We start from the raw sequence: 55,951 nt of genomic DNA on the forward strand, positions 1-55,951 counted from the left end.
TCCGCAAGCCGCGCGAACTGAACTGGGTCCTCGGATTCCTGCTGTTGGTGCTCGGAATGTTCGCGGGACTGACAGGCTACGACCTGCCCGACGACCTGCTCTCCGGTACGGGCCTCGCCGTCGTGAACGGCACGATCCTCTCCATCCCGATCGTCGGAACGTATCTCTCGATGTTCCTCTTCGGAGGCGAGTTCCCCGGACACGATCTGGTGGCCCGCTTCAACACGATCCACGTGCTGATCATCCCCGCGCTGATGGTGGGGGTGCTGGTCGCCCATGTCTTCCTGGCCTTCCGCCACCGGCACACGCAGTACCCGGGCCGGGGACGGACGGAGAAGAACGTCGTGGGACTGCCGTTCAGGGTCCGGGCCGTCAAGTCCGCAGGGGTCTTCTTCCTGGTCGCCGGCGTCATCTTCGTCATGGCCGCGATCGCGCAGATCAACCCCGTCTGGCAGTACGGCCCCTACCGCGCCGACCAGGTCTCGGCCGGGTCCCAGCCCGACTGGTACATGGGTGTCGCGGACGGCCTGCTGCGGGTCATGCCCGGCTGGGAGGTCGTCCTGTGGGGCCACACACTGGCGCTCGACAATCTCATCCCCCTGCTCGCGGGTGTCGGGGTCTTCGTCGCCATGGGCGTCTACCCGTTCATCGAGTCCTGGGTGACCGGCGACGACCGCGACCACCATCTGCTCGACCGGCCGCGCAACCGACCGGCACGAACGGCCCTCGGCGTCTCGTGGATCAGCTTCTATCTGGTCGCCCTGCTCGGCGCCGCGAACGACATCATCGCCACACGCTTCCACGTCTCCGTCGAGTCCGTGACCTGGGCCGTCCGCATCGGTCTCGTCGTCGTACCGCCCCTTGCCTACGTCCTCACCAAGCGATGGGCGCTCGGCCTGCAGCGCAAGGACCGCGACGAGCTGCTGCACGGCCGCGAGACCGGCATCATCAAACGCATGCCGAACGGCGAATACGTCGAGATCCACGCCCCGCTCAGCCAGGAACGGCTCAGCCTGCTCACCGGACACGAGCAGTACGAGGCAATCGGTACCGACGAGCAGTCGCACTGACCTCCGCCCCGGAAAGCAGACCCAAAAAATGGCCCCCGCCGACCGGCGGGGGCCATCACGTGGGGCTTACTTCTGCTGCGCCAGCCAGTCGGCGAACCTGGTCTCGGCGAGGTGTGCGTCAGGGCCCGGCAGCAGGGTGTTCTCCTCGAGCTCCGCACCCCAGTACCGCGCCTCGGGGTCCGTGACGACCTTGCGCGGGTCATCGATGGCGTCGAGTCCCATGCGGATGAACTCCTCCAGCTCGAACGCCTCCGGACCCCCGACCTCCACCACACCGCCCACCGGGGCGGCCACGGCGGCCCGGCCGACGGCCGCCGCCACGTCGTCGGAGACCATGGGCTGGATCTTGGCGGCGGGCAGGCGCACGGTGTCGCCCTCGGTGACCCCGTCGGCCAGCCCCTTCGCGAACTCGAAGAACTGGGTGGCGTGGACGATGGTGTACGGCACCCCGGACGCCTTGATCAGGTCTTCCTGGACCTGCTTGGCGCGGAAGTAGCCGCTGCCCTGGAGGCGGTCGGTGCCGACCACGGACAGCGCCACATGGTGCTGCACGCCCGCCTCGGTCTCCGCCTTGAGGACGTTGGCCGTGGAGGTGCGGAAGAACTCCATGACCGCGTCGTCCGCGAACGAGGGGGAGTTGGAGACGTCCACCACGACCGAGGCACCCTCGAGCGCCTCGGCCAGCCCCTCGCCCGTCAGGGTGTCGACGCCGGTGCTGGGCGCGGCCGGAACCGCCTCGTGCCCGTGCTCCGTCAGCTTGCCGACCAGCTTGGAGCCGATGAGCCCCGTACCACCGATCACTACGATCTTCATGACCATTCCTTTCGCGGAAATGCCTGCATCAGGAAGGACCGGACAGCTTCTTCGGCTGTGACAGGGCTATTCGGCGAGTTTTCCCTCGGTCGAGATCTCCTGCATCAGCGCGGCGATCTCCTCCGGAACGTCCGGAATGCTCTCGCGGGTGACACCGCCGGACGGCGACCACACGAGATTCACCCGCAGCGCCGGATCCTGTGCGGGGAAGTCGCTGCGGTTGTGGCAGCCGCGCGTCTCACGGCGCTCCAGGGCCGATTCGAGGGTGGCCCGGGCGGCCAGGGCAGCGGACTTGAGGTCGAAGGCGTGCGCGAGGTCCTGGTAGCCGGCGATGTCCGGGTGCACGCCGACGTCCTCCATCCGCTTCTCGATCGCGGCGAGTTCCGCCAGCCCGGCGCGCAGGCCCTCCTCGTCGCGTACGACGCCCGCGTGCTCGGTCATGGTGTTGCGGATCGCGCGCTGCAGGGCCCGGACGTTCTCCCGCCCGTCGGCGGCGAGCAGGTCGTCGACCTCCGCCCGGGCCTCGGCGATCGCCGACGCCGAACGCGGCTGCGCGGTCAGGGACTCGGAGTAGGCGGCGGCCGCCCGGCCGGTGAGCCGCCCGAACACCAGCAGCTCGATGAGGCTGTTCCCGCCGAGGCGGTTGGCCCCGTGCAGACCGCTGGACGCCTCGCCGATGGCGTACAGACCGCGTACGTCGGTGCCGTGGTCCTCGGGCCGTACCCACACCCCGCCCATCGAGTAGTGCGCGGTGGGGGCGATCTCGATCGGTTCGCGGGTGATGTCGAGCATCTGCAGGTCCAGCAGCGTCTGATAGACGCGGGGCAGCCGCGTCATGATCGTCTGCCGGGGCAGGTGCGAGACGTCCAGCCACACACCGCCGTTGGGGGTGCCGCGGCCTTCCTTGATCTCCGTGTAGGACGCCAGGGCCACGCGGTCACGGGTGGACAGCTCCATGCGCTCGGGGTCGTAGCGCGACATGAACCGTTCCCCGAGCGCGTTGCGCAGGATGCCGCCCTCGCCGCGGGCGGCCTCGCTGACCAGGGTGCCGGCCGCGTTCTCCGGCTCGATGATCCCGGACGGGTGGAACTGCACCAGCTCGGCGTCGCGCAGCCGGGCCCCCGCCTCGACCGCGAGCCGGAAGGAGTCGCCCGTGTTCTCGTCGCGCCGCGAGGAGGTGCGCCGCCAGATGCGCGTGTGGCCGCCCGCCGCGAGGATGACGGCGTCCGCGTGGATCAGATACCGCCTGCCGCTCGTGAGGTCGAAGCCGTAGGCGCCGAAGACCGCGCCGTCGTGCACCAGCAGCCGGGTGATGTAGACGCCGTCCAGCACCGGGATGTCGAGCTGCTGCGCCCGCCGGACGAGGGTGCGCTGGATCTCCAGACCGGTGTAGTCACCGGCGAAGGCGGTCCGCCGGAACTTGTGCGCGCCGAAGAAGCGCTGCGAGATCCGGCCGTCCTCCTCCCTGGCGAAGGCCATGCCGTACCGCTCCAGATCGTCGATGCCACGGGCGGCGCCCTGGGTGACGATCTCGACGGTCCGGGGATCGGCCAGCAGATAGCTCTCCTTGAGCGTGTCCGCGGCGTGCTGCTGCCAGCTGTCCTCGGGGTCCATGGTGGCCAGAGCGGCGTTGATGCCCCCGGCGGCGAGCGCCGTGTGGGCGTCGTCCTTGGGGCGCTTGCCGACCGCGAGGACGTCGACGCCGGCCTCGGCCAGCTCGATCGCCGCGCGCAGCCCGGCTCCTCCGGTGCCGATCACCAGCACCATGGTGGAAAGACGTTGTTCGGTGACAGCCACGGTGTTCTCCGAGTTCTCCGCTGACCGGTGTGGACACTCAGTACGACCGGGCAGGGGAGGTATCTGTGACACCGCCTCGATGGGGCGGAGGCCGTGGGTGGGAGGGGCCCGGCCGTGAACGGCGGCAGCGGCCCGTCCGGCCGTTCAGCCCTCCAGCGAGGCCACGTACGGTGCCAGCTTGGCCGGGTTCATGACCCACAGGAGGCGCTCGATGCCGCGCTCCGACGCCTCGATGGTAAGCAGGGCCACGGCCTTTTCGCCGGACGAGACGAGCACGGCGGGGCTGCCGTTGGCCTCGACCGCGCGGACCTGAGTCCCCGGCCAGAACCGCGGCGCGAACGCGGCCAGGTACCTGGCCACGTGCAGCCGTCCGAGGACCGGGATCCTGGACGCCCCGCGGATGCCTCCGCCGTCGGTGTAGCTGACCACGTCCTCGGTGAGCACGTCCTCGAGCACCGCAAGATCGCCGGTCTGCGCCGCGGCGAGGAACACATCGAGGAGCCGCCGGTGTGCCTCGGGGCTCGCGGGCTCCCGGCGTTCCGCCGACAGATGCCTGCGGGCACGGCTCACCAGCTGACGCGTGTTGGCCTCGCTCGTCTCCAGCATCTCCGCGATCTGCCGGTACGGATAGTCGAAGGCCTCGCGCAGCACGTAGGCGGCGCGTTCCACCGGGTTCAGCTTCTCCAGCAGGAAGAGCACGGCCATGTCGAGCGCCTCGGCCCGCTCCGCGCCCAGCTGCGGATCCCTGCTCGTGTCGACGGGCTCCGGCAGCCAGGGCCCGATGTACGTCTCGTGCCGCTTCCTCGCGGACTGCGCGACGTTGATCGCCAGACGGGAGGTGACCGTGACCAGAAAGGCGACCGGGTCCTCGATCTCCGTGCGATCGGTGCGCTGCCAGCGCAGCCAGGCCTCCTGGACGACGTCCTCGGCCTCCGTGGCACTTCCCAGCATGCGGTAGGCGATACCGAAGAGCCGGGGCCGCGCGGCCATGAACTCCCGCGTCGCCCGATCGAGAGAGACTCGGTCGAGAGAGCCTCGGTCGGGAGAGTCTGCGTCATCCCCGGCGCGCATGTGTCCTCCAGAAGTGGATCACCATGCTACAAGCGGCACGGCGACCGTGCCGTACTCATCTCGAACGACGGTCCGTCCGCACACCGCCGGTGGGGCAGCGGTGTGCGGACGGACCCGTGAATGCCATGCAGGCCGAGCAATGCGGGCAGACCGAGGCAGGCGCCGACTAGCCGAACATGCCGGGCTGGTAGTCCCCGGCGGGCTGCTGGGTGATGACGTTCACGCGGTTGTACGCGTTGATGATGGCGATGAGGGCGACCAGCGCGGCGAGTTGGTCCTCGTCGAAGTGCTTGGCGGCGTTCTCCCAGGCCTCGTCCGTCACGCCACCGGCCGCGTCCGCGGTACGGGTGCCCTGCTCGGCCAGCTCCAGCGCGGCGCGCTCGGCCTCGGTGAACACCTTGGCCTCGCGCCAGACGGCGACCAGGTTCAGGCGCTGCTGGGTCTCGCCCTGGGCGGTGGCGTCCTTGGTGTGCATGTCGGTGCAGAAGCCGCAACCGTTGATCTGGCTCGCACGGATCTTCACCAGCTCCTGCGTCGCATGCGGCAGCGTCGAGTCCGCCACCACCTTGTTCGCGGAGTTGATGTGCCGCAGCACCTTGCCCGCGAGGGGGTGGTTGAAGAAGTCGAGACGGGATTCCACGGTGATCTCCTTGCGTGTCGCGGATACACACTGTTGACCGGGCGGGGCGCCGGCCTGTGACAGCCCCCGGAGTGACCTGCGTCACCGCCACGCGCTCTCGCTCCCGGACGGCACCGAGCGTGAGACGGATTTAGTATCGAGCGATACCGTTTCGGGTGATTGAGTGGCTGTAATCTGACGTCATGAGCGCCGACGTCCCCCCGAGGACCACCACCCCGCGTGCCACGGACCGCCCCGGGGACGCCTCGCCCTTCGCGCTCGGGCTGCTGCTGCGCCGGGCGCACTGGCGCGCGGCCACGTTGATCTCGCAGGCGCTCAAGCCGCTCGGCATCGAGCTGCGCCACTTCGCCGTACTGATCGTGCTGGTCAACGAGGGGCCCACGGTCCAGCGGGACCTGGCGGCGGCGACGGGGACCGACAAGGCGGGGATCATGCGGGTCGTGGACGACCTGGAGCGCAAGGGACTGGCCGTACGCAAGTCCGTTCCGGGGGACCGGCGCGTGCGGGCGGTCGAGATCACGCAAGCGGGACTCGAACTCGTCGACGTGGCCCACGTGGCGGCGGAGCCGCTGGCCGCACGCCTGCGTGCCGAACTGGGGCCCGGCGAGCCCGAGAAGCTCACGGAACTGCTGACCCGGCTCGCGCATCCGGCGGACGTGGAGGGCTCCGGAGCGGCGGAAGCCTAGGGGTGCCGGGCGCCGGCGGTGACAAGCTCCGCCAACTCCTTGGCCCTGGTGACCGCTTCCGCGAAGGCGCGTTCGCGTGAGGCCTCGTAGAGGGGTATCAGCGCGGACAAAAGCGGGGTTGCGGGTGGCCATGGTGAGTTCCGGGACGATGAACTCCACGTCCAGGCCCAGGGTGTTGCCGAGGACGGCCGTCAGATAGTTCTGCACGAACTCGTAGCCCTCGCGCGGGGTTCCCGGCGCATAGGAGCCGCCGCGGCTCGCGACGACGACCGTCGGTGTGCCCTGGGCGGAAGGGGTCTCGCCCGCGGTGCGGCCCTCGATGAGCCGCACCTGCGCGGCGAACGCGGCGGACTGCTCCGGGGTGCGCTCGGACGGGTCGGTCCAGCCGGCGGACCAGGCGTCGGCGGTGATGTGCGAAACGGGGTCGGCGGCCAGGTCGCGGTGGATCACCGTGCCGTGCGGGTGCTGCTCCTCCCAGGTCCGGCGGATCGCGCTGAGCGGTAGTCACTCGCGAGAAGGTATTGAGTGATACCATCTCGACTGTAACCGACTTCGAGCGCGCGAACCCAGGAGGAGGCAGGCGATCATGGACGTCTACGAGGCGGTCACGAGCCGGCGGGCGGTGCGCGCATTCACCGACCGGCCCGTGCCGAAGCAGACGCTGGAGCGCGTGCTGTCCGCCGCTGCCTGGGCGCCGTCCGGATCCAACATCCAGCCCTGGCGGGCCTATGTGCTCACCGGCGCCCCGCTCGCCGAGGTCAAGAAGCGGGCCGGCGAGCGCCTTGCCGCGGGCGACGCCTGGGACGAGCCGGAGTACGAGCAGTACCCGACCGCGCTGGAATCGCCGTACCGCGAACGCCGGTCCGCCTTCGGACGGCAGCGCTACGGCGCACTCGGCATCGCACGCGAGGACCTGGAGGCGCGCCAGCGGGCCGCCTCCGCCAACTGGGACTGCTTCGGCGCGCCCGCCGCCCTGTTCTGCTACATCGACCGCGGCATGTGCTCGCCCCAATGGGCCGACATCGGAATGTTTCTGCAGTCCGTGATGGTGCTGCTGCGCGCCGAGGGACTGCACAGCTGCCCCCAGATGGCCTGGGCGAAGTTCCACCGCAGCGTCGCCGAGGTCGTCTCACCTCCGAAGGAGCCGATGCTCTTCTGCGGCATGTCCATCGGCCACGAGGACGGGGCGGCGGGCCGGCCGCGTACGGAACGGGCGCCGCTGGAAGAGACGGTCACCTTCGTCGACGGCCTCTGACGCCGGACTCCCTCACCGCCCCGCGGAGCCGGTCGGCATGGCCGTTTCTCGCCGCGCCCACATCGCCCCCCATGTGCCATATTGCGCACATGGTCCCGAAGATGCATACGACAAGAAGAAAGGCATGACATGAAGTTCGCAGTCATCGGCGGTACCGGCCTGATCGGTTCGCAGGTCGTCAAGGACCTCAATGCCGCAGGACACGAGGCGGTGCCGCACTCAAAGTCCACGGGCGTCGACGTCATCACCGGCCAGGGCCTGGACGAGGCAGTGGCGGGAGCCGACGTCGTCGTGAACCTGACGAACTCCCCGACCTTCGACGAGGCCTCCCCGGCCTTCTTCCAGACCTCGATGGACAACCTGATCGCCGCGGCCCGCAAGGGCGGCGTCGGCCACTTCGTCATCCTCTCCATCGTCGGCGTGGATCAGGTCCCGGAACTGGACTACTACCGGGCCAAGTTGCTCCAGGAAGAGATCCTCGGCGCCGGACAGATCCCGTACTCCATCGTCCGGGCCACCCAGTTCATGGAGTTCATGGACGCCGCCATGTCCTGGACCGCCGACGGCGACACCGTCCGGCTGCCCGCCACGCCGATCCAGCCGATCGCCGCCAAGGACGTCGCCGCCGCGGTGGCCGAGGTCGCCGCGGGCACCCCGCTGAACGGCATCCGCAACATCGGCGGACCCGACGTCTTCACCCTGGACGAGCTGGGCCGGATCACCCTCTCCCACAAGGGAGACAAGCGGACGGTCGTCACCGATCCCACGGCCGGCATGTTCGCCGCCGTCAAGGGAGATGTCCTCACCGACAAGGACGCACACCTCGCGCCCACCCATTACACCGACTGGCTGTCCTGAGGCCGGTGCCCCTGAGGCCGGTGCCCTGAGGTCGGCCGTCCCGACCGGGCACCGCACAACCGGGTCGGCCCCCTACCTCCCCGTAACCTGTTCCCGTGCCCACCTCCCGTCTGCAGCGCGTCGCCGTTCTCGTGCTCGAGGGCGCCAAGCCGCTCGACGTCGGGATCCCCGCGCAGGTGTTCGCGACGCGCAGGAGCATGCCGTACGAGGTGCGGGTGTGCGGGGCGGCGCCCGGTCTGGTGACCGGTGGTGACGGGCTGGCCTATCACGTCGCCGACGGCGTCGACGCGCTCACGTGGGCGGACATCGTGTTCGTGCCCGGCTACCGGTTCCCCGACCGGGAGGACCCGCCGCAGGCCGTCGTCGACGCGCTGATCGCCGCCCACGACCGGGGCGCACGGCTCGCCGCCATCTCCACGGGCGCGTTCGCGCTCGCCGCCACGGGCCTGCTCGACGGCAGGCGGGCCACGACGCACTGGCACTACACGCGCGAGCTCGCCCGCAAGCACCCGCTCGTCCAGGTCGACGAAAACGTCCTGTTCGTCGACGCGGGCAGTGTGCTGACGTCGGCCGGCGCCGCCTCGGGCATCGACCTGTGCCTGCACATCCTGCGCTCCGACCTCGGGGTGGCCGCCTCCAACCACGCGGCCCGGCGCCTGGTCGCGGCCCCCTACCGCAGCGGCGGCCAGGCGCAGTACGTGCCGCGCAGCGTGCCCGAGCCGCTCGGGGAGCGGTTCGCCGCCACGCGGGAGTGGGCCCTGCATCGGCTCGACGAGCCCCTCAGCCTCGAAGTCCTCGCCGAGCACGCGGCCGTCTCGGCGCGCACCTTCTCCCGGCGCTTCGTCGAGGACACCGGCTACACGCCGATGCAGTGGGTCATGCGCGCCCGCATCGACAGGGCCCGCGAGCTGCTGGAACGCTCCGAGCGCAGCGTCGAGCAGATCGCGGGCGACGTCGGCCTCGGCACCGGCGCCAATCTGCGCATGCACTTCCAGCGCATCCTGGGCACGACGCCGAGCGAGTACCGGCGCACCTTCACCCGCGGCGAATAGGGCGCCCCGCGACCCGCCGTCCCGGCCCGCCCAGGCCTTTGGCGCGATCCTTTCGAACCATGGCGCTCACGCCACGGCCACCGACGGCCCGCGCACGCGAACCTGGAGACGTACCGCACGGACAGGGAAACCAAGGGGCACCTCATGACTCGCATCGCCATCAACGGATTCGGCCGCATCGGACGCAACGTGCTGCGCGCCCTGCTGGAGCGCGACAGCGACCTCGAGATCGTCGCCGTCAACGACCTCACCGAGCCCACCGCCCTCGCCCGGCTTCTCGCCTACGACTCCACGGCCGGCCGCCTCGGCCGCCCGGTGACCGTCGACGGGGACACCCTCGTCGTCGACGGCCGGCGCATCAAGGTGCTCGCCGAGCGCGACCCGGCGCAGCTGCCCTGGGCCGAACTCAGCGTCGACGTCGCGCTGGAGTCCACCGGCCGCTTCACCTCGGCCAAGGCCGCCCGCGCCCACCTCGACGCGGGCGCCAAGAAGGTCCTCGTCAGCGCACCCTCGGACGGCGCCGACATCACCCTCGCGTACGGGGTCAACAGCGACCTCTACGACCCCGCGCTGCACACGATCGTCTCGAACGCCTCCTGCACGACCAACGCCCTCGCCCCGCTCGCCGCCGTCCTCGACGAACTCGCGGGCATCGAGCACGGGTTCATGACCACGGTGCACGCCTACACGCAGGAGCAGAACCTGCAGGACGGCCCGCACCGCGACCCCCGCCGCGCCCGCGCCGCCGGCGTCAACATCGTGCCGACCACCACGGGTGCCGCCAAGGCGATCGGCCTGGTCCTGCCCGGCCTCGACGGCAAGCTCTCGGGCGACTCGATCCGCGTACCGGTCCCGGTCGGCTCGATCGTCGAGCTCAACACCACCGTCGCCCGCGACGTGACCCGGGACGAGGTGCTCGCGGCCTACCGCGCCGCGGCGGACGGCCCGCTCGCCGGTGTCCTCGAGTACTCCGAGGACCCGCTGGTGTCCTCCGACATCACCGGCAACCCGGCCTCGTCCATCTTCGACTCGGCCCTCACCCGCGTCGACGGCCGCCACATCAAGGTGGTCGCCTGGTACGACAACGAGTGGGGCTTCTCCAACCGCGTGATCGACACGCTCGAACTGCTCGCCGGCACACGGTCGTAGCACTGCCCGCGCCGACGCTGCCGCCCCGCACGGGTCTCAAGTGCGGGGCGGCAGCGTCGGCATCAGGGCTTGCGGCCCACCCCGCAGAACTGCGTCACGTCCGCGATCTCGCCGATGTCCGGCCGGTCCGCGCGCCAGCGCGAGCACGACACCACGCCCGGGTCGAGCAGCTCCAAGTCCCGGAAGAAGCGCAGCAGTTGCTCGCGGCTGCGCAGCTTCATGGGGCTCGAGCCCTGCTCGTTCCAGCTGGCCACCGCCGCCGTCATGGCCTCGGTGTGCACCTCGGCGGTGGGGTGGGCGAGGGCGAGGTGGCTGCCCGAGGGCAGGGCGGCGACGAGCCGGTCGACGATCTCGTACGCCTCCTCGTCGTCGTTCACGAACTGCATGATGCCGAGCAGCATCAGCGCCACCGGCTTGTCGAAGTCCAGTGTCCGGCCCGCGCGTTCGAGGATCGGGCCGGGTTCGTGCACGTCCCCGTCGATGTAGTCCGTGACGCCCTCGGGGCTGCTGGTGAGCAGGGCCTGGGCATGGACGAGGACCAGGGGGTCGTTGTCCACGTAGACGATCCGTGCCTCGGGGGCCAGCCGCTGGGCGACCTCGTGCGTGTTGTCCGCGGTGGGCAGGCCGGTGCCCAGGTCGAGGAACTGGCGCATGCCCGCCTCGCCGACCAGATGGTGCACCGCCCGCCCCAGGAAGGCCCGGTCGGCGCGGGCGGCGTCGACGATCTCCGGGAAGTGGTGCAGGATCTGTTCGCCCAGGTCGCGATCGGGCGCGTAGTTGTCCTTGCCGCCCAGGAAGTAGTTCCACACCCGTGCCGAGTGCGGGGTGGTCAGATCCAGCCGCGCCAGCACGGCCTCACGATCGTCGGCCGGTTCTTCGGGCATGACACGCTCCTCGTCCTCGACCGGCTGCCCCCTCGACCGCCGGCCTCCCGCGCTCGGTCCCTCACGCTTGTGACAAGCCACAACGTAGCGGGCGGTGCGGGTTGAGGCCACCAATTCCCCGATCTTGAGGGGCACTTGCGCGGTCCTGAGCCCGCCGCTCAGAAGAAGCGCGCCTCCGGGTAGCGGCTCGAAGGGCCGTCCAGCAGGCCGTGGTCGTCGCGGTCGCGCAGCCAGCGGTCGAAGAAGGCGGCTACGTAGGCCCGTTGGGCCTTGATCGCGTGCCGTGGCGCGATCGTGCCGACGTTCTCGACGACGGTCCTGCGGGGCAGGCCGAGTCGGCGGGCGATCTGCGGGACGAGGGCCACGGCGTCGGTGTACGTCGCGTGTTCCGCGCCGCGCAGGTTCAGGCCCCGGTGCCAGCCGTGGCTGTGCCGCCACACGGCGTCCCAGGACGGCACCGTGCTCAGGTCGTTGCCGTCCATCCCGATGAGCAGGAAGGGGCGGTCGACGCCGTCGGCGGCAACGGTCGAGAGGTTGCCGGGGGTGCTGTCCTCCTGGACGTCCGCGAGGACTCCGTCCAGGTCGGCCGCGGCCGCGATGCGCGGGTCGTCGTGCATGGCCTGCAGGGCGGTGTAACCGCCCCCGGACTGGCCGAACATGCCGATGCGGCCGAAGTCGGTCGTGCCGCGCAGGGCCCGGGGGAGCGCATGGGGCAGTTCGTCGAGGACGAAGCGGGTGTCGGCCACCCGTACGGCGATCGTCTTGTGCAGCAGGGCCCTGATGCGCTCGGGGTCCGGGAACGCCTTGTCGTACTCCGCGGGCAGCACCGACCTCTCGACGCGGCCGCCGGGGAACTCGACGGCCGAGGCGTCATAGGTGTGGTCGACGGTCACCACGACGTGGCCCCGCGAGGCGAGGTCGTCGCAGAGGGTGGTGCCCAGCGAACGAGGGTCGCCCGCCCCCGGTGAGTAGAGGACGACCGGGAGCGGTCCGCAGCCGCGTTCGACCGGTGCGCCCTCATGGGCGTGGGTGAGGGTGGCCGCCCAGTCGACCTTGTCGGCCGGCACATCGGTGAAGCTGTTCAGCGCGGCGAACCCGGCCGCCTCACCGGGAAGCATCTGCGGCGCCCGCCGGTACCCGTCGACCGACCGCGCCGGGTAACGGATTCCGATCATGAGCTCCCGGTACGGCTGCGACGTGATCCAGGGATCGGGGCGGGAGGAGTCGACGAGATGCAGCGAAACCGTCCCCACCGGGTACGGGCCGCTCAGCCCGGGCAACTTCAGCCGCAGCCCATCGCCCTTGCGTGACGTGGCGGACGCGGGCACGGGTGCGGATGCGTGCGTGGCGGATGCCGGCGTGGCGGATGCGGCGCGTGCCGGGAAAGCGGACAGGGCGAGAGCGGCGGCGGCCGACTTCATGACGGCGCGACGGGTCGGCATGTCTGGTCCCCTAGGGTCTGCGGGAGTGGGTTTCAGCGATCACCCACAGGGTCTCGACCAGCCGAGATCGTCACCATCCGGCGGGCCCGCCGACACGGCTGGGGGTTTTCCTCCATCCACGGGTGGAGACTCTCCATCGGCCCGTGGGTGGTGGTGATCCACTGTCTCTACGGAGCACGCTTGGCGCATGAGTTCTCTGCACTCTGCACTCGTCGTTCTCACCGGCGTCTGCTTCGCGCTCTTCGTCGTGGCCTGGGTCGCGGGCGCCGTCTACTTCGGCGTGAAGAGCGAGGCGGGCCCGCTCGGTTGGCTGCGCGGACTGCGCCGCACCACGCTCCGCCGTGTCCTGCTGATGGCAGGCGTCTACGTCGTCTTCAGGCTGGTCGGACAGTCCCAGGGCTTCTGGCACGATCTGCAGTTCTGGCAGCCGGAGATAGCGCTCATCGGCGCACTGCTCGTCGTCGCCTCCACCGCACTGCTGCTGTGGGCCCGTTGGGTCCTGGGCACGATGTGGGCCGACGTCCCGACGGTCCAGGAGCACCACGAACTGCGCACGGACGGTCCCTACGCGCGGGTCCGCCACCCCATCTACACCGGCCTGCTCGGCCTGGTCGCCGGCGCCATGCTCGCCTGCGGATTCGGCATATGGACAGCGGTCCTGCTGGTCGCCGTCCCATGGCTGCTGCGCCGGGTCCAGGTCGAGGACCGGCTGATGGCAGGCCGGTTCGGTGCCTCCTACGACACCTACCGCGCCCGCGTCCCGGCACTGCTCCCGAGGCTGAGATCGCACGGAGCGGCCCCGGGAGTCTGACGGCGCGGCTGGAGGGATCAGAAGGGCGGCTGGAGGGATCAGAAGGGACGGAACTGCGGGCCGTAGTTGCCCGGCGCGTCGGGGATCGAGCGTTCCATCAGCTCCACGGCAGGGTGTTCCAGCCCGCGCATCGCGTGGATGGCCGCGTTCAGGGTGCGACGGCCGCCGCCGGACCAGGCCCTCTCCAGGTTCTGCAGCACGGAGTGATACGTGGCGTCGAAACCGTCCAGGAGCCGCCGTACGTCTGCGCCGGCGTGCGACCAGCCACCGGCCGGAACGGGCGCCATGGGCCGCACGTCGGGGAAGCGCACCGGCGCGCCGGAGAACTCCCAGCCGCTGTCGGTCTCGCGCAGCCGCCGGCCGTGGTAGATCTCGCCGAAGGCGTAGTAGTGCGCGGGGTAGTCGTCGTCGAAGGCCGTGGCCGGGGAGGTGGCGGTGCCCTCGCCCTGCTCCTTGATGATCTCGATGGCGCGCATGACGTCGTCCGGGCTCCGCACCGGCTCCAGCACGTCGGAACCGATCCGCGCGGACAATTGTCCCCGCACCTGCAACTCCGGCGCCACGCTGCGGAAGGTCCGCAGGATGTCGCCGTAGAAGGCGCCGACGCTGGGCGAGGGTTCCGCGCTGCGCGCGAGCGGCTCGTCGGGGGCCTCGATGGCCATCATGACCTCGTGCACGAAGGACCTGGTCAGGCCCGACAGATACACGGTCAGGCCGGGGCGTACACCACCGGGCAGCGGGCCGGGATAGGCGGACGCCGCGCTCTTGATCTGCGGCCGCCCGCCCACGGCCACCAGCAGATTGCAGACCGTGCCCAGGTGGTACATCTCGTCGCCGACGATGCGCCGGATCAGCCGCGCGGCCTCGCTGCCGCGGTCCTTGATGGACCACCAGCCGCACAAGTAGGGCGGGATGGTGGCGAGTTCGAGGGCCACGGCGACCTGGAGGGACTCCCTGAGCCAGCCGAGCCCGCGGCCGTCGTGGGGAACGGCCAGCAGGTGTGCCACGGAACGGTGGCCGGGTGCGGCGGGCGCGGCGGGCGCCTCACTCACGGGTCGTGCCGCCGCCTGTGCAGCACCGGCGGCCACGACCGGAGCGCCGGCCGCCACGGCAGCCGACGCCAGAAAACTCCTGCGCTTGAACGGGGCAACTGCCGGGCTGTCCGAATCTTCCGTCGTACCAGTCAATTTCGCCTCAGCTCATAGCAATGGCCCCGCCTCTGCTCGATCGAGATGAACGGGACCCTCCGACAGCTCTGGAAGCTAGCAGCCGGCACCGCGGTTCCCCGGGCGTACGGGTCCGGGGGGACGCGTCCACCACCCTGTCAGTCCAACGGGCCGACGCCCCGGCCCGGACCGGGCTCCCTCGGGGGCGCCGGTGCAAGTCCTCGGGAGGCGGTCGGGGTTACGCCGGGTACGGCTCACGATGGTGGTGTAGTCGACGCCGCGCTCGGTGTCGCCCTTGGCATGGGAGCCGTTGGAGCACCGGGGAGCCGGTCGTCCGGTCCCTGGCCGCCGGGCTGTCCAGGCCGAGCGCTTGCCGGCCCATCCCACCACGTCCAGCACCGGGTCGAGCAGGTTCGCCGGGCCGGAGGCGTCGGTGCCGTGGTTGCTGGCGTTGATGCCCACCAGTCGGTGCACCTTCGCCGCGCCGCCGTCGAAGCGCAGATACCACTCGGACGTCACCCCGCCGCCCTGGGAGTGACCCACAAGGTCGACCTTCGAGGCACCCGTGGCGGCCAGCATCCGGTCGACGTAGGAGGCCAGTTGCCGGGCCGAATCGGGGACGTGGTCGGCGCACACGGTGGGCGGGGCCCCGGCGGCGATCTGCCGCGGTTCGGGAGCCGCGGCGGGGGCTGCGATAGCGACAGGAGCGACAGGAGCAGCGGAAGCGAGGGGGGCGGCAACGGTCAGGCAGCCCGCCGCGGCCAGGGCGGTTCCTGCGCACTTGAGGATTGTGCGCACCACGATGCGCACCCCCTGGTGACGGGGCGTCGGTGGGGCTCAGGGCGGCCCCAGCCTCGACACCTCGCGGCACCGCGCTCGCGCACGCCGAGCGACGTACGCCCGTTCGGCGCACGCGCGATCAGCAGCGCGGGGGGATCCCCGTGCGAGGCGCTCGTGCGGCTGAACCCGCCTTGTCCGTAACGGCAGTTGACGTGACGTCAGGAAGCTATGTCGGCCCGATCGTCAGGGCCGCGCGGCCGCCGCCCTGATCAGCCGTCGGATGTCCTCCAGGTCCGCCTCGAACTCGGCCGTCAGGTCGACGGGCAGGTCGAGCCAGGGGGCGAGTCGGCGGTGGCCGGGGAGTTCGTCGTCCGGGAGTTGGCCCCGGCGGCTGCGCGGGTCGAGGGTGCCGGGGGTGAAGCGGCCGGAGGCCTCGGAGGCGGCGAAGCCGATGACGAAGGTGCTGATCAGGCGCTCCAGCCGCGGCACTTGGGACTCCGGGACCCCGGCATCGATGAGGGCGGTGTAGACGATGTCCACCGCGCGCACGGCGTCCGGCGTGACGGCCGGCCGTGAGAAGAGCAGGTGTGCGGCCCACGGGTGACGCCGGGTCACCTCGCGGCAGGCATGACCGAGAGCGCCGAGCCGCTCCTCCCAGGTCTGGTCCGCGGGCGTCCGTGCAGGCAGCAGTGCGGTCAGCAGGCGGCCGATCATGCCGTCCAGCAGGGCCGACTTGTCCTTGACGTGGCGGTACAGCGCCATCGGCGTAACGCCGACCCGATCGGCCAGCGCGCGCATCGACACCGCTTCGAGGCCGTTCTCGTCGGCGATGTCCAGCGCCGCGTCCAGAATCTCTTCCCGCCTGCCGCTCATGGGTCTACAGTGTAGACGTATACGATGTAGACGTGTACGGCGTAGACCAACAGGGGGCGGGATGCTCATCGCTCAAGGACTGGTGAAGTGCTACGGCCGACGGCGCGCCCTCGACGGCTTCGACCTCACGGTCGCGCCCGGCGAGATCGTCGGCCTGATCGGTCACAACGGCGCGGGCAAGACCACGTTCGTCGAGATTGTCACCGGTCTCGTGCGACCGGACGAGGGCCGGATCCGAATCGGCCCGTACGACGCCCTGCGCACGGGACGGGCCGCCCGACGGCTTCTGGGCGTGGCTCCCCAGGAGCCGGCGCTGTACGGCAGCGTCACCGCGCGCGAAAACCTCCGGCTGCTCGCGGGACTGGCCGGGCTGCGCGGGCGGCGACGTGACGCGGAGATCGAACGCGTCCTGGACGAACTACGGCTCACCGACGTCGCGGACCGTCACGTGGGCGTCCTGTCCGGGGGACAACGGCGGCGCGTCCAGGCGGCCACCGCGATGGTCGGGTCACCGCCCCTTCTGCTGCTGGACGAGCCGACCGCCGGAGCCGACCCGGAGACCCGCGCCGCCCTGCTGGCCACCGTCAGGGCCCGCGCCGAAGCCGGGGCCGCCGTCGTTTACACGACGCACTATCTGCCCGAACTCGTCGACCTCGACGCCACGTTGGCGATCGCCCGCGCCGGGCGCGTCATCGCGCGCGGCACGCAGGAAGAACTCACCCGCGGTCTGCCGGGCGAGCTGCACATCACCTTCGACGACCCGGCCGAACCCGAACTGCGCATGCCGACCACGGCCCCCGGCGCGGATCTGGCCGCGCTGCTCACCTCCGGCCGTACGCCCGTCTCCGTCGACGTCCGCCGCCCCGGCCTCGACGACCTCTACCGCTCCCTGGAGACCGACTTCCACCGTTCCCCGGAGACCGACCTCCACGGCTCCCCGGAGACCGTCATGAGGGAGTCCGGTCATGCCGCTGCGTGAGTCCACCACCCGGCTGAGCGCCCTCGTGCGCCACAACGCGCTGCTGATGCTGCGCGAGCCCGGCCCGCTGCTGAGCCGGATGGTCCTGCCGCTCGCCTTCATGACCCTGCTGCGCCCGCTCTATCTGGCCGCACAGGGCCGGACGGCCGGTACGCAGCAGGCCGTCGTGGGCACGCTGGTCACCTTCTCCCTGCTGGCCCTGAGCATCGCCGGCAGCGCGATCCTCGCCGAACGGCTCGGCCGTACCTGGGACCGGCTGCGCGGTACGGCGCTGCATCCGGTGGAACTGCTCGTCGGCAAGGCCGTGCCCGTCCTGGTGGCCCTGCTGGCGCAGCAGTTGCTGATCATCGGCTTCGGCGCATGTGTCTTCGGGCTGAGCGTTCCGCACCCCTTCCTGCTGCTGGGCGTGCTGCTCAGCTGGAGCGGAACCCTGCTCGGCCTCGGCGCGCTGATCGGGGTAGTGGTCCGCAGCATGGGCGAGCTCTCGGCGGCGTACGACATCGGCGGGATGCTGCTCAGCAGCGTCGGCGGTGCGCTCGTACCGCTGAGCGTGCTGCCCGTGTGGGTGGCGGACGTGGCACCGGCATCTCCCGGCTACTGGGCGACCCGGGGGCTGCGTGCCGCCCTCGACGGGGACACGCACACCGCCGCGGTGGCCTGCGGCACGCTCCTCGGTACGGCAGTCGTCTGCGGCGCGCTCGCCTCGGTGCGGCTGAGGGGGCGTAGCAGCAGACTGGTGGCGCTGTGAGGCGGTCGTGCTCGCCAGGGCCTCTCCGGGGCCTCTCCGGGGCCTCTCCAGGGACGGGAGACGCAGGTCACATGTGGGCATGTCACTGGGGATCGGGCCATCCCGTCCCAGGTGTGTAGCCAGTGACGACCACACGGGAGCACAGCATGGAAGCGCGAGTGAACTATCTGACGAGCCCCTCCGCCGGTAAGGCGGTCAAGTACCTCATGCCGGCGGGCCGGGCGCTCAAGGAGACGCCGCTGGCCGCCGCGACCCAGGAGCTGGTGGCGCTGCGGGTCAGCCAGATCAACGGGTGCGCTCCCTGCATCGACATGCACACCAAGGAGGCCGTCGCGGCCGGTGAGACGACGGTGCGGCTCAACCTGGTGGCGGCCTGGCGGGAGGCCACGGTGTTCACCGAGGCCGAGCGCGCCGCGCTGGCGCTGGCGGAGGAGGGCACCCGGGTGGCGGACGGCGCCGGCGGGGTCGGCGACGAGGTGTGGGCGTACGCGTCGAAGCACTACGACGAGGAGCAGCTGACCGCCCTGGTGGTCCTGGTCTCCTTCATGAACATGGTGAACCGGCTCAACATCATCAGCCGGCAGCCGGGTGGTGACTACGAGGCCGGGCAGTTCCACTGATCCCAGGGGAAGCGAAGTGCGCGTGAGCAAGGTCGAGGAGTTCGAGGAGCTGCGACCGCTGCTGTTCTCGTTCGCCTACCGGATTCTGGGCAGCGTCTCGGAGGCCGAGGACGCTGTGCAGGAGACGTGGTTGCGCTACGACGGCACGACGACCCGGCCCACGTCCCTCAAGGCGTATCTCTCGACCACGGTGACGCGGATCGCGCTGGACGTGCTGCGTTCGGCGCGGGTACGGCGGGAGCAGTACGTCGGCCCGTGGTTCCCGGAGCCGTTGCTGAGCGATCCCTACGAGGACCCGGCACGGGCGATGGAGCTGGCGGACTCGGTGTCGATGGCGGCACTGGTGCTGCTGGAGCGGCTCAGTCCGCTGGAGCGGGCCGTGTTCGTGCTGCGGGAGGTGTTCGGTTTCGAGTTCGACGAGGTCGCCGCCGCGGTGGGGCGGTCGGAGGCGGCGTGCCGGCAACTGGTGGTGCGGGCACGGCGGCACATGCGGGACGGCCGGCCCCGCTTCGAGGCGCTCCGCGAAGAGCGGGAGGAACTGGCCTCGCGGTTCTTCGACGCCCTGCGCGAAGGTGATGTCGCCTCTTTGCGGGACCTGCTCGCGGCCGATGTGTCGATGGCGGGCGACAGCGGTGGCAAGGCCCCGCAGCTGGCCAGGGCTGTCGTCGGCGCCGACAACGTGGCCCGGCTGCTCGCCTCCGTCTTCCCCTGGATGGCCCGGATCGACGTGACCTTCGAACTCCACGAGATCAACGGCCAGCCCGGCGCGATCTTCCGCGAACGGGAGGGCGGGGTCCTCGCTGTCATGGTGCTCGATGTGCTCGCCGGGCAGATCCGGGCGATCCGCTCGGTGATCAATCCCGACAAGCTCAGCCACGTCGGCCCGGTCGCCGACGCCTGGGCGGTGGATCGTGAGTTTAGGGGGGTTCGTCGGCGGTCGAGCTGAGGGGGGTTTGTCGGCGGCCGAGTTGAGCCAGGTCTGTCGGCGGCCGAGTTGAGCCTGATCCGTCGGCGGTCGAGTTGAGGTTGATCCGCTGGCGGCGGAGCTGAGCCGGATCTGTCGGAGGCCCAGTTGAGCCGGATCCGTCGGCGGCCGAGTTGAGCCTGATCCGTCGGCGGTCGAGTTGAGGTTGATCCGTCGGCGGCGGAGCTGAGCCGGATCTGTCGGAGGCCCAGTTGAGCCGGATCCGTCGGCGGCCGAGTTGAGCCTGATCCGTCGGCGGTCGAGTTGAGGTTGATCCGTCGGCGGCGGAGCTGAGCCGGATCTGTCGGAGGCCCAGTTGAGCCGGATCCGTCGGCGGCCGAGTTGAGCCTGATCCGTCGGCGGTCGAGTTGAGGTTGATCCGCTGGCGGCGGAGTTGAGCCGGATCTGTCGGAGGCCCAGCTGAGCCGGATCTGTCGGCGGTCGAGCTGCGGCCGATCCGCTGGCAGCTGAGCTGGGGCCGATCCCCCGGTGGCCGAGCGAGCCTGATCCGTCGGCGGTCGAGTTGAGCCGGACCCGCTGGCAGCTGAGCTGAGGCCGATCCTCCGATGGCCGAGCGAGTCGGATCCGCCGGCGGCCGACCTGAGCCCGGCCCGCCGCCAGCCGACCTGAGCCGACCCGCCGCTAGCCGGCCCAAGCCCGACCCGCCGACGGCCGAGCTGAAGCGGCTTCGTCGGCAGCCGAGCTGAGTCCGATCCGCCGGCGGCCGAGCGAGCCCGATCCCCCGATGGCCGAGCGAGTCGGATCCGCCGGCGGCCGACCTGAGCCCGACCCGCCGCCAGCCGACCCGAGCCCGACCCGCGGTCAGCCGAGCTGAGCCCGGCCCACCACCGGCCGAACTCGGCGCCGCCTCAGCCCTGTTGGGTCAGGCGCCCTGGAAGTAGTGGCCCTTGCCGAGGTCTTCGAGGAGGCCCGGGCCGGTCGGCTGCCAGTCGAGCAGCTCGCGGGTCAGGGTGCTCGACGCCGGGGCGTCGAGCCCGATGAACGCGCTCATCCAGGTGAAGTGCTCGGCCGCGGCGTCGGCGGCCACGGGGTGCACCGGCACATCGAGCCCGCGGCCGATCACCTCGGCCACGTCGCGGATGGCGACGCCCTCCTCCGCCACGCCGTGCAGCACCGAGCCCGCGGGTGCCTTCTCGACCGCCAGCCGGAACAGCCGCGCCGCGTCGAGACGGTGCACGGCCGGCCAGCGGTTGGCGCCGTCGCCGAGGTAGCCGGAGACACCCTTGGCACGGGCGGTGGCGACCAGGGTCGCCATGAACCCGTGGTCCCCGTCGCCGTGACACGTCGGGGAAAGCCGCACCACCGACGAGCGCACGCCGCGCGAGGCGGAGTCGAGCACCGCCAGGGACGTGGCCGCGCGGATCGAGAAGGCCGAGTCGTCGACCGTGGGCATGTCCTGCTCGGTCGCCACCTGATCCGGCTTGAGGCCGGCCAGGCCGGAGGCGAGGACGAAGGGCCGGTCGGTGCCGACCAGCGGCTCGACGAGAGCGTCGACGGCGCGGCGATCGGCCTCGGCGGCGCTCTGGAAGCTGCCGCTGAAGGCGATGTCGTGCTTGAAGGCGAGGTGGATCACCCCGTCCGACGCTGCGGCGGCGTCGGCCAGGACGTCCAGGTCGTCAACGGTGCCGCGGACCGCTTCCGCTCCGGCGGCGGTGAGTGCGGCGGCGGAGGCCTCGGAGCGGGCGAGGCCCACGACCTGGTGGCCTGCCTCGATGAGGTCGGGAACGAGCGCGGAGCCGATCCAGCCGGACGCGCCGGTCACGAAGATACGCATGGGGGAGCCCCAAACTGTCGATGTCAGTAACTGTCATCAACGCTAGCACCTGATGTCAGTCACTGCCATCGCGTAGGATCTGCTTCATGAGCAGATGGGAGCCGAACGCGCGCGAACGCCTGGCGAAAGCGGCGTTGGAGCTCTACAGCGAGCGTGGCTACGAGCGGACGACCGTGGCGGAGATCGCCAAGCAGGCCGGACTGACGGAGCGGACCTTCTTCCGGCACTACGCCGACAAGCGTGAGGTGCTGTTCGACGGTTCGAATCATTTGCAGGACCTGTTCGTGAAGGCCGTCGGCGAGGCGCCGCCGTCCGCGGCGCCGATCGACGTGGTGGCGGCCGCGCTGGAGGCGGTCTCCGAGGTGTTCGTCGACCGGCGTCCCTTCGCCCGCAAGCGCCAGGCCGTGATCACCGCAAATGCGGAACTGCGGGAACGCGAACTGATCAAGCTCGCCTCGCTGTCGGCCGCGCTCACCGAGGCGCTGCGCCTGCGTGGCATCGCGGAACCGGCCGCGAGCCTGACCGCCGAGGCGGGGATCGCCGTCTTCAGGGTCGGCTTCGAACGCTGGGTCGCTCCGGGGGAGGAGCGGCCGATGTGGCCGTTGATGCGGGAGGCGCTGGCCGCTTTGAAGGCGGTGACCGCGGGAGCCTGAGGCTCCGCGGCCCGGGTGCCATGGGTGGGTTGGTTTTCTGCCGCGTCGTTGTGGCTTGTCGCGCCGTTCCCCGCGCCCCTTTGGGGCGCGTTGAACGCCCGATGGGTGGTTGGTTTTCTGCTGCGTCGTCGTGGCTGGTCGCGCCGTTCCCTGCGCCCCTTTGGGTGGGGCGTGGGGGACGTGTCTTGGGGGGTTCAGGGGGTTGTGAGGATGGTCAGTTGTTGGGTTGCTCGGGTCATGGCGACGTAGCGGTCGACCGCTCCCTCGGTGCCCTCGCCGAACGTGTCCGGGTCGATGAGGACGACGAGGTCGAACTCCAGGCCCTTTGACAGTTCCGGGGGCAGTGAACGGACGCGGGAGGTGGCGCGGAATGTCGGGTCGCCGATGACGCAGGCGATCCCCTCGTCGTGGGCGGCGAGCCAGGTGTCGAGGACCGTGTCCAGGTCCGCGGTGGATCCGTGGGCGACGGGGACGCCGCCGGAGCGGATGGAGGTGGGGACGTTGGCATCCGGCAGTACGGCCCGGATGACCGGCTCGGCCTCCGTCATCACCTCTTCCGGGGTGCGGTAGTTGATGCTCAGGGAGGCCACGTCGATCCGGTCGAGGCCGATCCGGCCGAGCCGCTCCTGCCATGACTCCGTGAAGCCGTGCCGGGCCTGGGCGCGGTCCCCGACGATCGTGAAGCTGCGGGACGGGCAGCGCTGCAGCAGCATCTGCCACTCCGCGTCGGTCAGTTCCTGCGCCTCGTCCACCACGATGTGCGCGAACGGCCCGGCGAGCAGGTCCGGTTCGGCCACGGTCAGTGCGCTCTCGTCGACCAGGCTGACCTCGGCGTCCTGACCGCGCAGCATCATCACCAGGCCCTCGCCGTCGTCGGTGTCGGCGCCGGAGTCGGCCGCCGCCGAGATCAGGTTGTCGACGACCTGTGCCATCTGCTCGCGCTGGGCGGCCAGTACGGCCGCGTCACGGAGCTTGCGCCGGGCCTCTCGCGGGTCGCCGAGCCGCTGCCGCGCCGCGTCCAGGAGGGGCAGGTCGGACACCGTCCAGGCCTGCGGATCAGCGCGCTGCAGCCTGCGTACGTCGTCGCGGCTCAGCCAGGGAGCGCACATCCGCAGATAGGCGGGCACCGACCACAGGTCACCGACGAGATCGGCCGCTTCGAGCATCGGCCACGCCTTGTTGAGCGTCCCCACCAGCTCCTTGTCCTGCTGCAGTGCCCTGCGGAACTGTGCGGGCGAGAGGTCGTCGCCGTCGTACCTGTCCATCAGTACGGAGACCAGCTTCTCCCAGACCTGGTCGCGCGCCTCGTTGTGCGGAGTGCCCGGCTCCGGGGCTGCGAACGCCTCCGCCCAGTCGCCGGCGGTCAGCCGGATGTCGTGCCAGTCGACGGTGACCGTCGTGCCCTCGGTGGGCGGTTCCTCGTAGAACCGGACGGCCGGCTCGATGGCCTTCACCATGTCCGCGGACGACTTCAGCCGGGCCACCTCCGGGTCGGCCTCGACCCCCGCCGCGGCTCCCTCGGTGACGAGATCGCGCAGGATGCAGGTCTGCACCCCCTCCTCGCCGAGGCTGGGCAGGACGTCGGAGACGTAGGCGAGGTAGGGCCGGTGCGGGCCGACGAACAGTACGCCGCCCTTGCGGTGACCCAGGCGCGGGTCGGCGTAGAGGAGATGGGCGGTGCGGTGCAGGGCGACGACCGTCTTGCCGGTGCCGGGACCGCCGTCGACGACGAGGGCTCCGCGGGAGCCCGCCCGGATGATGGCGTCCTGGTCGGCCTGGATGGTGGCGAGCACGTCCCGCATCCGGTCCGACCGGTTCGCGCCCAGGCTGGCGATGAAGGCGGACTGGTCGTCGAGCGCGGCGCGCCCGTCCAGCCCCTCGGTGGTGAAGACCTCGTCCCAGTAGTCGCTGATCCGGCCGTCGGTCCAGCGATATCTACGCCGGCTGGCGAGACCCATGGGGTCCGCGTGGGTCGCCGCGAAGAAGGGCTCGGCCGCGGGCGAGCGCCAGTCGACCAGCAGCCGGTGGCCCTCGCTGTCGGTGAGGCCGAGGCGTCCGATGTAGAGGGGCTCGGAACCGTCCGCGCCCACGATGTGTCCGAGGCACAGGTCCAGACCGAAACGGCGCAGGGTGCGCAACCGTCCGGTCAGCCGGTGGACCTCGATGTCGCGGTCCATCGCGTGCCGGCCCAGGCCTCCGGGTGCCTTGAGCGCGGCGTCGAGGCGGTCGGACAGTTCGGCGATCGTCTGCTCCAGACACCGCGCGATGGCCGCGAAGTGCCGCTCGTCGCGGCCGATCAGCATCGGGTCGGCCTTGGCGGAGAGACGGTCGGGCAGATCGAATGCTGACAGAGACGTGCGCACTTCGAGAATCCCCCATTTTTGCAGGTAACGGCTTCGGCCTGCGATTGTGCGGCATGCCCCCGGCCTTGCCGCAAGCCCCCCTGTGCGCTATATGTTGAGAGTGGCAAGGAGTGCATGACCTCCTTGCCTTTGTTGTTTTTCCTCCCGCGGAGCCCCGCGCTGCGAACCCTCGCCGAAGCGGAGCCGTGTTCCGTCTCGCTCTTGCCAAAGCGGATCGATGCTCCGTATCGTTGTTTGCGGAACAGTGTTCCGTTTGCCCGCGAGGGCAGACCGGCCGCCCGGCCATCAAGCAATGTCGCAATGGAGGAACACGATCATGCAGTACCGCACCTTGGGCCGCACCGGTGTGCAGGTCGGCTCCCTGGCGCTCGGCGCGATGAACTTCGGCACCATCGGGCGCACCACCCAGGACGAGGCCACCGCCATCGTCGACGCCGCCCTCGAAGCCGGCGTCAACCTCATCGACACGGCGGACATGTACGGCGACGGCGAGTCGGAGGAGATGGTCGGCAAGGCGATCGCCGGTCGCCGCGACGACCTCGTGCTGGCCACGAAGGCCGGCATGCCGATGGGGGAGGAGCGCAACCACCAGGGCAGCTCGCGCCGTTGGCTGGTCACCGAACTCGACAACAGCCTGCGCCGACTCGGGGTCGACCACGTCGACCTCTACCAGATCCACCGGTGGGACCCGCGGACCGGAGACGAGGAGACGCTGTCGGCGCTGACCGACCTCCAACGCGCGGGAAAAATACGCTACTTCGGCTCCTCGACCTTCCCCGCCCACCGGATCGTGCAGGCCCAGTGGGCCGCCCGCGAGCACCATCTGAGCCGCTACGTCACCGAGCAGCCCAGCTACTCGATCCTGCAGCGCGGCATCGAGAGCCATGTCCTGCCGGTCACGGAGGAGTACGGGCTCGGCGTGCTGGTGTGGAGCCCGCTCGCGTCGGGCTGGCTGTCCGGTGCGATACGCCAGGGGAGGCAGGTCGCGAGCCATCGCTCGACGTTCATGCCGCAGCGCTTCGACCCGGCCGTTCCCGCCAACCGGGCCAGGCTCGCCGCCGTCGAGCAACTGGCCGCGGTCGCCGACGAGTCCGGCCTGACGATGATCCAGCTCGCGCTCGGCTTCGTCACCGCCCACCCGGCCGTGACCAGCGCGCTCATCGGCCCCCGCACCCTGGACCATCTGCACGCCTACCTCGCGGCCGCGGACACCGTGCTGCCCGCCGACGTACTCGACGCCGTCGACGCGATCGTCGCGCCGGGCACCGACCTCGCCGCCGACGAGAAGCACGACACCCCGCCCGCGCTGCTGGACGCGTCGCTACGACGCCGCTGACCGGGACCAGGCCGCCGAACTCCCCTTCAGAGCAGCCCCATTGAGGACATCGATCGACATCGATACGGAGCAAGCCGTCATGCCGAACCCGCCCCGACCCAGCTTCGGGATCATGACCGCACCTCAACAGGTCGACTACCAGGACGTGTTGCGCGTCTGGCGCGAGGCGGACGCCGTCCCGCAGATCGAGCACGCGTGGCTGTTCGACCACCTCATGCCGATCGCAGGTGACCCCACCGGACCGGCGTACGAAGGCTGGACCCTGCTCTCCGCGCTCGCCGCGCACACCCGGCGGCTGCGCATCGGTGTGCTGGTGACCAGCAACCGGTTCCGGCCGCCCGCCCTGCTCGCCAAGATCGCCACCACCGTCGACGTCGTTTCCGGCGGCCGGCTCGACTTCGGCATCGGTGTCGGCTCACGCCCCGGCCACCCCCTGGCCCGGCGCGAGTACGAGGCACACGGACTGCCCTTCCACGACACCGCCCACGCGGTGGGCAGCCTCGCCGAAGCGTGCACCGTGATACGGCGGTTGTGGACCGAGGGCGAACCGTTCGACTTCGACGGCGAACACGTCCGCCTCACCGGGGCGTTCGGCAACCCCAAGCCTGTTCAGCGCCCCCACCCGCCCATCCTGATCGGCGGGCGCGCCGCCGCGACCCTGCGCGTGGCCGCCGAACACGCCGACCTGTGGAACATCCCGGGCGGCGACATCGACGACGCCGCGCGCCGCAGCGCACTGCTGGACCGCTACTGCACCGAGATCGGCCGCGATCCCGCCTCGATCACCCGCTCCATCCATCTACCGGTGGACTACGACGCTCCCGGAGCCACCCGGGACGCGATCGGCGAGGCGCTCGACGCCGGCTTCGGGCACATCGTCCTTGGCCTGCCGACGCCGTACCCGGCCGAGGTCGCACGGTGGGTCGCCGCCGAACTCATCGACGCTCACGCCGCGTTCGGGGCGCCGTCGGCACCGCCAGGCTCTCTGCCCGGTGGACGATGACGTTGAAGGAGCCGTGCTCGCGCTCCACATGCCCGTCGAGCAGGACCGCCGGTGCTTCGAGCAGGACGCGGCGGCAGCGCTCCCACACGGGCGGGGAGAAGACCAGGTTCACCATCCCGGTCTCGTCCTCCAGGGCACCGAAGGCCACGCCATTCGCGGTGGGCGGGCGTTGGAGGTATTTGGCGAGTCCGCCCAGCCGTACGGGAGTCTGATCGGCCGTGGCGCGCACGACCGCGGCGGACAGGGCGCCGCGGCGCCGGAGCAGGGGCCGGACGTGGTGGACCGGATGCGTGGTCGCGCTGGCGCCGGTGGCGGCCAGGTCGGCGGTGGTCTCCTCGGCGGGGCTCATGACCGGCAGTTCGGGAGCGGGGGCGAGGGAGCCGAGGCCGGGGAGGTGGTCCTGCTGGGCGCGGGGGAAGGCACCGGCCGTCCAAAGGGCGCTGCGGCGGTGGTCGTCGAAGGGCTCGAACGCGCCCGCGGTGGCGAGCTGTTCCATCAGACGGGCCGGTAGCCGCGTACGGCGGGCGAAGTCCTCCAGGCCGGTGAACGGCCGCGCGGCACGGGCCTCGACGATGCCGCGAGCGGCGTCCTCACTCAGTCCGTTGACGCTGGTGAGGCCCCGGCGGATGGCGAACTTCCCCTCTGTTCCTTCGCGTTCGAGGGTGGCGTGCACCTGGGAGGCCCGCACGTCGGCGTTGCGCACGGTGATTCCGTGCCGCCGGGCATCCTGGATGAGGGTCTGCACGTCGTAGAAGCCCATCGGCAGGTTGGCCATGATCCCCGCGGTCAGGGCGGCCGGGTAGTGGTGCTTGATCCAGGCGGCGGCGTAGATGATGTGGGCCATCGACTGGGCGTGGCTCTCCGGGAAGCCGTAGTCGCTGAACGCCTCGATCATGGAGAGGATGTGGGCCGCGGCGGCGGGCGGGATGCCGTTCGCGGCCATGCCAGTGAGGAGCCGGTCGCGCAGCCCGGCGACCTTCTCGGGGGCGTGCTTGGCGGCCATGGCCTTGCGCAGCCGGTCCGCGTCGCCGGGGGTGAAACCGGCGCAGTCGATGGCCAGTTGCATGGCCTGTTCCTGGTAGAGAGCGACGCCGAGGGTCTTCTCCAGGGCGCGGCGGGCGAGCGGGTGGGGGTAGCCGACCGGCTCCTCGCCGCGACGGCGGCGCAGGAAGGGGTGCTTGGAGCCCGCCTGGATCGGCCCGGGGCGGATGATCGAGGCGGCGATGGCGAGGTCGTTGAAGGTCTTCGGGCGCAACTGGGGGAGCGTGCTGATCTGTGCGCGGGATTCCACCTGGAAGACGCCGATCGTGTCGGCGCGGGCGATCATGTCGTAGACGTCGGGGTCGTCGGGCGGGATCGAGGTCAGGTCCAGGCGTACGCCGTGGTGTTCGGCGATCAGGTCGCAGGCGGTGTGCAGGGCGCCGAGGGTGCCGAGGCCGAGCAGATCGATCTTGATCAACCCGGCGGCGGCCACGTCGTCCTTGTCGCCCTGCAGCACCGAGCGGCCCTCGGCGGTGGCCCACTCCACCGGCATCACCTCGGCGAGCGGCTGCCGGGTGAGCACCATGCCGCCGACGTGGATGCCCATGTGCCGTGGCAGCGTGTGGAGTTGGGCGGCGAGTTCGCGTACGTCCGCGGGCAGGTCGACGTCGGGGCCGGGCGGGCCGTGGTCGATGTGCCGGGTCATCTCACGGATCTGCGCGGCCGGGTGGCCCAGCACTCTGGCCGCGTCGTGGACCGACAGCCTCGGCTGGTAGGTGATGACGTTCGCGACCTGAGCGGCGTGATCGCGGCCGTAGCGCTCGTAGACGTACTGGATGACCTCCTCGCGGCGGCCGGCCTCGAAGTCGATGTCGATGTCCGGAGGTCCGGCCTTCTCGACGGACAGGAAGCGCTCGAAGAGCAGGCCGTTCCTGAGGGCGTCGACCGCGGTGATGTTCAGGACGTAGCAGACCACGCTGCTGGCGGCGGAGCCGCGGCCCTGGCACCAGATGCCGCGGCCGATCGCGAACTGGACGATGTCGTGGACGATGAGGAAGTAGCCGGCCATGTCCAGCTCGGCGATCACGTCGAGTTCGTGGTCGAGCTGCCGCCATGCCGCGCGGGCCTCGGCCGCGCCGTCGTCGCGGTCCCCGTACCGTGCGGCGCAGGCCCGTTCGGCGAGATAGCGCAGCCAGCTGTCCTCGGTGAACCCGGCCGGGGTGGGAAAGCCGGGCAGTTGGGGCCGCAGCCCGCCGAGGTCGATCACACAGGAGCGGCCGAGTTCGACGGTGGTCTCCAGGACGCCGGGGTGGCGGGCGAGCGCCTGTCGCATCTCGGCGTACGACCGCAGGTGCGCGGTCGGGGCCGGCATCAGATGGCCGACGGCACGGTCCAGGGTCTCGCGACGGCGCAGCGCGGCGACCGCCTGGGCGAGACGGGCCTGGTGCGGGGCGGCGTAGTGGACGGCTCCGGTCGCCACCACCGGGAGGCCGAGACGGCGGGCGGCGACGGCCATGACGTCGTTGGCGACCGAGTCCTGCGGCAGATGGTGGTCGACGAGTTCGGCGTACACGCTGCCGCTTCCGAAGACGTCGGTCAGGCGTTGCAGCCGGTGCGCGACCGCGCTCACGTCGCACCGCTCCGTGCCGGGCGCGGGGCAGCCGGGCAGCACCGCCCAGTGACCGCTGCTCGCGGCCGTGGACAGTGCGTGCAGGTCATGGACGGGGGCGGTCTTGGCGCCGGCCAGCTGCCCGGCGCTGATGGCCGCCGAAAGAAGCCGGAAACCCTCCAGGGTGCGGGCCAGGACGACGGGTGTGCCCAACTCCGGCTCACTCAGGGTCAGTTCGGCGCCGTACACGGTACCGATCCCAGCCGGTCCCGCGGCCTCGGCCAGCCGACGCGCACCGTAGAGGCCGTCGCGGTCGGTCAGGGCCAGCACCGACACGCCCAACCGGGCCGCCTCGGCGACGAGTTCGGCGGGCTGGGCGGCGCCCTGAAGGAAGGAGAAGGCGCTGTGGACGTGGAGTTCGGTCCAGCCCGGGTCGTTCGGTGGGGGCGGAGGTGGTGTGCGGGAGGCGGTGGGCAGGCGTAGGACGTCGGCGTGGTGGTCAGCCATGGTGGCTCCGCCGGGCGGTGGTGCTGTTCGGCAACGACCGGTGCGGGGCGGTGAGTTCGGTGTGGCGGGGCTTGCGGCCGTCGGCAACCGTGGCCCTCTGGTCAGCCATAGTGTGCCTCCGCCCACCAACGGCCGTGTTCGACGACCAGGAGCCAGGCGCGGCCGTCGGTGGTGACGATCTGCATGCGGGCGATACGGCGGGAACGGTCGCGGTCCCACCACCACTCCAGTACCGGCCAGGGCCCCGCCCAGCCCTCGACCGCCGTGTCGCCGTAGCCCTCCACGGCGAGACGGGCCGGAGCGGCGGACAGGACCATGCGGCCGGAGACAGCCACTCGCTGTCCGCCCGCGTCGGTGAGTTCGGCCGGCAGCCAGTTCGGGAAGACCGTGGCCGGGTGAGGGGCGGGCAGCCGACCCGGCCACGGGCCGTCGGGCGGACGCGATCCGTTGTCGACGTCGCCGAACGGGACGAGGCGGACCTGATCCGCCGGACCCCGGCCGCCGCCCAACTCGACGCGCACCACCGCCTGGTGGCCGAGCATCGCCTGCACCCGTGCGGCCGCCCGCTCGACCTCCTCCGGGGTCTGGCGCTCGCCGAACAGTGCGCTCTGGCGTCCGGTGGCCGTCGTCAGCTGCTCGGGGCGCAGCGCCAGGCGGACGATGCCCTGCTCGCCCCCGGTGTCGAGCAGCCCCGCGTCCGCCCAGGCCTGCAGTACGCCTCGCACCCGCTCGGCGACCGCGAGCGCGGACAGCCGGCCCTCATGGCGGAAGATCCTCGACAGGGTGCGGCCGTCGGCGAGTTCCACGACGGCCTCCAGCCGGGCGCACACCACCCCGGCCGCGGTCAGCCGCTCATGGAGTTGCTCGGCGCTCGCCTTCGCCGCGAACACGACCGGTTCGAGGAGGTGCGCGACCGGCTCGAAGGCGTACGCCACCGTGTGCGCGTCCGTGTCGGCCCGCACGGTCAACGGGCGGTCGTGGCGGCCGCGCGCGGTGCGGTGGACGGCGATGCCCTCGGCGCCGAAGCGGGCCAGGACCTTGGCCTCGGGCAGCGCCGCGTACGCGCCGACCGTGCGGATACCGAGCCGCTCCAGCAGCTCCGCCAGCCTGGGTACGCCCAGTACCCCCAGCGGGTACGGGGCGAGCCAGGCCGCCTCGCCGCCGACGGGGACGATCTGCCCGGTGCGGGCGGCGAGCGCCGCCGCGAAGACCGAGTCGGCGACGCCCGTGCGCGCCGGGAGACCCATCTCGCCGAGCGCCGCGACCAGACGGTCCGCGAGCTGTGGTTCGCCTCCCCAGTACCGGGAGGGGCCACGGGCGGGCGCGGCGATCAGGCCGGGCCGGATCACTTCGAGGCGCGGCATGACGGTGCCCTCGATGTGGCGGACGGCGGGCTCGAAGACCCGTATCTCCGCGGCGAGATCCCGTTCCACCACCCGCAGCCGCGCACACCGGGATTGGGCGACCCGCACCCGCATCCGCCGCCGAACCCCGGCCGCCCGCGCGGCAGCCGAGCAGGCCACGACCTCGTCGCGATGGACGACGGCCACGGGATCGGCGGGGCCGCCGATCCCGGCGGGCCCGGTACCGGCCGCGAGAACCGGGAAGTCGGGCACCCAGCCCACGATGACCCTGCTGCCCACCGCCGCTCACCCCACCACGCGCAGAAACGGCGACTCACGACGGGTGCGCTCGGAACCGTCTGCCGCGGCGGCATTTGATACGTGCAGTTCCGTGGCTCCGTCCAGGGCTGCCACGGGTTCGTCGGTACTGAGCGCAGGAACCACGTGTCTGCCCGCCCCGGGCACCGCGGCCACCAGCCCATCGGCCCCCGGCAACCACATCTCCGCGTACCGCGCGACGGCAGCCGCACCGCGACCGGCCGCCGCCACCCGCACACGCCGTCCACGCAGCAGTCCGTGTCCGCCGCCGATGCCCTCCCAGGCGGCGGAGACGACCCTCATCCGGACCTCGGCGCCCTGCCAGGAGTCGGCGGCGAGCAGCACCGATCCGCTGCGTCGCAGTACGGCGGCCAGACGGCGGGCGATCCGGTCGGGCACCGGCGCGAGACGGCCCACCAGCACCACGGGCACGGCCTCCGCCACGGTGGCGAGAACCTGCGCCCACTGGCGCCCCGGATCGTCGATCCGCATCCCGCCCGCCAGCTCCAGCCCGGCAGACTGCGCCGCCAGCGCCCCCATCTGTGGCAGGCCCACCGCCGCCCAACCAACCGAGCCACCGGATGCCTCGGCGGCGAGCGCCAGCAACAGAGGCATGTCCCCACCTGCACTGACCGCCGTACCGGGACGGATACGCCCCTGCGGCAACAGAGCCTTCAGCGGCGACGCATACGCCGACTCGGCAGGACCGCCCCTTGCTTCCACGCTCGCCACCGGTCTTGCAGACATGCCTAGATATTCGAGCATTAGTTCGAGTGAATCAAGTCGGCGAGAGGAGAGCGATACGACTTCGCGCATTGGCACACACCCGGTTGACCAGGTTCGTCACCCCGATCACTCGACTACCGTGTCGCGCCATGAACACGGACGGCTGGCTGGCGGACACCCGGACCTCGTACGACACGGTCGCGGTCGACTACGCCGACCAGATACGCGGGGCTCTGGCCGAGAAGCCGTACCTTCGGGCGACGCTGACGTTGTTCGCAGACCTGGTCCACGCCACCGGCGGCGGGCCGGTGGCGGACGTGGGCTGCGGACCCGGACATGTCACGGCTCACCTGAACGACCTGGGCGTGGATGCCTTCGGCATCGACCTTTCCCCCGCGATGATCGACGTCGCGCGCAGCGACCACCCTCACCTGCGGTTCGAAGTGGGCTCCATGACGGACCTCGCCCTCCCCGACGCTTCTGTCGCCGGTCTGCTCGCCTTCTGGTCGCTGATCCACATCCCCGACGACGCCGTCCCTGCGGTCTTCAGACACTTCCGGCGAGTGCTGTGCCCCGGCGGACCGCTCCTGCTCGGCTTTCACGTCGGCGACGAGTCGAGGCTGAAGACGCAGGGCTACGGCGGTCACCCGATGAACGTGTACGTCCACCGCCGCCGGCCTGACAAAGTGGCAGCCTGGCTGCGCGATGCCGGGTTCACGGTCGAGGCACAAACCCTGCTCGACCCCTACGACGGCGTCCCGGGAGCGATCCTCTTCGCCCGCCGCCAGTCCTGAGGCCGGTTTGCCGAATCGGCAAACGATCTCGTGCTCCCCGCGGGCGCTTCCGCATGATCGGGAGTGGGCCCGCTGAGTCGGACTGGCCGGCTGAGAGGTCCTGGAGGAGGACGTATGGTGCAGCACGCCGCGGAGGTCACCCACCGGACGGTTGCCACGCCGGCAGGCCGGATTCATCTTGTGGAGCAGGGCAGCGGGCCGCTGGTGCTGTTCGTGCACGGGTTTCCGGAGTCCTGGTACTCGTGGCGCCGTCAGCTGCCGGCGCTCGCGGAGGCGGGGTACCGCGCCGTCGCCCTCGACGTCCGCGGCTACGGCCGCTCCTCGAAGCCGGCCGCGACGGAGGCGTACCGGATGCTGGACCTGGTCGAGGACAACGTCGCCGTGGTGCACGCCCTCGGCGAGGAATCCGCGGTGATCGTCGGCCACGACTGGGGGGCCACCATCGCCGCGAACTCCGCCCTGCTCAGTCCCGAGGTCTTCCGGGCCGTGGGACTGCTGAGCGTTCCCTACACCCCGCGCGGCGGGCCCCGCCCCAGCGACATCTTCGCGCGGATGGGCGGGGAAGAGGAGTTCTACGTCTCCTACTTCCAGAAGCCCGGCCGCGCCGAGGCCGAGATCGAACCCGACGTACGCGGCTGGCTCGCGGGCTTCTACGCCGCCCTGTCCGCCGACACCATGCCGGCGCCCGGAGCGCCCGATCCGCACTTCGTCGCCAAGGGCGGGAAGCTGCGCGACCGGTTCCCCGCCGGACGGCTGCCCGCATGGCTCGGCGAGAGCGAACTCGACGTCTACGCGGGCGAGTTCGAACGCACCGGCCTCACCGGCGCGCTCAACCGCTACCGGAACATGGATCGCGACTGGGAGGACCTCGCCGCCTACGACGGCGCCCCGATCACCCAGCCCTCCCTGTTCGCCGGCGGGAGCCTGGACGCGTCCACGACCTGGCTGGCGGACGCGATCGAGGCGTATCCGGTCACGCTGCCGGGTCTGGTGTCCTCCCATCTCCTCGACGGCTGCGGCCACTGGATCCAGCAGGAGCGTCCCGACGAGATCAACCGTCTCCTGACAGAGTGGCTTGCCGCCCTGCCCGCCTGAACTTCCGGCCCCGCAGAGGGGCGACGACGCCGTATGGATCTGCTCACTGGGCGTCGGTGCGCTTCTCGAGTCGGGTCCCGTCGCGCAGCGTGATCGACATCAGGTCGCTGGGAGCGTCCAGTTCGAGACGGTGCCGGCGGCCGCGGGGGACGATCGCGGCGGTGCCCGCCCCCAACCGCAGCATGTCCTCGGGGTCGCCCGGTGCGAGCGGATGGAGGTAGAGGCGGAAGCCGCCGGACAGGCAGCACACCACCTCATCGGCCTCCGGGTGCATCTCCCAGTGGTCGGCGTGTACGTCCGCGTCGGTCTCCACATGGAACGTACCGACGTGCCAGGTACCGGCGTCGCTGCCGACCGTCCGGCGTCCGGCGACACGCACGTCACCGCCGGGGTGGATGTGCAGCGCCGAGGCGAACAGGTCGACGGGTGAGAGCGGCGTCGTCATGACGAAGTTCCTTCCAGTTCGTTCTCGGCTTCGTTCTCGGTCGGGGCGGTGGATCGACGGCCGGGCGTCGTGGTCCCGCGCCGGGGGAGTACGGCGATCGCCACGACCGCAGCGATCGCGAAGAGGGCGGCGGCGATGGCGAGGCCCAGGGCGTAGCCGTCGTTGAGTGCCGCGGGGGCGGTGGACGCGCCGGTGTGGTGTGCGGCGACGGTGGCCAGGGCGGCCAGGCCGATGCAGCCGCCGAGTTGACGCGAGCTGTTCATCAGGCCGGAGGCCATACCGGCCTCGCGCGGGGCCACACCCGTGGTCGCGGCGGCCACGATCGGGGCGATGACCAGTCCGACGCCGACGCCGGTGACGACGCAGGGGCCGAGTACGTCGGTGAGGAAGCCGCCGTGGGGACTGATGAAGGCGAACCAGGCCAGCCCCGCGGCGGCCAGCAGGGCACCCGGCACCAGCGACGCACGCGGGGTGCGGGCCGCGGTGACCCGGGTCGCGACGACGCTGCCCGCGATCAGGCTCACGGAGAAGGGCAGGAACGCCGCGCCGGTCGCGGCGGCGCCCATGCCCAGCACCTGCTGCATGTACAGGGACACGAAGTAGAACGCCGCGAACTGCCCGGCCGTTGAGAAGAACACCAGCACGTTCGCGCCCGCGACCCAGCGGCTGCGCAGCAGACCGAGCCGCAACAGCGGTGCGGAGACCCGGGATTCGACGAAGACGAAGGCGCCCAGGAGCAGGGCCGCCGCGACGAGCATCGCCGCGGTGGCGGGCGACCCCCACCCCACGGCGTCGGTGCGCACGACACCGAACACCAGCAGCCCGACCCCGCCGGTCGCCAGGACGGCGCCGAGCACATCCAGCCGCTCGCGCCGGACGGGGCGCGTCTCGGCGGGCACGCCCGCGAGCACGAGCGCGAGGGCCACCGCCACGATGGGCAGATTGATCAGCATCACCCAGCGCCATCCCGCGTACTGGGTCAGCAGGCCGCCCGCCAGCACGCCGAGCGCTCCGCCCGCGGCGTTCACCCCGCTCCACACCCCGAGCGCCCGTACGCGCTGCGGGCCCTCGGTGAAGGTGGTGGTGAGCATCGCCAGCGTGGCCGGGGTGGCCGCGGCGGCCCCCACGCCCTGACCGGCGCGGGCGGCGATCAGCTGCCAGGGCGCCTGGGCGAGGCCGCCGGCCAGCGAGCACAGCCCGAACCCGATCAGGCCCAGTACGAACAGCCGGCGCCGGCCGTAGAGATCACATGCGCGGCCGCCCAGCAGCAGGAATCCGCCGAGCGTGAGCGCGTAGACATGCACCACCCATGACAGCCCGAGCGGATCGAAGCCCAGGGCCGTGCGCATCGCGGGCAGCGCGACATTGACCACCGACAGGTCCAGGGCGACGGCGAACTGGGCGACGGCCACGGCCGCCAGCACCACTCCGGGGCGCCCTCGCGAGTTTCTATACATGTAAGAAAAGTAACCCGAGGGTGTCGTCCCTGTCGACGCCTTTTTGGGATGATGAGGTCATGCCGCAGCCCCCCGCACCGCGCAGAACCCTTGGCCGACCTCCCCGTTTCTCCCGTGCGGAGGTGGTCGCGGCGGCCCGCAGAATCGTGGACGCGGAAGGGGTGGACCGGCTGACCATGCGGCGGCTGGCCACCGAGATCGGCAGTACGCCGATGGCGCTCTACCACCACGTACGCAACAAGGACCAGCTGCTCGTCCTGCTGCTCGACGACTACGCCGCCCGGACGCTGCGCCGGCCCGAACTGCCCGACGAGCCGCGCGAGCGGGTCGTCGTCGCCGCTGCCGCGATCCACGAGGCGCTCGCCGACTGCCCGTGGATCGTGGAGGTGCTGACCGCCGACGACCTGATGTCCGCCTCCGCCCTGTGGTTCGTCGAGCAGATCGTCGACGGACTGGTCGCAGGTGGTCTGCCGCCCGAGCGGGCTGTCCACGGCTATCGCGCGATCTGGTACTACACCGCCGGAGAGATCATGATCCGGGCAACGGCGACCCGGCGCCGTACGGGCGACGACAAACCCACCTACCGCGACCAGGTCTTCGCCGCCCTGGACCCGGACGAGCTGCCCCGCCTGTCCCAGGTGGCGCAGCGGTGGGCGCCGCTGACCGCCGAGGACACCTACCTGGACGGGCTGCGGGCCCTGGTGGACGGGCTTCTCGCGGCCCGCTGAGAAGCGCGTCGGTCGGTTTATCGATATCGGTGAATCGATCAGGGAGTCGGTCGAGAAGTCGGTTGAGCCGCGGGCCTGGCGTGAGGAAGGGTCCGTGGGCATGGAGTACTTCTGCTACCACCGTGACCGGGCCGGATCGGCCGCGCTGCGCGACGAACTGCTGGAGGAGCACTGGGCCTACATGGACCGGTACGGAGCGGAGATGATCGCGCGCGGGCCGACCTTCCAGGACGGCGGCGAGGCGCCCACCGGCAGTGTGCACATCGTCGACCTGCCCGGCCCCGACGCGGCCCGCGCGTTCGCCTTCGACGAGCCCAACCACCAGGCCGGTGTGTACCGTGACGTGCTGCTGCGCCGGTGGCGCAACCTGCTGGGGCGCACGATGTGGGACTTCCCCGGCGGCCGAGAGGGCGGCAACCGCTACCTCGTACTCGGCCTCGGCTCGGGTCCGGCCGCCGACCTCGACCTACCGCCCGACCGGGACGAACTCATCGCATACGGACCCCTGTTGTCGGACGACGGAGTCACCTGGCTCGGCACGGCGGTCCTGCTGCGGGCCCCCGACACGGACGCGGCACGTACCGTCCTGACGGCCGACCGCTACGCGGACATCGAGGTCCACGACTGGCAGTTCGGCGGGCGGGCCTCCTGAGTTGCGCGGCGCGACGCGCAAGCCGGTGGACGTCGCGCGGCCGAACGGTCGATGAGCGTCGGGGCGATGAGTAACGGTGTCGGCTTCGGTCTACAGCACAGGGGGACGACAGCGGATGACGGCCACGGCACAGGAGGTCGAAGTGTCCACATGAGTGCTCGACATGTCGGTGTCCCTCGACGGGTACGTCGCCGACCCCGACGACTTTCTCGGCGGCGAGGACGGCGAGCGGCTGCACAAGTGGGCCGCGGCCGACGGGGGTTCCGGTCGGCTGTCCGAGGTGGCGGCCGGCTTCCAGGACGAATGGACGGCCGCAGGTGCGGTGCTCGCGGGACGCCGGACCGCCGAGCTCATGGATCACTGGGGCGGCGATCACGGAGGCCTGCCCATCTTCGTGCCCAGCCACCGTCCGCCCGGCCCGGCCGCCCGCTGGGGCTACCCGCTGGTGACGTACGTGCTCGACGGGATCGAGAGCGCCATGGCGCAGGCAAAGGCCGCCGCCGGGGACAAGGACGTGCAGGTGCGGGGCGCGTACACGGCGCAACGCGCGCTCGAAGCCGGTGTGCTGGACGAGGTGCAGATCCACCAGGTCCCCATGCTGCTCGGTCGCGGCCGGCGGCTGTTCGACGTCCTGACGTCGGAGATCGAGCTGGAGATCGTCCGGGTGATCGACACCCCGGAGGCCACCCACATCCGCTACCGCGTCCGCCGCTGAGCCGTCAGTCGCCCAGCCGCTCGCCGACCACTCAGGTGCCCGTAGCCGTAGCCATACCCGTGCCCATGGGCGCGGTCGCGGCGGCCACCTCGCAAGCCGTGCGGACGAAGGCGGCGACGGCCGGGGAGTGGGACTCCTGGGGCCAGGCCAGGGCGAGTTGGAGTGGGGGGAGGTCGACGACGGGTCGGTGGACGATGCCCGGGCGCGGGTGGCGCCGGACGATCGATGCCGGTGGGAACCAGACGCTGTCGCCCAGCTCGACGAGGTTGAAGATCTGCGCCAGGTCCAGCTGGCGGGGCTGTCTCGCCGGCTGTCCGTCGGGGCCGGGCCCGGTCGCACGGACCGGCGGGAGGTCCTCCCGGTCCGCGGCGCGTCCGTCCGGCAGGAAGCGGCCCTTGAGATCGGCCAGGTGCAGTTGCTCGTGTGCGGTGAGCGGGTCGGTCGCGGCGACGGCGAGCAGGCGGGGCTCGGTCAGCAGCGGTTCCACGTCGAGGCCGCGGTCGTCGAACGGCCGCTGCAGCAGCGCGATGTCCGCGCGGCCGTCGCGCAGCGCCGGTTCCTGCTGCGCGCGTCCGCCGAGGACGAACTGCAGGGGAAGGGCGGCGGGCTCGGCGCGGTACGCGGCCAGGATCTGCGGCAGCAGACCCCCGTCGTAGTCGGCCTTCATCGCCAGGCGCAGCGTGGGCTCGGACCGGCCCGCATGTTGGGCCCGGCGGCCGGCTGCGGTGACCGCGGCGAGTGCCGTACGGGCGTCGCGCAGCAGGACCTCGCCGGCGGCGGTGAGGGCGACCCGACGGGTCGTACGCTCCAGAAGCGTCACGCCCAGTTGCCGCTCGATCTCGCGGATCGCGCGTGACAACGGAGGCTGCGCCATGCCCAGCCGGTTCGCCGCGCGTCCGAAGTGCAGCTCCTCGGCGACGGCGACGAAATACCTGAGCTGTCTGACCTCCAGATCACTCATACCCGCAGGGTATCAGTGGTGATCCGATCGGTCCTTCAGGTCCGCGGGCGCCCGGAGTTGACTGAAGAACGTCATCAGCAAGACGTCATCAGCGAGCACTCCTCCGAGGAGCCACTTTCATGATCGTTGTCACCACTCCGACCGGCCAGATCGGCCGCCGTACCCTCGACCGTCTGCTGGCCGCCGACGCACCGGTTCGGGTGATCGTGCGCGATGCGGCGCGGCTGCCCGCCGACGTGCGCGAGCGGGTCCAGATCGTCGAGGGCTCGCACGGTGATCCCGAGGTGATCGCCAAGGCGTTCACCGGGGCGGACACGTTGTTCTGGCTGATCCCCCCGATGCCGCAGGCGCGGAGCCTCGACGACGCCTACGTCGGCTTCAGCCGCCCGGCGCTCGACGCTCTGAGGCCCCAGGGCGTCGAGCGGGTCGTGTCCGTCTCGGCCCTCGGTCGCGGTACGCCGCTGGCCGAGCACGCCGGACCCGTCACCGCGTCGCTCGCCCTGGACGACCTGCTGGCCGCGACGGGCGTGCACCACCGGGCGCTGGTGATGCCCTCGTTCATGGAAAACCTGTTGCGCCAGACCGAGTTGATCAAGACGCGGGGAATGTTCACCTCGCCCATCTCCGGCAACCGCACGTCGCCCACCTGCGCCATCGACGACATCGCCGCGGTGGCCGCGGACCTGCTGCTCGACGACGGCTGGACCGGCGTGGAGGAGCTTCCCGTGCTGGGGCCGGAGGATCTGTCCTTCGAGGAGATGGCCGAGATCATGTCCGAGGTCCTGGAACGGCCGGTCCGCTTCCAGCAGGTGCCGGGCGCGGACTTCAAGGACCGGATGCTGCAGTTCGGCAACTCCGAGGCAGTGGCGCAGGGAATGCTGGACATGATGACGGCCAAGGACGCCGGGCTCGACGACGGCGTGACCCGCACCGACCGGTCGAACTCGCCGACCACCTTCCGCCAGTGGTGCGAGGACGTACTGAAGCCGGCCGTCCTCGGCGGCTGAGGGGGAGCGCGCCGGTGCCGGAAGTGGTGTGCTGGACGGGTGCCGTAAGGGCTGTGCTGGACAGGTGCCAGAAGTGAGCGTGCGGACCAAGGGAGAGCGACCATGACCACCATCGCCGTCATCGGAGCCGGACCGGGCCTCGGCGCGGCCGTAGCCCGCCGCTTCGGCCGCGAGGGATTCGACGTGGCGCTCGTCTCCCGCAACCACGAACGCACCCGCGCGCTCGCCGAGGAGCTGACCGCCACCGGCGTCACCGCACGCGGCTTCGCCGCCGACGTACGCGACCCGAAGGCCCTCGCGGCCGCCCTCGACAGGGCTCGTACGGAGATCGGTCCCATCGAGGTGCTGCAGTACAGCCCCGTCCCGCAGCGCGACTTCATGCTGCCGGTGCTGGAGACCACGCACATCGACCTCGTCGGACCGATCGAGTTCTCCGTCTACGGGCCGGTCGCGGCCGTCCAGCAGGTGCTGCCCGGCATGCGGGCCCTGGGCCGCGGAACCGTCCTCTTCGTCAACGGCGGCAGCGCGGTCGTCCCGCACGCCGACCGGGCAGGCACCTCCATCGCCTTCGCCGCGGAGAGTGCGTACGGCCATCTGCTGCACAACACCCTCGCCACCGAGGGCATCCATGTCGCGCAGCTGATCATCCCCGGCGCGATCGTCCCCGGGCACCAGAGGAAGGACCCGGCCGTCCTCGCGGACATGCTGTGGGAGATGCACCGCGCCCGGCACGGCTACCGGCACTTCGCGGACGACCTGGATGACTGATGCCTGACGCCGGGCGCTTGCGACCACGTACCCGCACCCCATGAGCCACGGCAGCTGTGATCCCCCTGTGACCCGGAACTATGGCTTCCACCACAGTGGTTGATCGCAACCCCTGATGAGCTGGGCCGATGCGCAGAGCCGTCCCCCTCCTGGTGGTCCTCACCTCGGCACTCGTCCTCGCGGGATGCGGGCGGCAGCCCGGCACGCCCGCGTCCCACGGACGGCCCACCTCGTCGAACGACTCGGCCTTCCAGCCGTTGGCCGCGTACGACCTGCCGGACGAGGACGGCCGTACGATCGAGCGGGCCCGGTGGACGCTCGCGGGCCGGTGCATGGGCCGGCTCGGGTTCGACGGCCTGCAGAACCTCGCCCTCGACCCCCTGCCCACCTGGCCCCAACGCCCGTCCGGCACAGGCGCGTTCAGCATGTTCCTGTACGCCTCGGACGACTTCCGCTACAGCATCCAGGACCCGAAGGAGGCCGAGCGCCACGGCTATCACGGAGCGCAGGCCGACTACGAGCGCCGCCACTCGAAGCGGAAGTGGACCCTGCCCCAATATCTCGCGCTCACCGGTGAGTTCGTCGGGGACGACCCCAAGTCCGTGCACGGACACCGCATTCCGGAGCGCGGCTGTCTCGGCGAGGCGGACCGGGCGATCTACGGGGCCAGCCCCCAGGACCACAGGAACCCGGTGCTGGAGCTGGAGACCAAGAGCCTGCGGCAAGGCATGCGGGACCCGGTGTGGAAGAAGGCGGACAAGGCGTGGTCCGGCTGTATGCGGGCGTCGCGCTACCACTACGCCACCCCCGAGGACGCCGTGACCGGCAGTGACCGTACCGCCCAGGAGCTGAAGGCGCGGCTGAGCGGGCAGCGCCGCGACACGAGCGAGCCGTCCGTTCTGGAGCGCAAGGCCGCCACCGCGGACGCCCGTTGCAAGCAGCGGACCGGCTACATCCGCACCGTGCACGCCATCGACGTACGCATCCAGAAGCGGCTCGTCGCCGAGCACCGGACCGAGCTGGACAAGCAGCTGCGCTGGGAGCGCGACGCCGCCCGCAAGGCGCACGACGTACTGGAGGACCAGTCGTCGTGAGCACGGCTCCCGCCGGGGCGGTGCCCGTTCCGCTCAGACCGGTGTCCGCTCCGGCGCCCGCTCCAGGCGGACGATCACGCCCTTCGACGTAGGGGTGTTGCTGATGTCCGCGACACTGTCGAGCGGCACCAGGACATTGGTCTCCGGGTAGTACGCGGCGGCCGAGCCCGGGGGAGTGGGGTAGCCGACGGCCCGGAAGCCGTCCGCGCGGCGTTCCGAGCCGTCCGACCAGACGCTGACCAGGTCGACGAGGCTGCCGTCCGCGATGTTGAGGTCGGCGAGGTCGGCAGGGTTGACCAGGACGACGCGGCGGCCGCCCTTGATGCCGCGGTAGCGGTCGTCCATCGCGTAGGGGATCGTGTTCCACTGGTCGTGCGAGCGCAGCGTCTGCAGGACGAGATGGCCCTTCGGGGCCCGGAGCATCGTGAAGTCGTTGACGCTGAACACGGCCTTGCCGCTGGGGGTGCGGAACACCCGCTCGTTGACCGGGTTCGGCAGACGGAAGCCGCCGGGCTGCCGTACCCGCTCGTTGAAGTCGTGGAATCCCTCGACGACTTGGGCGATGCGGTCGCGCACGAGGTCGTAGTCGGCCTCGAACTGCGCCCAGGGGATGTCCGGTTCAAAGCCGAGGACCCGGCGGGCGAGGCGGGTGATGATGGAGACCTCGCTCAGCAGGTGCGGTGAGGCGGGCGCGAGCCGGCCGCGCGTGGCGTGCACCTCGCTCATGGAGTCCTCGACCGTCATGAACTGCTCGCCGCCCGCCTGGACGTCCCGGTCGCTGCGGCCGAGCGTCGGCAAAATCAGCGCGGTGCGCCCGCACACCGCGTGGGAGCGGTTGAGCTTGGTCGAAATGTGCGCCGTCAGACGGCAGTTGCGCAGGGCGCGTTCGGTGGCCTCGCTGTCGGGCGTGGCCCGGACGAAGTTGCCCGCGACCCCGACGAAGAGCTTGGCCCGCCCGTCGCGCATGGCCCGGATGGAGTCGACCGAGTCCAGGCCGTGCCGGGCCGGCGGCGTGAAGTGGAACTCGGCCCCGAGCCGGTCCATGAACGCCTGCGGCATCCGCTCCCAGATGCCCATGGTGCGGTCGCCCTGCACGTTGCTGTGCCCGCGGACCGGGCAGACGCCCGCGCCCGGACGGCCGATGTTGCCGCGCAGCAGAAGGAAGTTGACGACCTCTCGGATGGTCGGCACGCCGTGCTTGTGCTGGGTCAGGCCCATCGCCCAGCAGACGATGACGCTGCGGCTGGCCAGCACCCGCTCGTGCACCCGCTCGATCTCGTCCCGGCTCAGGCCGGTGGCCTCCAGCACGGCGTCCCAGGACGTCTCGCGGATGTGCTCGACGAAGGCGTCGTATCCCGTGGTGTGCGCCTCGATGAACTCCCGGTCCAGGACGGTGCCGGGCTCCTTGTCCTCGGCTTCGACCAGCAGCAGGTTCAGCGCCTGAAAGAGGGCGAGGTCGCCGCCGGGCCGTATCTGCAGGAACTGGTCGGCGATGTCGGTGCCGCGGCCGATGACGCCGCGCGCCTTCTGCGGGTGCTTGAAGCGCAGCAACCCGGCCTCGGGCAGCGGGTTGACGGCGACGACGGAGCCGCCGCGCCGCTTGGTCTCCTCCAGCGCGGACAGCATGCGCGGATGGTTGGTGCCGGGGTTCTGGCCTACGACGAAGACCAGATCGGAGTCGTAGAGGTCGTCGAGGCTCACGCTGCCCTTGCCGATGCCCAGGGTCTCGCCCAGGGCCGAACCGCTCGACTCGTGGCACATGTTGGAGCAGTCGGGCAGGTTGTTGGTGCCGAAGGCGCGCGCGAACAGCTGGAGCAGGAAGGCGGGTTCGTTGGCGAGCCGCCCGGAGGTGTAGAACAGCGCCTCGTCGGGGTGGGCCAGGGCGCGCAGTTCGCGCGCCAGCAGATCCAGCGCCTCGTCCCAGCCGATCGGCTCGTAGTGGGTCGCGCCCTCGCGCAACACCATCGGCTCGGTCAACCGGCCCTGCTGGTTGAGCCAGTGGTCCGACTTCCGGCTCAACTCGTCGACGGAGTACTGCCGGAAGAACTCCGCCGTCACCCGCCGCGAGGTGGCCTCGTCGCTGACGTGCTTGGCCCCGTTCTCGCAGTACTCGTTGAGGTGGCGATGCCTTGGGCCGGGGTCGGGCCAGGCGCAGCCGGGACAGTCGAAGCCCTTCGCCTGGTTGACGTTGAGCAGGGTCAGCGCGGTGCGCCTCGGCGAGGTCTGTCCCAGCGCGTACGTCAGCGCATGGGCGACCGCGGGCGCGCCGGTGGCCCACGTCCTGGGGGCCGAGACCGACAGCTCGCCCTCTTCCGCTCCGTCTTCCTCGAAGTCCCGCACCGCACACCACGCCCTCTCCGTCCCCGCCACTTTTCGGCAGCACGTCGGGCCAGGTCAAAGCGGAAGTTCTTATCGCCTGACAGGCAGCGCCGATCACCGCAGCGTGATCGGCACCACCGGCGCCGGACTTCCGGGCAGGGGGGATCATGGCAGGGTGCTGCTGCGCCAACTCGAGTACCTCGTCGCCCTCGCCCGAGCCCGCCACTTCGCGAAGGCGGCGCAGTCCTGCTACGTCTCCCAGCCGGCGCTGTCCGAGGGCATCCGCAAACTGGAGGAGGAGCTGGGCATCCCCCTCGTCCTGCGGGGCCGCAGATTCGACGGCTTCACGCCCGAGGGCGAGCGCGTCGTCCTGTGGGCGCAGCGCATCCTCGCCGACCGCGACGCCATGCAGGACGAGATCCAGGCACTGCAGGCCGGGCTCAGCGGGCGGCTGCGCATCGGGACCGTGCCGACCGCGGCCACGGCGGTCGCCCTGCTGACCCAGCCGTTCTGCGCCGCCAACCCGCTCGCGACGGTCCAGGTGTTCGCGGACCTGCAGTCCGTGGACATCGTGAACCGGCTGCGGACGTACGAACTCGACGCCGCCGTCACCTACCACAGCACCGTCGTGGAACACGGCTTCAAGTTCGTCCCGCTGTACCGCGAGCGCTACGTCCTGCTGATCCAGCGCTCCGACCGCGACGCCGGCCCCGCGGAGATCTCCTGGGAGGAGGCGGCCCGGTACCCGCTGTGTCTGCTGCATCCCGGGATGCAGGGGCGGCAGGTCCTGGAGGCGGCGTTCGAGGCGGTGGGCGCCTCGGTGACCCCGAGGGTCGAGACCGACTCGATCGCCTCACTGTTCGCCCAGGTCAGATCCGGCCAGTGGGCGAGCATCGTGCCGCACGCCTGGCTCCATGTGTTCGGGGTCCCCGCGGGCATGCGCGCCGTACCCCTGGTCCGCCCGGTCCGCACGGAACGCATCGGCCTGGTGCTCCCGGCGCGCGAGCCAATCTCGGTCATCGGGCAGGCACTTCTCGACACCGTCGACCAGGCGGGTATCGCCGCCGCGCTGGAGCGGCTGCCTGTCTAGATTTCGTCGCCCCTGCACACGCTTCACAGAATGCACACACACCTCACGGTTAACTTTAGGTTTCAAGCGCTACTCTCGTGCGCAGATTCGAGCGGCCGAGGAAGCAGAGGAAGCACACGCATCGCGTCGCTCCCCCCCCCACAGGCACAGGAGACGCGTGGTGCACGACGGTGACGTGGTGGTGATCGGCGGCGGCTACGCGGGTGTCCGGCTGGCGCGGCGGCTCGACTCGGCGGCACGCGTGACGCTGCTGGACCGCAAGGACGTCTTCTTCCACCGCATCTCCTCCCTGCGCGCGGGAGTGCGCCCGGAGTGGTCGGTGACCCCCTTCATCCCCTACGACCGGCTGCTGCACAACGGCCGTGTCGTCGTGGGCAAGGCGGTCCGCATCGACACCGAGGAACGGCAGGTCGTGCTGGGGACAGGGGAGCGGCTGCCGTACGACGTGGTGGTGATCGCCAGCGGCGCCGACTACCCCGAGCCGGCCCGCTTCACCGGCACCACCGCCGACGAGGCGGTGAAGGCACTCGCCGGGCACCAGCGCAAGATCGCCGAAGCCGACCACGTCCTCGTTGTGGGCGGAGGCCCCTCCGGCGTCGAACTCAGCGCCGAGATACGCCTGGCCCGGCCGGACGCCCGGGTCACCCTCGCCCACTCCGGATCGGTGCTGCTGCACAACACGGGCGTCGAACGGGCCGGACGCAAGGCGCGGGCCTGGCTGGAGGCGCACGACGTGGAGGTACGGCTCGACTCGTTCATGTCGCCCGGCCACGACTTCGGCACCTACCGCGACGCACACGGCAACGTCATCGAGGCGGATCTGTCCTTCTGGGCGACGGGCACCACACCCAACACGCTCTGGCTGCGCCTCGGCGGACACGGTGCCTGGCTGAACGCGTCCGGGCATGTCAGGGTCGACCGGGCGCTGCGCGTCGACGGGTACCTCGACGTGTTCGCGGTCGGCGACGTGAACGACGCCACCGAACTCAAGATCACCCCGACCGCGCTGGCCCAGGCCGACCTCGCCGCCTGGAACATCCGCGCCCATCTCGGCAGTGCGGGCAAGCACCGCAAGCAGCCCCGTCTGTACCGGCCGATGCACCGCACCCCGCTCATCGTGCCCTTCGGTGCGGCCGACGGACTGACCCTGCTGCCGGTGCCGGGCGGCGAGAGCGCGGTCCTCGGCGGCCGTACGTCCGTACTGGCCAAGGCGAAGACGCTCATGACGCCGTACATGAGGCGCCAGCTGGGGTACACCGCCACCTGATCATGGGGTGCACCGACCCCTGACCTAGGGTGCGGGTATGACCTCGCAGACGTATCTCTCCGCACTGTTCTCGCTGGACGGCCGGGTGGCCGTGGTGACCGGCGGCAGCTCCGGCATCGGCCGGGCCATCGCCGGGGCCCTCGCGCGGGCCGGGGCGAGTGTCGTGGTGGTGGCGCGCCGGAAGGAGGAACTGGCCTCCACGGTCGAGGAGTTGACGGCCGAGGGCTGCCGGGCGGCCGGGGTGAGCGGTGACCTCGGCTCCCGCGACGGCGTGCGCACGGCGGCGGAGAAGGCGGTGGAGGTCTTCGGGGAGCCCGACATCCTCGTCAACAGCGCGGGGATCAACCTGCGTCCCCCGCTGGGGGAGTTGGGCGAGGACGTGTGGGACGCCACGATGGCGGTCAACCTCGAGGCGCCCTTCCTGCTGGGACAGCGGTTCGGTCCCGGCATGGCCGAGCGGCGCTTCGGTCGGATCATCCACGTCACCTCCCAGCAGGCGCACCGGGCGTTCGTGCAGAGCGGGGCCTACGGCGTGTCCAAGGGGGCGCTGGAGTCCCTGGCCCGCTCACAGGCGGAGGCGTGGTCGCCGCACGGCGTCACCTGCAACACGCTGGTCCCGGGTTTCGTGATGACACCCCTCAACACCCGCCTGTCGTCGGACCCCGAGAAGGTGGCGGAGCTGGCCGCCCGCACGATGATCGGACGCAACGGCCTGGCCGAGGACTTCGCGGGGGCGGCCGTCTTCCTGGCGAGCCACGCCTCCGGCTACATCACGGGGCAGTCCCTCTTCGTCGACGGCGGGTTGTCCGTGCACTAGTTCAGCCCCGCAGCCCGCTCAGGAAGTCGACGAGCGCGGAGTTGACCTCGTCGGGGCGTTCCTGCTGCGTCCAGTGGCCGCAGCCCGCGAGTTCGAGCGGCTCGCGGCGCAGGCTCGGCATCAGGCGGGGGAGGGCGGCGATGAGGTCGGGTGTGAAGGCGGGCACCGGGTCGCGGTCGCCGTAGACGTAGAGCGCGGGTGTGTTCACGACGGCGCCGTGCCAGGGGGCGGTCAGCTCCCAGTTGCGGTCGAGATTGCGGTACCAGTTGAGCGCTCCGGTGAAGCCCCCGGAGAAATCCTCGGTGAGCGCGTCGAGGTCGGCCTCGGTGAACCACGGGGGCAGCACCTCGGGGTCCGGCGCGCTCTCCAGCCAGCCCCGGCCGTGCTCGACCAGCATCTGCTCGACGCCGACCGCGCCCGGAGCGTCGCCCGAGGCCATGAAGAAGAACTTCCGCAGGGTGGTGCGGGTGTCCCGGGCGAACTCGGCGTCGGCGACACCGGGCCGGTTGAAGTAGTTCCAGTAGAAGCGGCCGTCGAACCTGCGGTCCATGACGGCCAGCGGCGGCTCCGCGCTGCGGAAGGGCGGTGGCACGCTCAGACCCGCGACCCCGAGCACGAGGTCCGGCCGCAGCAGCGCGGTGTGCCAGGCCACCGGAGCGCCCCAGTCGTGCCCGACCACGTACGCCTGCTCCTCGCCCAGCGCGCGGATCAGCCCGACGACGTCGCCGACGAGATGGAGGATGGAGTACGCGCTCACCTCGGCCGGCCGGTCGCTGCGCCCGTACCCCCGCTGGTCCGGGGCGACCACACGGAAACCGGCGTCCGCCAGCGGACCGAACTGGTGTCGCCAGGAGCGCCACGACTCCGGAAAGCCGTGCAGCAGCACGACCAGCGGCCCTTCGCCGTGCTCGGCGATGTGCAGCCGGATCCCGTTCACGTCGATCGTGCGATGCGCAGGCATGGGCCGGAGCATACGTTATAGTCAACAATGCGAATAGGTGACTAGTGGAACAGCTGGGTGCGTGACGGGGCGGAAGGCGGTCGATCCGTGGCAGGCGGTGGGTATCTGCGCTACGTCGCCCTGGGCGACAGCCAGACCGAAGGGGTCGGAGACGGCGACGAGGTGCGGGGTCTGCGGGGGTGGGCGGACCGGCTCGCCGAGCTGATCGCCCGCGACAACCCGGATCTGCGGTACGCCAATCTGGCGGTGCGCGGCCTCCTGGCGGGGCAGGTGCGGGCCCGGCAGCTGGCGCCCGCGCTGGCGTTGCGGCCCGATCTCGCGACGGTCGTCGCAGGGGTCAACGACGTGCTGCGGCCCCGGTTCGACGCGGACGAGGTGGCCGGTCATCTGGAGGCGATGTTCGCCGCGCTCACCGCACAGGGCGCCCGCGTCGCCACGCTGACCTTCCCCGACATCGGCCGGATCGCCCCGCCGGCCCGGCCGCTCGCCCCGCGCGTCCTCGCCCTCAACGCCCGTATCCGGGAGGCGGCCGGACGGCACGGCGTCGCGGTGGTCGACTCGGCGCCGTACCCGGTGGTGACCGATCCGAGGATCTGGAGCGCCGACCGGCTGCATGCCGCCCCGCGCGGACACGCCCTCATCGCCGCCGCGGTCGCCCACGCCCTCGACCTGCCGGGCAGCGACGACAGCTGGACCCACCCCCTGCCCCCCGACCCGGCGGCCCGCACGGGCCTGCGCGCCGTCGGTGCCGAACTGCGCTGGGTCGGCACCTTCCTGGGGCCCTGGCTCGTGCGGCGCGTGCGTGGCCGCTCGTCCGGCGACGGACGGCAGGCCAAACGCCCCGAGCTGCTGCCGGTTAGTCACCCCATTGATTAATCAACTCGCCGATAAACTGGGCCAATGGCTCTGCGCAACGCGGTGATGGCCGCGCTCCTGGAGGGCGAGGCGTCCGGGTACGACCTCGCGAAGGGCTTCGAGGCCTCGGTCGCCAACTTCTGGATGGCCACACCCCAGCAGCTCTACCGGGAGCTGGAGCGGATGGAGAAGGAAGGGCTGGTCTCCGCCCGGGTCGTCCAGCAGGAGCGGCGGCCCAACAAGCGCCTCTTCTCGCTCACCGACGCCGGTCTCGAGGTGCTGCGCGACTACGTCGGCAGGGCGCCGGCCAAACCTCCGGCCATCCGGGACGAGTTGATGGTCAAGGTGCAGTGCGTCGACATCGGGGACGCGGAGGAGTTCGAGGCCGTACGGGCCGCGGTCGCCGAGCGGCAGGAGCGGTCCACCGCCAAGCTGGCCCGCTACCACCGGATGAAGGAGCGCATGCTCGACGGCCGCAGCGAGGAGGAGTACCTCGCCACCGCCGAGCGCATCGGGCCCTACCTCACCCTCCAGGGCGGGATCGCCTTCGAGCGCGGCAACCTCCAGTGGTGCGAGGCGGTCCTCGCACGGCTCGATCAGCGCGCCTCGGTGCGCGGCGGAAAGGCGGACGGCTGAGCCGACTGTGTCAGGAGTCACCGGCGCGGGGTTGGCGCTGGAAACCGATCGGTTTACGATGGTGGAAACCGATCGGTTTTCCGCGTGGGAAGGAACAGCCATGACCGCGATCAAAGACGCAGTGGTGCTCGTCACCGGCGGCAGCCGGGGCATCGGCAAGGCTCTGGTGGAGGAGCTCTACGCCCGAGGGGCGGGCAAGGTGTACGCCACCGCACGCGACCCCCGCACGGTGACGCACCCCGACGCCGTACCGCTGGCCCTGGAGGTCACCGACCCGGAGTCGGTGGCGGCCGCCGCCGCGGCCGCTCAGGACGTCACGGTGCTCATCAACAACGCCGGGGCCTCGGTCGGCGGAACCTTCCTGGACACCCCGGTGGACGACGTGCGCCGCGAGTTCGAGATCAACTTCTACGGCCCGCTGCTGATGACCCGTGCCCTCGCCCCGGTCATCGAGCGCAACGGCGGCGGCCACATCCTCAACGTCCACTCGGTGCTCTCCTGGCTCGGCATCGCCGGCTCCTACAGCGCCTCCAAGGCGGCCCTGTGGCAGCAGACCAACTCCCTGCGCCTGGAGCTGCAGCCGCGCGGGATCGCGGTCACCGGACTGCACGTCGGCTATGTGGACACCGATCTGACCACCCGTATCGACGCGCCCAAGTCCGAGCCCGGCACCGTCGCCGCGCTCGCCCTCGACGGCATCGAGTCGGGAGCGTACGAAGTGCTCGCCGACGACGTCTCGCGGGAGGTCAAGGCCGGACTGGCCGCCGATCCGGCGGCGCTGTACCCGCAGTTGACGCAGTAGACCTGTTGTCCGGCCGGTGCGCCGAACCCGGCTACGGCACGCCGGCCACCGTACGCGGACGGGGGTGACGGACCACCGCCCACACCGTCTTGCCGTTCCGCCCCCGGCTGCGTACCCCCCAGGTCTGCGCCAGCTGGTCGACGAGGTGCAGGCCCCTGCCCTCCTCGTCCTCCGGTGTCGGCTCCGCGCGCAGCACGGGCTCCGTGGCACTCGCCTCGGACACCGCGATGAAACAGGAGCCGTCGGCCCGCGCCGTCACCGCCAGCTCGAACTCGCGCTCAAGGATGGGTCCGTGCCGTATGACGTTGGCCGCCAGCTCCGAGGCCAGCAGGACGACTCTCTCCGTGACCTCGTCCCCCCTGCTGTGCCCCCAGGCTGTCAGATGCTGCCGTACCCGGTACCGCGCCAAACCGACCGAGGCCGGATGCCGGGGAAGCCGGAGCGTCTCACGTCTCAGCACACGCATCCCTCCCGAATGCCACTGAAAAGACTCGACACTGCTAGAAGCGCCCAGTGACCGAACAATGTCACTCCGCACACGATGCGTGGCTGAAACTGGCCATATCCGACCCGTGCCGTCTCACGCGACCTCCGTTCCGCGACGGGGGGTCATCCTGCCCACGCCAGACCGAACGAACCGCTGGATCAGCTCCGCGCTTCTGCCGCCGCCCTGCGAGGGACGGTCCGGCAGGACGCGCATTCCGGCCACCGCGCCGGTTTACCGATTGCACCCCGGGTTACGCGGGCACCACGCGCAATCTCGCCCGTCGAGGATTGGGGAGGTGCCATGACCCGGAAGGTACGCGACGTGATGTCGCCGGGTGCGGCCGCCGTGGAGCCCATGACCACCGTGGCGCGGGCGGCCGGAGTGATGCGGGAGCAGGACGTCGGCGATGTGCTGGTCGCCTACGACTGCGACCTTTTCGGTGTGCTCACCGACCGCGACATCGTGGTCCGGGCGCTCGCCGAGGGCCTCGACCCCGCCGAGACGACCGTTGGATCCGTGTGCACGCCCCCGCCGGTGGCGACCCTCGCACCGGACGACACGACCGACCTCGCCATGGAACTGATGCGCCGTCACGCCGTACGCAGGCTCCCGGTCGTCGAACGCGGCGGCTGCCCCGTCGGCATGGTCAGCCTCGGCGACCTCGCCGCCGTCGAGGACACGCACGCCGCCCTGGAGGAGATCGGCAGGGCGGCACCGAACCGCTGAGCCGGGGCGGGCGGACGGAGAAGCGGAAGGGAGTGGGGAAGGGAGTGAGGCAGAAAGTGGCGAGCGCGATGCGGTTCCACGACCGTGAGCAGGCCGGACGGGAGCTGGCCGGACGGCTGCGGTTCGAGCAGGAGAAGGGCATGCTGACCGATCCCGTGGTCCTCGCCCTGCCGCGCGGCGGTGTCACCGTGGCCCAGGAGGTGGCCGCGGCGCTCGGCGCCCCGCTCGACGTGCTGGTCGTACGGAAGATCGGAGTCCCGTACGAGGAGGAACTGGGCGTCGGCGCGATCGTCGGCGACGACGAACCCCTTTTCGACGAGCGTGCCCTGGAGCACCTGGGCCTCGGCGAACCGGAGCTCGCCCCCGTGGTCGAGCGCGAACGCGCGGAGCTGCACCGCCGCGAGCGCCTCTACCGTCAGGGCCACCCCGCGCCCGACCTCAGGGACCGCACCGTGATCGTCGTGGACGACGGGCTCGCGACCGGGTCCACCGCCCGCGCAGCCCTGCGCTTCGTACGGCGCAGAAAGCCCGCCCGCGTCGTGCTGGCCGTGCCGGTCGGCTCACCGGAGGCGACGCACCGGCTGCGGGCCGAGGCCGACGAGGTGCTCTGCCTGCAACAGCCGCCCGCCTTCCTGGCCGTGGGCAACTGCTACGAGGAGTTCGAGCAGCTGACGGACGACGACGTACTGCGGGCACTGGACACGACGACCGAGCACTGAATCCACGGGTTGCCCGCGTCCGGGCAGCGCAGAAGGCCGGCTCGACGGTACGCGCACCGTCGAGCCGGCCTTTCGCGGAAGCGGCGGAAGGGCAAGTCCAACCCCCTCCGGCAACGTCAGTCCGTGCCGGACTCCATCGCCGCGCGGTCCAGCAGCACGTCCTCCTCGGAGACCTCGCCACGGGAGGCGATGGCCTCGGCGCCGCCCTCCGGCAGCTCCGGCATCGTGCCGATCAGCCCGGTCGCGGCCGCCTGCGAGGCGCCGATCGTGGGGCTGCCGGTGCCGATCAGGCCGATCCCGGCGTACTGCTCCAGCTTGGCGCGGGAGTCGGCGATGTCGAGGTTGCGCATGGTGAGCTGGCCGATGCGGTCCACCGGGCCGAACGCGGAGTCCTCGGTGCGCTCCATCGACAGCTTGTCCGGGTGGTAGCTGAACGCCGGGCCCGTGGTGTCGAGGATCGAGTAGTCCTCGCCGCGCCGCAGCCGCAGCGTCACCTCGCCGGTGACGGCCGCGCCGACCCAGCGCTGCAGCGACTCACGGATCATCAGCGCCTGCGGGTCCAGCCAGCGGCCCTCGTACATCAGACGGCCCAGGCGCCGGCCCTCGCTGTGGTACTGGGCGAGGGTGTCCTCGTTGTGGATCGCGTTGACCAGGCGCTCGTACGCGGCGTGCAGCAGGGCCATGCCCGGCGCCTCGTAGATGCCGCGGCTCTTGGCCTCGATGATGCGGTTCTCGATCTGGTCGGACATGCCGAGGCCGTGGCGGCCGCCGATGGCGTTGGCCTCCATCACCAGGTCGACGGCGGAGGCGAACTCCTTGCCGTTGATCGTCACCGGGCGGCCCTGGTCGAAGCCGATCGTCACGTCCTCGGCGGCGATCTCGACCTCGGGGTCCCAGAACCGTACGCCCATGATCGGCTCAACGGTCTCGACGCCGGTGTCCAGGTGCTCCAGGGTCTTGGCCTCGTGCGTGGCGCCCCAGATGTTGGCGTCGGTGGAGTACGCCTTCTCCGTGCTGTCGCGGTAGGGCAGGCCGTGCGCGACCAGCCACTCCGACATCTCCTTGCGGCCGCCGAGCTCGGTCACGAAGTCCGCGTCCAGCCAGGGCTTGTAGATCCGCAGGTGGGGGTTGGCGAGCAGGCCGTAGCGGTAGAACCGCTCGATGTCGTTGCCCTTGAACGTCGAACCGTCGCCCCAGATCTGGACGTTGTCCTCCAGCATCGCCCGCACCAGCAGCGTGCCGGTGACGGCGCGGCCGAGCGGCGTGGTGTTGAAGTACGCCCGCCCGCCGGAGCGGATGTGGAACGCGCCGCAGGTGAGCGCGGCCAGGCCCTCCTCGACCAGTGCCGCACGGCAGTCGACGAGACGCGCGATCTCGGCGCCGTAGGTCTTCGCACGGCCGGGCACCGAGGCGATGTCGGGCTCGTCGTACTGACCGATGTCGGCGGTGTAGGTGCACGGGACGGCGCCCTTGTCGCGCATCCACGCGACCGCGACGGACGTGTCGAGGCCGCCCGAGAAGGCGATGCCGACGCGCTCGCCGGCGGGAAGGGAGGTGAGGACCTTGGACATAGGAAGAGTATGCATCATCTCGCATGGTCATGCAAAGCCCATGGTGCGAGGCCGCCCCTGAGACGGGTTCCCGCAGGTTCCCGCCCCTGGGGCGCCCCCGCTCAGGCACCATGATCGTGTGACATACGCGGTGACTGTGGACGTGGAGCTCCCCGAGGGCGCCACGGAACTCGACGTTCTTCAGCGGGAAGGCGTGATCTTCCTGCTGCGCAAGGGCCTTGATTCGATCGCGGCCATCGAGGGCCCCGACGGGATGGAGGTCGACCTGGTGGACGACATCATCGCCGTCCATCCCAAGGGGGCCCTGCTCAAGCTCTACGTCGACGCCCCGGCCCTGGAGTTCGCCGAGGACGCCGCGCGCGAGGTCGTCGCGGAGGTGCTGGAGCGGACCGAGCCACTCGCCGACTGGGAGATCACCCGCTGCGGAGTGGATCTGGCCCCCGAGCTGCTGCAGGAGAGCCTCGACGCGGCCGACGGCCCCGACGCCCCGCCGGCGGACCCCGCGGAACGCGCCCGCCGGCACGCCGAGGCCCGGCCGACGGGCGAGCCCGTCCGCCGCCGCGACGACGCCGAGGTCGACGACATGCGGCGCAGGCTCCGCTCCCTCGCGCCGACCCTGCAGGCCTTTCCGCCGGCGTCCTTCGGCTACGCGGACGACGAGGAGAAGCGGCTCGTCAGTCGTGAGGCGGCGGAGATCGCTGCGGGCGCCGTCGTCCACGCCGTCGATCTCCTGGTCGACGAGCTGTTCACGGATCTGGCCGGTCTGGAGGAGGAGGGGCCCACCGTCGCGGACACCGACGCGCCGTTCATGATCCTCGACGAACTGCCGCCGCAGTTCGCCCAGCAGTACACGGTCCTGTTCGCGCGCCGGCTGACCGTCACGGCCGTCACCATGACCGGCCGCCTCATGCGGCCGCACTTCGGCCGCCTCAGCTGTGTCGCCGAGGAACTCCTGCTGAAGTTCCTGGTCGGCCAGGCCGAGGCGACGGCCGACCTCTACGACCTGCTCAGCGAGGAGGTCGAGACGGCCCTGCAGGTCTTCGCCGACCGGCTGGGGGAGGACATGGACCACGACTGGTTGTACGTCCCGGCCGCGGACGGCGAGGCCGAGGGCACCGTCCAGGACTGGTTCATCCCCTTCGGCGACGAACGGTCCGTGCATCCGTACGCCGCCAACGACGACAGCGACGGCGACGACGAGGAGGTCTGACCCGTTGGACGACGACCGGAACGCGGACGGACCGGGCGCGGATGAGCCGAGCGCGGACGGGCAGGGCTCGAGCGGACCGGGATCGGTCGGGCCGGGATCGGTCGGGCCGGGCGCGGACCGGCAGGGCTCGGGCGGGCCGGGCTCGGTCGGGCCGGGCTCGGACGGGCAGGGCTCAGATGGGCAGGGCTCAGACAGGCCGGGATCGAACGGGTCAGGATCGAACGGGTCAGGATCGGACGGGTCAGGATCGGACGGGCAGGCCGCGGACGGACAGGGATCGGACGGGCCGGGCGCGGACCGGCAGGGCGCGGACCGGCAGGGCTCGGGCGGGCCGGGCTCGGGCGGGCCGGGATCGGCCGCCGCCCGGATCACCGGCCGTACGGTGCGTGGCGCGCGCCCGCTCTCCGGCGCGGTCGCCGAAGTCCGCCTGGACGACGGCCGGTCGGTGATGGTCAAGCGCGCCGAGGATCCGGGGTCGGCGCG

The 55,951-nt window shown here is 71.3% G+C and carries 53 protein-coding genes and 1 pseudogene (1 of these 54 running past the window's edge); 31 read left to right on the plus strand and 23 right to left on the minus strand.

Translation table 11 applies throughout. From position 1 onward, the window contains the following. A protein-coding gene (gene qcrB / locus JYK17_RS03760; RefSeq protein ID WP_108012363.1) for a cytochrome bc1 complex cytochrome b subunit crosses the window boundary here: on the plus strand, positions 1 to 1,070 show its 3' portion. It extends 418 nt beyond the left edge of the window; 1,070 of the gene's 1,488 nt are visible here — the last part of the coding sequence; the start codon falls outside the window, past its left edge; its stop codon occupies positions 1,068 to 1,070. 66 nt (positions 1,071 to 1,136) lie between these two features. Here the strand turns inward: qcrB and JYK17_RS03765 are convergent, their stop codons facing one another. The 4 genes from JYK17_RS03765 to JYK17_RS03780 all read right to left on the minus strand — a co-directional run bounded on the left by JYK17_RS03765 (position 1,137) and on the right by JYK17_RS03780 (position 5,391). Continuing rightward, positions 1,137 to 1,883, minus strand: coding sequence for an SDR family oxidoreductase (locus JYK17_RS03765; protein WP_108012364.1), 747 nt, complete (start codon positions 1,881 to 1,883; stop codon positions 1,137 to 1,139). A gap of 66 nt (positions 1,884 to 1,949) precedes the next feature. Beyond that, on the minus strand, positions 1,950 to 3,650 hold the full coding sequence (locus JYK17_RS03770) for an L-aspartate oxidase (protein WP_164932348.1): 1,701 nt from the start codon (positions 3,648 to 3,650) through the stop codon (positions 1,950 to 1,952). Positions 3,651 to 3,824: 174 nt separating this feature from the next. Next, complete coding sequence (locus JYK17_RS03775; protein ID WP_108012366.1) at positions 3,825 to 4,751, minus strand: RNA polymerase sigma-70 factor; 927 nt, start codon at positions 4,749 to 4,751, stop codon at positions 3,825 to 3,827. A 166-nt stretch (positions 4,752 to 4,917) separates the two neighbouring features. Then, positions 4,918 to 5,391, minus strand: coding sequence for a carboxymuconolactone decarboxylase family protein (locus JYK17_RS03780; RefSeq protein WP_128801170.1), 474 nt, complete (start codon positions 5,389 to 5,391; stop codon positions 4,918 to 4,920). Between the two features lie 182 nt (positions 5,392 to 5,573). On the opposite strand from JYK17_RS03780, the gene JYK17_RS03785 reads away from it, so the two are divergent. Next, the gene (locus tag JYK17_RS03785) at positions 5,574 to 6,077 is read left to right on the plus strand and encodes a MarR family winged helix-turn-helix transcriptional regulator (protein ID WP_108012368.1); all 504 of its coding nucleotides are present in this window, start codon (positions 5,574 to 5,576) and stop codon (positions 6,075 to 6,077) included. On the opposite strand, the pseudogene JYK17_RS40400 reads toward JYK17_RS03785, so the two are convergent. Beyond that, positions 6,074 to 6,572 (minus strand): annotated as a pseudogene (locus tag JYK17_RS40400) (FMN-dependent NADH-azoreductase); the annotation flags it as partial. The gene JYK17_RS03785 and the pseudogene JYK17_RS40400 overlap by 4 nt on opposite strands. 91 nt (positions 6,573 to 6,663) lie before the next feature. Between JYK17_RS40400 and JYK17_RS03790 the strand changes: the two are divergent. The 4 genes from JYK17_RS03790 to gap all read left to right on the plus strand — a co-directional run bounded on the left by JYK17_RS03790 (position 6,664) and on the right by gap (position 10,391). Beyond that, complete coding sequence (locus JYK17_RS03790) at positions 6,664 to 7,332, plus strand: nitroreductase (protein ID WP_222809749.1); 669 nt, start codon at positions 6,664 to 6,666, stop codon at positions 7,330 to 7,332. A 129-nt stretch (positions 7,333 to 7,461) separates the two neighbouring features. Continuing rightward, positions 7,462 to 8,190, plus strand: coding sequence for an SDR family oxidoreductase (locus JYK17_RS03795; RefSeq protein WP_108012370.1), 729 nt, complete (start codon positions 7,462 to 7,464; stop codon positions 8,188 to 8,190). A gap of 95 nt (positions 8,191 to 8,285) precedes the next feature. Beyond that, positions 8,286 to 9,242, plus strand: a complete 957-nt coding sequence (locus tag JYK17_RS03800; protein ID WP_108012371.1) for a GlxA family transcriptional regulator — start codon at positions 8,286 to 8,288, stop codon at positions 9,240 to 9,242. Between the two features lie 144 nt (positions 9,243 to 9,386). After that, the gene (gap, locus tag JYK17_RS03805; RefSeq protein WP_222809750.1) at positions 9,387 to 10,391 is read left to right on the plus strand and encodes a type I glyceraldehyde-3-phosphate dehydrogenase; all 1,005 of its coding nucleotides are present in this window, start codon (positions 9,387 to 9,389) and stop codon (positions 10,389 to 10,391) included. Positions 10,392 to 10,453: 62 nt separating this feature from the next. On the opposite strand, the gene JYK17_RS03810 is transcribed toward gap, so the two are convergent. After that, positions 10,454 to 11,275, minus strand: a complete 822-nt coding sequence (locus JYK17_RS03810; RefSeq protein ID WP_128801166.1) for an SAM-dependent methyltransferase — start codon at positions 11,273 to 11,275, stop codon at positions 10,454 to 10,456. 158 nt (positions 11,276 to 11,433) lie between these two features. After that, on the minus strand, positions 11,434 to 12,717 hold the full coding sequence (locus tag JYK17_RS03815; protein ID WP_222809751.1) for an alpha/beta hydrolase family protein: 1,284 nt from the start codon (positions 12,715 to 12,717) through the stop codon (positions 11,434 to 11,436). A 187-nt stretch (positions 12,718 to 12,904) separates the two neighbouring features. On the opposite strand from JYK17_RS03815, the gene JYK17_RS03820 reads away from it, so the two are divergent. Further along, complete coding sequence (locus JYK17_RS03820; RefSeq protein ID WP_222809752.1) at positions 12,905 to 13,528, plus strand: methyltransferase family protein; 624 nt, start codon at positions 12,905 to 12,907, stop codon at positions 13,526 to 13,528. Positions 13,529 to 13,566: 38 nt separating this feature from the next. On the opposite strand, the gene JYK17_RS03825 is transcribed toward JYK17_RS03820, so the two are convergent. The 3 genes from JYK17_RS03825 to JYK17_RS03835 form a co-directional block, all read right to left on the minus strand. Next, positions 13,567 to 14,580: a ferritin-like domain-containing protein gene (locus tag JYK17_RS03825; RefSeq protein ID WP_267974135.1), complete on the minus strand. Its 1,014-nt coding sequence runs from the start codon at positions 14,578 to 14,580 to the stop codon at positions 13,567 to 13,569. 210 nt (positions 14,581 to 14,790) lie between these two features. Beyond that, the gene (locus JYK17_RS03830; RefSeq protein WP_222809753.1) at positions 14,791 to 15,495 is read right to left on the minus strand and encodes an esterase/lipase family protein; all 705 of its coding nucleotides are present in this window, start codon (positions 15,493 to 15,495) and stop codon (positions 14,791 to 14,793) included. 222 nt (positions 15,496 to 15,717) lie between these two features. Next, a complete protein-coding gene (locus JYK17_RS03835; RefSeq protein WP_108012378.1) occupies positions 15,718 to 16,347 on the minus strand; it encodes a TetR/AcrR family transcriptional regulator in 630 nt (209 codons plus the stop codon). 61 nt (positions 16,348 to 16,408) lie between these two features. Between JYK17_RS03835 and JYK17_RS03840 the strand changes: the two genes are divergently transcribed. The 4 genes from JYK17_RS03840 (at position 16,409) to JYK17_RS03855 (ending at position 19,640) form a co-directional block, all read left to right on the plus strand. After that, positions 16,409 to 17,326 (plus strand): ABC transporter ATP-binding protein, encoded by a 918-nt coding sequence (locus JYK17_RS03840; RefSeq protein WP_108012379.1) that lies wholly within the window; start codon positions 16,409 to 16,411, stop codon positions 17,324 to 17,326. After that, on the plus strand, positions 17,313 to 18,074 hold the full coding sequence (locus JYK17_RS03845; RefSeq protein WP_222809754.1) for an ABC transporter permease: 762 nt from the start codon (positions 17,313 to 17,315) through the stop codon (positions 18,072 to 18,074). The genes JYK17_RS03840 and JYK17_RS03845 overlap by 14 nt, the downstream gene beginning before the upstream one ends. Before the next feature lie 146 nt (positions 18,075 to 18,220). Further along, a complete protein-coding gene (locus JYK17_RS03850) occupies positions 18,221 to 18,694 on the plus strand; it encodes a carboxymuconolactone decarboxylase family protein (protein WP_108012381.1) in 474 nt (157 codons plus the stop codon). Positions 18,695 to 18,716: 22 nt separating this feature from the next. Then, positions 18,717 to 19,640 (plus strand): RNA polymerase sigma-70 factor, encoded by a 924-nt coding sequence (locus tag JYK17_RS03855; RefSeq protein WP_222809755.1) that lies wholly within the window; start codon positions 18,717 to 18,719, stop codon positions 19,638 to 19,640. Between the two features lie 901 nt (positions 19,641 to 20,541). Here the strand turns inward: JYK17_RS03855 and JYK17_RS03860 are convergent. Next, positions 20,542 to 21,453, minus strand: coding sequence for an SDR family oxidoreductase (locus JYK17_RS03860; protein WP_222809756.1), 912 nt, complete (start codon positions 21,451 to 21,453; stop codon positions 20,542 to 20,544). A gap of 86 nt (positions 21,454 to 21,539) precedes the next feature. Between JYK17_RS03860 and JYK17_RS03865 the strand changes: the two genes are divergently transcribed. Then, a complete protein-coding gene (locus JYK17_RS03865; RefSeq protein ID WP_128801162.1) occupies positions 21,540 to 22,106 on the plus strand; it encodes a TetR/AcrR family transcriptional regulator in 567 nt (188 codons plus the stop codon). Positions 22,107 to 22,300: 194 nt separating this feature from the next. On the opposite strand, the gene helR is transcribed toward JYK17_RS03865, so the two are convergent. Then, positions 22,301 to 24,469, minus strand: a complete 2,169-nt coding sequence (gene helR / locus JYK17_RS03870) for an RNA polymerase recycling motor ATPase HelR (protein WP_222809757.1) — start codon at positions 24,467 to 24,469, stop codon at positions 22,301 to 22,303. Between the two features lie 316 nt (positions 24,470 to 24,785). Between helR and JYK17_RS03875 the strand changes: the two genes are divergently transcribed. Together JYK17_RS03875 and JYK17_RS03880 are read left to right on the plus strand one after the other, a co-directional pair. Next, on the plus strand, positions 24,786 to 25,805 hold the full coding sequence (locus JYK17_RS03875) for an aldo/keto reductase (protein WP_222809758.1): 1,020 nt from the start codon (positions 24,786 to 24,788) through the stop codon (positions 25,803 to 25,805). A gap of 79 nt (positions 25,806 to 25,884) precedes the next feature. Next, a complete protein-coding gene (locus JYK17_RS03880) occupies positions 25,885 to 26,808 on the plus strand; it encodes an LLM class flavin-dependent oxidoreductase (protein WP_222809759.1) in 924 nt (307 codons plus the stop codon). On the opposite strand, the gene JYK17_RS03885 is transcribed toward JYK17_RS03880, so the two are convergent. The 3 genes from JYK17_RS03885 to imuA' form a co-directional block, all read right to left on the minus strand. Next, positions 26,741 to 29,905: an error-prone DNA polymerase gene (locus JYK17_RS03885; RefSeq protein ID WP_222809760.1), complete on the minus strand. Its 3,165-nt coding sequence runs from the start codon at positions 29,903 to 29,905 to the stop codon at positions 26,741 to 26,743. The two genes, JYK17_RS03880 and JYK17_RS03885, sit on opposite strands and share 68 nt — an antisense overlap. Before the next feature lie 101 nt (positions 29,906 to 30,006). Beyond that, positions 30,007 to 31,548, minus strand: a complete 1,542-nt coding sequence (locus JYK17_RS03890; RefSeq protein ID WP_258198304.1) for a DNA polymerase Y family protein — start codon at positions 31,546 to 31,548, stop codon at positions 30,007 to 30,009. A 6-nt stretch (positions 31,549 to 31,554) separates the two neighbouring features. Then, positions 31,555 to 32,298 (minus strand): DnaE2-dependent mutagenesis accessory factor ImuA', encoded by a 744-nt coding sequence (imuA', locus tag JYK17_RS03895; protein WP_504739967.1) that lies wholly within the window; start codon positions 32,296 to 32,298, stop codon positions 31,555 to 31,557. 143 nt (positions 32,299 to 32,441) lie between these two features. On the opposite strand from imuA', the gene JYK17_RS03900 reads away from it, so the two are divergent. Beyond that, entirely contained in the window at positions 32,442 to 33,086 is a 645-nt protein-coding gene (locus tag JYK17_RS03900; RefSeq protein ID WP_108012388.1) for a class I SAM-dependent DNA methyltransferase, read from the plus strand. 114 nt (positions 33,087 to 33,200) lie between these two features. Beyond that, on the plus strand, positions 33,201 to 34,181 hold the full coding sequence (locus JYK17_RS03905; protein ID WP_108012389.1) for an alpha/beta fold hydrolase: 981 nt from the start codon (positions 33,201 to 33,203) through the stop codon (positions 34,179 to 34,181). 43 nt (positions 34,182 to 34,224) lie between these two features. Here JYK17_RS03905 and JYK17_RS03910 read toward each other — a convergent pair whose 3' ends face one another. Further along, a complete protein-coding gene (locus JYK17_RS03910; RefSeq protein WP_108012390.1) occupies positions 34,225 to 34,626 on the minus strand; it encodes a cupin domain-containing protein in 402 nt (133 codons plus the stop codon). Continuing rightward, positions 34,623 to 36,083 carry an MFS transporter gene (locus tag JYK17_RS03915; RefSeq protein WP_181362463.1) on the minus strand — a complete coding sequence of 487 codons (1,461 nt, stop codon included), beginning with the start codon at positions 36,081 to 36,083 and terminating at the stop codon, positions 34,623 to 34,625. Before JYK17_RS03915 ends, JYK17_RS03910 begins: the two co-directional genes overlap by 4 nt. Positions 36,084 to 36,142: 59 nt before the next feature. Between JYK17_RS03915 and JYK17_RS03920 the strand changes: the two genes are divergently transcribed. The 3 genes from JYK17_RS03920 (at position 36,143) to JYK17_RS03930 (ending at position 38,178) form a co-directional block, all read left to right on the plus strand. Further along, positions 36,143 to 36,811 carry a TetR/AcrR family transcriptional regulator gene (locus tag JYK17_RS03920; RefSeq protein ID WP_108012392.1) on the plus strand — a complete coding sequence of 223 codons (669 nt, stop codon included), beginning with the start codon at positions 36,143 to 36,145 and terminating at the stop codon, positions 36,809 to 36,811. A gap of 100 nt (positions 36,812 to 36,911) precedes the next feature. Further along, on the plus strand, positions 36,912 to 37,463 hold the full coding sequence (locus JYK17_RS03925) for a YciI family protein (RefSeq protein WP_108012393.1): 552 nt from the start codon (positions 36,912 to 36,914) through the stop codon (positions 37,461 to 37,463). 163 nt (positions 37,464 to 37,626) lie between these two features. Then, positions 37,627 to 38,178 (plus strand): dihydrofolate reductase family protein, encoded by a 552-nt coding sequence (locus JYK17_RS03930; RefSeq protein ID WP_108012394.1) that lies wholly within the window; start codon positions 37,627 to 37,629, stop codon positions 38,176 to 38,178. Between the two features lie 31 nt (positions 38,179 to 38,209). Here JYK17_RS03930 and JYK17_RS03935 read toward each other — a convergent pair whose 3' ends face one another. Next, positions 38,210 to 39,139 (minus strand): LysR family transcriptional regulator, encoded by a 930-nt coding sequence (locus JYK17_RS03935; RefSeq protein WP_108012395.1) that lies wholly within the window; start codon positions 39,137 to 39,139, stop codon positions 38,210 to 38,212. Between the two features lie 119 nt (positions 39,140 to 39,258). Here JYK17_RS03935 and JYK17_RS03940 point away from each other — a divergent pair, with 119 nt between their 5' ends. From JYK17_RS03940 to JYK17_RS03950, 3 genes are all read left to right on the plus strand, one after another. Beyond that, positions 39,259 to 40,146, plus strand: a complete 888-nt coding sequence (locus tag JYK17_RS03940) for an NmrA family NAD(P)-binding protein (protein ID WP_108012396.1) — start codon at positions 39,259 to 39,261, stop codon at positions 40,144 to 40,146. A gap of 102 nt (positions 40,147 to 40,248) precedes the next feature. Further along, positions 40,249 to 40,914 (plus strand): SDR family NAD(P)-dependent oxidoreductase, encoded by a 666-nt coding sequence (locus tag JYK17_RS03945; RefSeq protein ID WP_108012397.1) that lies wholly within the window; start codon positions 40,249 to 40,251, stop codon positions 40,912 to 40,914. Positions 40,915 to 41,042: 128 nt separating this feature from the next. Next, the gene (locus tag JYK17_RS03950; protein WP_222809761.1) at positions 41,043 to 42,008 is read left to right on the plus strand and encodes a hypothetical protein; all 966 of its coding nucleotides are present in this window, start codon (positions 41,043 to 41,045) and stop codon (positions 42,006 to 42,008) included. A 33-nt stretch (positions 42,009 to 42,041) separates the two neighbouring features. Here the strand turns inward: JYK17_RS03950 and JYK17_RS03955 are convergent, their stop codons facing one another. Then, positions 42,042 to 44,348, minus strand: a complete 2,307-nt coding sequence (locus JYK17_RS03955; RefSeq protein WP_108012399.1) for an FdhF/YdeP family oxidoreductase — start codon at positions 44,346 to 44,348, stop codon at positions 42,042 to 42,044. Between the two features lie 154 nt (positions 44,349 to 44,502). On the opposite strand from JYK17_RS03955, the gene JYK17_RS03960 reads away from it, so the two are divergent. The 3 genes from JYK17_RS03960 to JYK17_RS03970 all read left to right on the plus strand — a co-directional run bounded on the left by JYK17_RS03960 (position 44,503) and on the right by JYK17_RS03970 (position 47,501). After that, the gene (locus tag JYK17_RS03960) at positions 44,503 to 45,417 is read left to right on the plus strand and encodes a LysR family transcriptional regulator (RefSeq protein WP_108012400.1); all 915 of its coding nucleotides are present in this window, start codon (positions 44,503 to 44,505) and stop codon (positions 45,415 to 45,417) included. A 160-nt stretch (positions 45,418 to 45,577) separates the two neighbouring features. Continuing rightward, complete coding sequence (locus JYK17_RS03965; RefSeq protein WP_108012516.1) at positions 45,578 to 46,684, plus strand: NAD(P)/FAD-dependent oxidoreductase; 1,107 nt, start codon at positions 45,578 to 45,580, stop codon at positions 46,682 to 46,684. Between the two features lie 37 nt (positions 46,685 to 46,721). Continuing rightward, a complete protein-coding gene (locus JYK17_RS03970) occupies positions 46,722 to 47,501 on the plus strand; it encodes an SDR family NAD(P)-dependent oxidoreductase (protein WP_108012401.1) in 780 nt (259 codons plus the stop codon). A 1-nt stretch (position 47,502) separates the two neighbouring features. Here JYK17_RS03970 and JYK17_RS03975 read toward each other — a convergent pair whose 3' ends face one another. Further along, on the minus strand, positions 47,503 to 48,462 hold the full coding sequence (locus JYK17_RS03975; protein ID WP_108012517.1) for an alpha/beta fold hydrolase: 960 nt from the start codon (positions 48,460 to 48,462) through the stop codon (positions 47,503 to 47,505). Between the two features lie 87 nt (positions 48,463 to 48,549). On the opposite strand from JYK17_RS03975, the gene JYK17_RS03980 reads away from it, so the two are divergent. The 3 genes from JYK17_RS03980 to JYK17_RS03990 all read left to right on the plus strand — a co-directional run bounded on the left by JYK17_RS03980 (position 48,550) and on the right by JYK17_RS03990 (position 50,755). Next, positions 48,550 to 49,338: an SGNH/GDSL hydrolase family protein gene (locus tag JYK17_RS03980; RefSeq protein WP_222809762.1), complete on the plus strand. Its 789-nt coding sequence runs from the start codon at positions 48,550 to 48,552 to the stop codon at positions 49,336 to 49,338. A 24-nt stretch (positions 49,339 to 49,362) separates the two neighbouring features. Beyond that, the gene (locus JYK17_RS03985) at positions 49,363 to 49,953 is read left to right on the plus strand and encodes a PadR family transcriptional regulator (protein WP_108012403.1); all 591 of its coding nucleotides are present in this window, start codon (positions 49,363 to 49,365) and stop codon (positions 49,951 to 49,953) included. A gap of 100 nt (positions 49,954 to 50,053) precedes the next feature. After that, entirely contained in the window at positions 50,054 to 50,755 is a 702-nt protein-coding gene (locus JYK17_RS03990) for an SDR family oxidoreductase (RefSeq protein WP_108012404.1), read from the plus strand. A gap of 31 nt (positions 50,756 to 50,786) precedes the next feature. Here the strand turns inward: JYK17_RS03990 and JYK17_RS03995 are convergent, their stop codons facing one another. Continuing rightward, on the minus strand, positions 50,787 to 51,215 hold the full coding sequence (locus tag JYK17_RS03995; RefSeq protein WP_108012518.1) for an ATP-binding protein: 429 nt from the start codon (positions 51,213 to 51,215) through the stop codon (positions 50,787 to 50,789). A gap of 327 nt (positions 51,216 to 51,542) precedes the next feature. Here JYK17_RS03995 and JYK17_RS04000 point away from each other — a divergent pair, with 327 nt between their 5' ends. Next, on the plus strand, positions 51,543 to 51,968 hold the full coding sequence (locus JYK17_RS04000) for a CBS domain-containing protein (RefSeq protein ID WP_108012405.1): 426 nt from the start codon (positions 51,543 to 51,545) through the stop codon (positions 51,966 to 51,968). Positions 51,969 to 52,036: 68 nt separating this feature from the next. Then, positions 52,037 to 52,687, plus strand: coding sequence for a phosphoribosyltransferase (locus tag JYK17_RS04005; protein ID WP_128804362.1), 651 nt, complete (start codon positions 52,037 to 52,039; stop codon positions 52,685 to 52,687). A gap of 116 nt (positions 52,688 to 52,803) precedes the next feature. Here the strand turns inward: JYK17_RS04005 and argG are convergent, their stop codons facing one another. Further along, a complete protein-coding gene (gene argG / locus JYK17_RS04010) occupies positions 52,804 to 54,258 on the minus strand; it encodes an argininosuccinate synthase (protein ID WP_128801147.1) in 1,455 nt (484 codons plus the stop codon). Between the two features lie 118 nt (positions 54,259 to 54,376). Between argG and JYK17_RS04015 the strand changes: the two genes are divergently transcribed. Next, positions 54,377 to 55,468 carry a hypothetical protein gene (locus JYK17_RS04015; RefSeq protein WP_128801146.1) on the plus strand — a complete coding sequence of 364 codons (1,092 nt, stop codon included), beginning with the start codon at positions 54,377 to 54,379 and terminating at the stop codon, positions 55,466 to 55,468. A gap of 241 nt (positions 55,469 to 55,709) precedes the next feature. Here JYK17_RS04015 and JYK17_RS04020 read toward each other — a convergent pair. Then, the coding region (locus JYK17_RS04020) for a hypothetical protein (RefSeq protein WP_222809763.1) at positions 55,710 to 55,951 on the minus strand (242 nt) is incomplete at its 5' end.

This window comes from Streptomyces plumbidurans (assembly GCF_019857225.1).
Lineage (GTDB): Bacteria > Actinomycetota > Actinomycetes > Streptomycetales > Streptomycetaceae > Streptomyces > Streptomyces plumbidurans.

Coding starts and splice junctions, on each gene's coding strand:
- JYK17_RS04000 (WP_108012405.1), top strand. CDS start 51,543: ATGACCCGGAAGGTACGCGACGTGATGTCGCCGGGTGCGGCCGCCGTG.
- JYK17_RS03770 (WP_164932348.1), bottom strand. CDS start 3,650: ATGGTGCTGGTGATCGGCACCGGAGGAGCCGGGCTGCGCGCGGCGATC.
- JYK17_RS03860 (WP_222809756.1), bottom strand. CDS start 21,453: ATGCGTATCTTCGTGACCGGCGCGTCCGGCTGGATCGGCTCCGCGCTC.
- JYK17_RS03950 (WP_222809761.1), top strand. CDS start 41,043: ATGCGCAGAGCCGTCCCCCTCCTGGTGGTCCTCACCTCGGCACTCGTC.
- JYK17_RS03880 (WP_222809759.1), top strand. CDS start 25,885: ATGCCGAACCCGCCCCGACCCAGCTTCGGGATCATGACCGCACCTCAA.
- JYK17_RS04005 (WP_128804362.1), top strand. CDS start 52,037: ATGCGGTTCCACGACCGTGAGCAGGCCGGACGGGAGCTGGCCGGACGG.
- JYK17_RS03835 (WP_108012378.1), bottom strand. CDS start 16,347: ATGAGCGGCAGGCGGGAAGAGATTCTGGACGCGGCGCTGGACATCGCC.
- JYK17_RS03810 (WP_128801166.1), bottom strand. CDS start 11,275: ATGCCCGAAGAACCGGCCGACGATCGTGAGGCCGTGCTGGCGCGGCTG.
- JYK17_RS03845 (WP_222809754.1), top strand. CDS start 17,313: ATGCCGCTGCGTGAGTCCACCACCCGGCTGAGCGCCCTCGTGCGCCAC.
- JYK17_RS03815 (WP_222809751.1), bottom strand. CDS start 12,717: ATGCCGACCCGTCGCGCCGTCATGAAGTCGGCCGCCGCCGCTCTCGCC.
- JYK17_RS03900 (WP_108012388.1), top strand. CDS start 32,442: ATGAACACGGACGGCTGGCTGGCGGACACCCGGACCTCGTACGACACG.
- JYK17_RS03975 (WP_108012517.1), bottom strand. CDS start 48,462: ATGCCTGCGCATCGCACGATCGACGTGAACGGGATCCGGCTGCACATC.
- JYK17_RS03775 (WP_108012366.1), bottom strand. CDS start 4,751: ATGCGCGCCGGGGATGACGCAGACTCTCCCGACCGAGGCTCTCTCGAC.
- JYK17_RS03945 (WP_108012397.1), top strand. CDS start 40,249: ATGACCACCATCGCCGTCATCGGAGCCGGACCGGGCCTCGGCGCGGCC.
- JYK17_RS03935 (WP_108012395.1), bottom strand. CDS start 39,139: ATGAGTGATCTGGAGGTCAGACAGCTCAGGTATTTCGTCGCCGTCGCC.
- argG (WP_128801147.1), bottom strand. CDS start 54,258: ATGTCCAAGGTCCTCACCTCCCTTCCCGCCGGCGAGCGCGTCGGCATC.
- JYK17_RS03850 (WP_108012381.1), top strand. CDS start 18,221: ATGGAAGCGCGAGTGAACTATCTGACGAGCCCCTCCGCCGGTAAGGCG.
- JYK17_RS03915 (WP_181362463.1), bottom strand. CDS start 36,083: ATGTATAGAAACTCGCGAGGGCGCCCCGGAGTGGTGCTGGCGGCCGTG.
- gap (WP_222809750.1), top strand. CDS start 9,387: ATGACTCGCATCGCCATCAACGGATTCGGCCGCATCGGACGCAACGTG.
- JYK17_RS03985 (WP_108012403.1), top strand. CDS start 49,363: ATGGCTCTGCGCAACGCGGTGATGGCCGCGCTCCTGGAGGGCGAGGCG.
- JYK17_RS03840 (WP_108012379.1), top strand. CDS start 16,409: ATGCTCATCGCTCAAGGACTGGTGAAGTGCTACGGCCGACGGCGCGCC.
- JYK17_RS03925 (WP_108012393.1), top strand. CDS start 36,912: ATGGAGTACTTCTGCTACCACCGTGACCGGGCCGGATCGGCCGCGCTG.
- JYK17_RS03910 (WP_108012390.1), bottom strand. CDS start 34,626: ATGACGACGCCGCTCTCACCCGTCGACCTGTTCGCCTCGGCGCTGCAC.
- JYK17_RS03820 (WP_222809752.1), top strand. CDS start 12,905: ATGAGTTCTCTGCACTCTGCACTCGTCGTTCTCACCGGCGTCTGCTTC.
- JYK17_RS03790 (WP_222809749.1), top strand. CDS start 6,664: ATGGACGTCTACGAGGCGGTCACGAGCCGGCGGGCGGTGCGCGCATTC.
- JYK17_RS03970 (WP_108012401.1), top strand. CDS start 46,722: ATGACCTCGCAGACGTATCTCTCCGCACTGTTCTCGCTGGACGGCCGG.
- JYK17_RS03865 (WP_128801162.1), top strand. CDS start 21,540: ATGAGCAGATGGGAGCCGAACGCGCGCGAACGCCTGGCGAAAGCGGCG.
- JYK17_RS03785 (WP_108012368.1), top strand. CDS start 5,574: ATGAGCGCCGACGTCCCCCCGAGGACCACCACCCCGCGTGCCACGGAC.
- JYK17_RS03990 (WP_108012404.1), top strand. CDS start 50,054: ATGACCGCGATCAAAGACGCAGTGGTGCTCGTCACCGGCGGCAGCCGG.
- JYK17_RS03905 (WP_108012389.1), top strand. CDS start 33,201: ATGGTGCAGCACGCCGCGGAGGTCACCCACCGGACGGTTGCCACGCCG.
- JYK17_RS03885 (WP_222809760.1), bottom strand. CDS start 29,905: ATGGCTGACCACCACGCCGACGTCCTACGCCTGCCCACCGCCTCCCGC.
- JYK17_RS03930 (WP_108012394.1), top strand. CDS start 37,627: ATGTCGGTGTCCCTCGACGGGTACGTCGCCGACCCCGACGACTTTCTC.
- JYK17_RS03795 (WP_108012370.1), top strand. CDS start 7,462: ATGAAGTTCGCAGTCATCGGCGGTACCGGCCTGATCGGTTCGCAGGTC.
- JYK17_RS03920 (WP_108012392.1), top strand. CDS start 36,143: ATGCCGCAGCCCCCCGCACCGCGCAGAACCCTTGGCCGACCTCCCCGT.
- JYK17_RS03765 (WP_108012364.1), bottom strand. CDS start 1,883: ATGAAGATCGTAGTGATCGGTGGTACGGGGCTCATCGGCTCCAAGCTG.
- JYK17_RS03875 (WP_222809758.1), top strand. CDS start 24,786: ATGCAGTACCGCACCTTGGGCCGCACCGGTGTGCAGGTCGGCTCCCTG.
- JYK17_RS03940 (WP_108012396.1), top strand. CDS start 39,259: ATGATCGTTGTCACCACTCCGACCGGCCAGATCGGCCGCCGTACCCTC.